General features: G+C 64.1%; 44 protein-coding genes and 1 pseudogene. 26 read left to right on the forward strand and 19 right to left on the reverse strand.

The window, feature by feature from the left end; all coding sequences use genetic code 11:
• Positions 1-127: pseudogene (locus WA950_RS08005) on the forward strand (electron transfer flavoprotein subunit alpha/FixB family protein); the annotation flags it as partial.
• Between the two features lie 75 nt (positions 128-202).
• Here the strand turns inward: WA950_RS08005 and WA950_RS08010 are convergent.
• Together WA950_RS08010 and alr are read right to left on the reverse strand one after the other, a co-directional pair.
• Positions 203-1,453 (reverse strand): D-amino acid dehydrogenase, encoded by a 1,251-nt coding sequence (locus WA950_RS08010; RefSeq protein WP_424551176.1) that lies wholly within the window; start codon positions 1,451-1,453, stop codon positions 203-205.
• Between the two features lie 86 nt (positions 1,454-1,539).
• Positions 1,540-2,673 (reverse strand): alanine racemase, encoded by a 1,134-nt coding sequence (alr, locus tag WA950_RS08015; protein ID WP_424551177.1) that lies wholly within the window; start codon positions 2,671-2,673, stop codon positions 1,540-1,542.
• 127 nt (positions 2,674-2,800) lie between these two features.
• Between alr and WA950_RS08020 the strand changes: the two genes are divergently transcribed.
• The 10 genes from WA950_RS08020 (at position 2,801) to WA950_RS08065 (ending at position 23,034) form a co-directional block, all read left to right on the forward strand.
• Positions 2,801-3,265 (forward strand): Lrp/AsnC family transcriptional regulator, encoded by a 465-nt coding sequence (locus WA950_RS08020; RefSeq protein ID WP_424551178.1) that lies wholly within the window; start codon positions 2,801-2,803, stop codon positions 3,263-3,265.
• Positions 3,266-3,728: 463 nt separating this feature from the next.
• The gene (locus WA950_RS08025; protein ID WP_424551179.1) at positions 3,729-4,841 is read left to right on the forward strand and encodes a polysaccharide biosynthesis/export family protein; all 1,113 of its coding nucleotides are present in this window, start codon (positions 3,729-3,731) and stop codon (positions 4,839-4,841) included.
• Positions 4,842-5,009: 168 nt separating this feature from the next.
• A complete protein-coding gene (locus WA950_RS08030; RefSeq protein ID WP_424551180.1) occupies positions 5,010-6,605 on the forward strand; it encodes an LTA synthase family protein in 1,596 nt (531 codons plus the stop codon).
• Positions 6,605-7,849: a capsule biosynthesis protein gene (locus tag WA950_RS08035; protein ID WP_424551181.1), complete on the forward strand. Its 1,245-nt coding sequence runs from the start codon at positions 6,605-6,607 to the stop codon at positions 7,847-7,849. Before WA950_RS08030 ends, WA950_RS08035 begins: the two co-directional genes overlap by 1 nt.
• Positions 7,850-8,081: 232 nt before the next feature.
• A complete protein-coding gene (locus tag WA950_RS08040; protein ID WP_424551182.1) occupies positions 8,082-15,476 on the forward strand; it encodes an SDR family NAD(P)-dependent oxidoreductase in 7,395 nt (2,464 codons plus the stop codon).
• Positions 15,473-16,867, forward strand: coding sequence for an aminotransferase class I/II-fold pyridoxal phosphate-dependent enzyme (locus WA950_RS08045; protein ID WP_424551183.1), 1,395 nt, complete (start codon positions 15,473-15,475; stop codon positions 16,865-16,867). The genes WA950_RS08040 and WA950_RS08045 overlap by 4 nt, the downstream gene beginning before the upstream one ends.
• Position 16,868: 1 nt before the next feature.
• Positions 16,869-17,660, forward strand: a complete 792-nt coding sequence (locus WA950_RS08050) for an SDR family oxidoreductase (RefSeq protein WP_424551184.1) — start codon at positions 16,869-16,871, stop codon at positions 17,658-17,660.
• A 104-nt stretch (positions 17,661-17,764) separates the two neighbouring features.
• Entirely contained in the window at positions 17,765-19,132 is a 1,368-nt protein-coding gene (locus tag WA950_RS08055) for a sigma-54-dependent transcriptional regulator (protein WP_424551310.1), read from the forward strand.
• On the forward strand, positions 19,125-21,140 hold the full coding sequence (locus WA950_RS08060; protein ID WP_424551185.1) for a sensor histidine kinase: 2,016 nt from the start codon (positions 19,125-19,127) through the stop codon (positions 21,138-21,140). The genes WA950_RS08055 and WA950_RS08060 overlap by 8 nt, the downstream gene beginning before the upstream one ends.
• Before the next feature lie 241 nt (positions 21,141-21,381).
• Positions 21,382-23,034: an OFA family MFS transporter gene (locus tag WA950_RS08065; protein ID WP_424551186.1), complete on the forward strand. Its 1,653-nt coding sequence runs from the start codon at positions 21,382-21,384 to the stop codon at positions 23,032-23,034.
• Positions 23,035-23,105: 71 nt separating this feature from the next.
• Here WA950_RS08065 and prmB read toward each other — a convergent pair whose 3' ends face one another.
• A complete protein-coding gene (prmB, locus tag WA950_RS08070; protein WP_424551187.1) occupies positions 23,106-24,023 on the reverse strand; it encodes a 50S ribosomal protein L3 N(5)-glutamine methyltransferase in 918 nt (305 codons plus the stop codon).
• Positions 24,024-24,106: 83 nt separating this feature from the next.
• On the opposite strand from prmB, the gene WA950_RS08075 reads away from it, so the two are divergent.
• Entirely contained in the window at positions 24,107-24,919 is an 813-nt protein-coding gene (locus WA950_RS08075; protein WP_424551188.1) for a pseudouridine synthase, read from the forward strand.
• Here the strand turns inward: WA950_RS08075 and WA950_RS08080 are convergent.
• Positions 24,916-25,278 (reverse strand): DUF982 domain-containing protein, encoded by a 363-nt coding sequence (locus tag WA950_RS08080; protein ID WP_424551189.1) that lies wholly within the window; start codon positions 25,276-25,278, stop codon positions 24,916-24,918. The two genes, WA950_RS08075 and WA950_RS08080, sit on opposite strands and share 4 nt — an antisense overlap.
• Positions 25,279-25,474: 196 nt before the next feature.
• On the opposite strand from WA950_RS08080, the gene WA950_RS08085 reads away from it, so the two are divergent.
• Complete coding sequence (locus WA950_RS08085) at positions 25,475-26,749, forward strand: efflux RND transporter periplasmic adaptor subunit (protein ID WP_424551190.1); 1,275 nt, start codon at positions 25,475-25,477, stop codon at positions 26,747-26,749.
• Positions 26,750-26,757: 8 nt separating this feature from the next.
• Positions 26,758-28,698: a MacB family efflux pump subunit gene (locus tag WA950_RS08090; RefSeq protein WP_424551191.1), complete on the forward strand. Its 1,941-nt coding sequence runs from the start codon at positions 26,758-26,760 to the stop codon at positions 28,696-28,698.
• Here WA950_RS08090 and WA950_RS08095 read toward each other — a convergent pair.
• The 7 genes from WA950_RS08095 to WA950_RS08125 are packed head-to-tail and all read right to left on the reverse strand — an operon-like array spanning position 28,685 to position 35,847.
• Positions 28,685-30,058: an FGGY-family carbohydrate kinase gene (locus WA950_RS08095; RefSeq protein WP_424551192.1), complete on the reverse strand. Its 1,374-nt coding sequence runs from the start codon at positions 30,056-30,058 to the stop codon at positions 28,685-28,687. The genes WA950_RS08090 and WA950_RS08095 overlap by 14 nt on opposite strands.
• Complete coding sequence (rhaM, locus tag WA950_RS08100) at positions 30,055-30,378, reverse strand: L-rhamnose mutarotase (RefSeq protein WP_424551193.1); 324 nt, start codon at positions 30,376-30,378, stop codon at positions 30,055-30,057. The genes WA950_RS08095 and rhaM overlap by 4 nt, the downstream gene beginning before the upstream one ends.
• On the reverse strand, positions 30,378-31,394 hold the full coding sequence (locus tag WA950_RS08105; RefSeq protein WP_424551194.1) for an ABC transporter permease: 1,017 nt from the start codon (positions 31,392-31,394) through the stop codon (positions 30,378-30,380). The genes rhaM and WA950_RS08105 overlap by 1 nt, the downstream gene beginning before the upstream one ends.
• Positions 31,391-32,380, reverse strand: coding sequence for an ABC transporter permease (locus WA950_RS08110; RefSeq protein WP_424551195.1), 990 nt, complete (start codon positions 32,378-32,380; stop codon positions 31,391-31,393). The genes WA950_RS08105 and WA950_RS08110 overlap by 4 nt, the downstream gene beginning before the upstream one ends.
• 12 nt (positions 32,381-32,392) lie before the next feature.
• Positions 32,393-33,928: a sugar ABC transporter ATP-binding protein gene (locus WA950_RS08115; RefSeq protein ID WP_424551196.1), complete on the reverse strand. Its 1,536-nt coding sequence runs from the start codon at positions 33,926-33,928 to the stop codon at positions 32,393-32,395.
• A 57-nt stretch (positions 33,929-33,985) separates the two neighbouring features.
• A complete protein-coding gene (gene rhaS / locus WA950_RS08120; RefSeq protein ID WP_424551197.1) occupies positions 33,986-34,981 on the reverse strand; it encodes a rhamnose ABC transporter substrate-binding protein in 996 nt (331 codons plus the stop codon).
• Positions 34,982-35,034: 53 nt separating this feature from the next.
• Complete coding sequence (locus tag WA950_RS08125; RefSeq protein ID WP_424551198.1) at positions 35,035-35,847, reverse strand: DeoR/GlpR family DNA-binding transcription regulator; 813 nt, start codon at positions 35,845-35,847, stop codon at positions 35,035-35,037.
• 204 nt (positions 35,848-36,051) lie between these two features.
• Here WA950_RS08125 and WA950_RS08130 point away from each other — a divergent pair, with 204 nt between their 5' ends.
• From WA950_RS08130 to greA, 4 genes are all read left to right on the forward strand, one after another.
• The gene (locus WA950_RS08130) at positions 36,052-38,148 is read left to right on the forward strand and encodes a bifunctional rhamnulose-1-phosphate aldolase/short-chain dehydrogenase (RefSeq protein ID WP_424551199.1); all 2,097 of its coding nucleotides are present in this window, start codon (positions 36,052-36,054) and stop codon (positions 38,146-38,148) included.
• Between the two features lie 22 nt (positions 38,149-38,170).
• Positions 38,171-39,460 (forward strand): L-rhamnose catabolism isomerase, encoded by a 1,290-nt coding sequence (gene rhaI / locus WA950_RS08135; RefSeq protein ID WP_424551200.1) that lies wholly within the window; start codon positions 38,171-38,173, stop codon positions 39,458-39,460.
• A gap of 88 nt (positions 39,461-39,548) precedes the next feature.
• Positions 39,549-39,758, forward strand: a complete 210-nt coding sequence (locus tag WA950_RS08140; RefSeq protein ID WP_424551201.1) for a hypothetical protein — start codon at positions 39,549-39,551, stop codon at positions 39,756-39,758.
• A gap of 59 nt (positions 39,759-39,817) precedes the next feature.
• A complete protein-coding gene (greA, locus tag WA950_RS08145; protein WP_424551202.1) occupies positions 39,818-40,300 on the forward strand; it encodes a transcription elongation factor GreA in 483 nt (160 codons plus the stop codon).
• A gap of 95 nt (positions 40,301-40,395) precedes the next feature.
• Here the strand turns inward: greA and WA950_RS08150 are convergent, their stop codons facing one another.
• On the reverse strand, positions 40,396-41,634 hold the full coding sequence (locus WA950_RS08150; RefSeq protein ID WP_424551203.1) for a saccharopine dehydrogenase family protein: 1,239 nt from the start codon (positions 41,632-41,634) through the stop codon (positions 40,396-40,398).
• A gap of 34 nt (positions 41,635-41,668) precedes the next feature.
• Positions 41,669-42,769 (reverse strand): carboxynorspermidine decarboxylase, encoded by a 1,101-nt coding sequence (locus WA950_RS08155; RefSeq protein WP_424551204.1) that lies wholly within the window; start codon positions 42,767-42,769, stop codon positions 41,669-41,671.
• 528 nt (positions 42,770-43,297) lie between these two features.
• Here WA950_RS08155 and WA950_RS08160 point away from each other — a divergent pair.
• Together WA950_RS08160 and WA950_RS08165 are read left to right on the forward strand one after the other, a co-directional pair.
• The gene (locus WA950_RS08160) at positions 43,298-45,538 is read left to right on the forward strand and encodes a heavy metal translocating P-type ATPase (RefSeq protein WP_424551205.1); all 2,241 of its coding nucleotides are present in this window, start codon (positions 43,298-43,300) and stop codon (positions 45,536-45,538) included.
• A complete protein-coding gene (locus WA950_RS08165; protein WP_424551206.1) occupies positions 45,535-46,116 on the forward strand; it encodes an SCO family protein in 582 nt (193 codons plus the stop codon). The genes WA950_RS08160 and WA950_RS08165 overlap by 4 nt, the downstream gene beginning before the upstream one ends.
• Here the strand turns inward: WA950_RS08165 and WA950_RS08170 are convergent.
• Positions 46,113-46,529: a MerR family transcriptional regulator gene (locus tag WA950_RS08170; RefSeq protein WP_424551207.1), complete on the reverse strand. Its 417-nt coding sequence runs from the start codon at positions 46,527-46,529 to the stop codon at positions 46,113-46,115. The genes WA950_RS08165 and WA950_RS08170 overlap by 4 nt on opposite strands.
• 364 nt (positions 46,530-46,893) lie before the next feature.
• Between WA950_RS08170 and WA950_RS08175 the strand changes: the two genes are divergently transcribed.
• The 3 genes from WA950_RS08175 (at position 46,894) to WA950_RS08185 (ending at position 49,949) form a co-directional block, all read left to right on the forward strand.
• On the forward strand, positions 46,894-47,937 hold the full coding sequence (locus WA950_RS08175) for a L,D-transpeptidase family protein (RefSeq protein ID WP_424551208.1): 1,044 nt from the start codon (positions 46,894-46,896) through the stop codon (positions 47,935-47,937).
• A 15-nt stretch (positions 47,938-47,952) separates the two neighbouring features.
• Positions 47,953-48,660 (forward strand): L,D-transpeptidase, encoded by a 708-nt coding sequence (locus WA950_RS08180; RefSeq protein ID WP_424551209.1) that lies wholly within the window; start codon positions 47,953-47,955, stop codon positions 48,658-48,660.
• An 89-nt stretch (positions 48,661-48,749) separates the two neighbouring features.
• A complete protein-coding gene (locus tag WA950_RS08185) occupies positions 48,750-49,949 on the forward strand; it encodes an amidohydrolase family protein (protein WP_424551210.1) in 1,200 nt (399 codons plus the stop codon).
• Between the two features lie 63 nt (positions 49,950-50,012).
• Here the strand turns inward: WA950_RS08185 and WA950_RS08190 are convergent, their stop codons facing one another.
• The 4 genes from WA950_RS08190 to WA950_RS08205 form a co-directional block, all read right to left on the reverse strand.
• Complete coding sequence (locus tag WA950_RS08190) at positions 50,013-52,574, reverse strand: GcvT family protein (RefSeq protein WP_424551211.1); 2,562 nt, start codon at positions 52,572-52,574, stop codon at positions 50,013-50,015.
• Between the two features lie 179 nt (positions 52,575-52,753).
• Positions 52,754-53,173 (reverse strand): GFA family protein, encoded by a 420-nt coding sequence (locus WA950_RS08195; protein ID WP_424551212.1) that lies wholly within the window; start codon positions 53,171-53,173, stop codon positions 52,754-52,756.
• 10 nt (positions 53,174-53,183) lie between these two features.
• On the reverse strand, positions 53,184-53,642 hold the full coding sequence (locus WA950_RS08200) for an SRPBCC family protein (protein ID WP_424551213.1): 459 nt from the start codon (positions 53,640-53,642) through the stop codon (positions 53,184-53,186).
• Positions 53,643-53,652: 10 nt separating this feature from the next.
• Positions 53,653-53,994, reverse strand: coding sequence for an ArsR/SmtB family transcription factor (locus WA950_RS08205; RefSeq protein WP_424551214.1), 342 nt, complete (start codon positions 53,992-53,994; stop codon positions 53,653-53,655).
• Positions 53,995-54,033: 39 nt separating this feature from the next.
• Between WA950_RS08205 and chrA the strand changes: the two genes are divergently transcribed.
• Positions 54,034-55,506 carry a chromate efflux transporter gene (chrA, locus tag WA950_RS08210; protein ID WP_424551215.1) on the forward strand — a complete coding sequence of 491 codons (1,473 nt, stop codon included), beginning with the start codon at positions 54,034-54,036 and terminating at the stop codon, positions 55,504-55,506.
• Between the two features lie 3 nt (positions 55,507-55,509).
• On the opposite strand, the gene WA950_RS08215 is transcribed toward chrA, so the two are convergent.
• A complete protein-coding gene (locus tag WA950_RS08215) occupies positions 55,510-56,067 on the reverse strand; it encodes a helix-turn-helix domain-containing protein (RefSeq protein WP_424551216.1) in 558 nt (185 codons plus the stop codon).
• A gap of 76 nt (positions 56,068-56,143) precedes the next feature.
• Here WA950_RS08215 and WA950_RS08220 point away from each other — a divergent pair, with 76 nt between their 5' ends.
• Positions 56,144-57,280, forward strand: a complete 1,137-nt coding sequence (locus WA950_RS08220; RefSeq protein ID WP_424551217.1) for an aminotransferase — start codon at positions 56,144-56,146, stop codon at positions 57,278-57,280.
• Positions 57,281-57,455: 175 nt separating this feature from the next.
• Entirely contained in the window at positions 57,456-57,602 is a 147-nt protein-coding gene (locus tag WA950_RS08225) for a DUF1127 domain-containing protein (protein WP_424551218.1), read from the forward strand.
• The last annotated feature ends 69 nt before the right edge of the window (positions 57,603-57,671 follow it).

A 57,671-nucleotide genomic window follows, 5' to 3' on the forward strand; every position in this document is an offset into this window, starting at 1 on the left:
CATGAAGGATTCGAAGGTCATCGTGGCGATCAACAAGGACGAGGAAGCCCCGATCTTCCAGGTCGCCGACTACGGCCTCGTCGGCGATCTCTTCGACATCCTGCCCGAACTCGAAAAGGCTATTTGATAGACGCGGGAATTCCGGCGAACCAAAAGCCCTCCGCAAGGAGGGCTTTTGTTGTTTGGGACGGCGCGCCGGATGTCAGGCGTAGCGTGCGATGGCAAGGTCCGTCGCATCGATCTCGGGCTTCTTGCCGGAGACGATGTCGGCGATGACGCGGGCCGAACCCGAGCTCATCGTCCAGCCGAGCGTGCCGTGGCCGGTGTTGAGGAACAGGCCGGCGATCTTTGTCGCGCCGATCACCGGCGTGCCGTCCGGCGTCATGGGGCGAAGACCGGACCAGAAGCTGGCCTTCGACACGTCGCCGCCCGGGAAGAGATCCATGACGGAGTGCTGGAGCGTCAGGCGGCGGGGCTCGCCGAGATCGTTGGTATAGCCGGAGATTTCCGCCATGCCGCCGACGCGGATGCGGTCGCCAAGGCGCGTGATGGCGATCTTGTAGGTTTCGTCCATCACCGTCGATTCCGGCGCGCGGGCGGCGTCGGTGATCGGGATGGTCAGCGAGTAGCCCTTGACCGGATAGACCGGCAGGCGGATGCCGTGCGGCCTGACGAGCAGCGGCGAGAAGCTGCCGAGCGCCACGACCACCGCGTCGGCCTGGAGTGTTCCGTGCGCGGTGATGACGCCGCGGATGCGGCCGCCTTCCACGTCGAGGCCGCGGATGATGCTGCCATAGTTGAAGCGCACGCCAAGCGCCTCGGCCTTCGTTGCCAGCGCATTGGAGAACTTGAAGCAGTCGCCGGTCTCGTCCTTCGGCGTCAGCAGGCCGCCGACGATCTTTTCGCGTACATGGCTGAGGGCGGGTTCGACGCGGATGCAGCCTTCGCGATCGAGCACTTCATAGGGAATGCCGTCGGCGGCAAGCGCCGTGACGTCCTTGGCCGAGGCATCGAGCTGGGCTTGTGTGCGGAAGAGCTGCAGCGTGCCCTGCATGCGCTCGTCATAGGCGATGCCGGTTTCATCGCGCATCTCGGCAAGCGCGATGCGGCTGTAGTCGGCAAGCCGCAGCATGCGGCTCTTGTTGATGGCGTAGCGCTTGGAGGTGCAGTTGCTGAGCATCTTCGCCATCCAGGAGAGCATGGCGACGTCGACCTTGGGGCGCAGGATCAGCGGGGCGTGCTGCATGAAGAGCCACTTCATCGCCTTCATCGGGATGCCGGGAGCGGCCCAGGGCGAGCAATAGCCGAAGGAGACCTCGCCGGCATTGGCGAAACTGGTCTCCAGTGCGGGACCGGGCTGGCGGTCGATGACGGTGACCTCGTGACCGGCCTTGGCAAGCTGGTAGGCCGAGGTCACGCCGACAATACCGGCGCCCAGAACGATGACTTTCATTGTATCCTCACTGGAATGAAAAGGGGTGTCTTTTTGTTTTTCACGATTGCGGCGGCGAGAACGCCGCGCGATTTTTCCGGGTCGCTCTAGCGGTACTGCCGCTCGTATCGCTGGCCGAGGCTGGTCAGGATTTCGTAGGAGATGGTACCGGCGTCGCGCGCGACATCCTCCAGCGTCTGGTGGGGGCCGAGCACTTCCACGAGGCTGCCGAGCTTCAGGCGGCCCTCCGGCAGGACGGAGATGTCGATGGTGATGCTGTCCATGGAAACGCGCCCGACGACAGGCAGGCGGATGCCGTCGCAATAGACGGCGCCCCGGCTGCTCAGGCTACGCGGCAGGCCATCGGCATACCCGGCGGCGATGGTGGCGAGCCGCGTTTGGCCCGTCGTGACATGGGACGCGCCATAACCGACGCGCGTGCCGGCCGGCACGGAGCGGGTCTGCACGACGGCGACATCGAGGCGCACGACCGGTTCCATCGGGTTGGCGCGCCCTTCGGTCGGCGCGCCGCCATAGAGCGCAATGCCCGGGCGGCAGAGTGCGCCGTGATAGGCATTGCCGAGGAAGATGCCGCCTGAATTGGCGAAGCAGACGGGAAATTCGGGGAATTCGGCCGCGATGCGGTCCATCTCGGCGCGCTGGTCGCTGTTCTGGTCGTTGTCGGCATCGTCGGCGCAGGCAAGGTGGCTCATGATGAAGAGGACCTCGATCCGGCTTTCCGCCTTCACGAGATCCGCAAGCGTCGCCCGATCTTCCGCCGGCACGCCGAGGCGTGACATGCCCGTATCGAATTGCAGCACCGCCGGCAGCGTACGGCCGAGCGTCCGTGCGGCTGAGGCCCATTGCCGCCAATGGTCCAAGGAATTGATCACCGGGACCATACCGCTGCGCGCGCAGGCAAGTTCGTTTCCGGGCTGCAGGCCGTTCAGCACGAAGACTGAGGCGTCGGCGGCAAGCAGCGGGCGCAGGCTCAGCGATTCGCCGAACTGTGCGACGAAGAAATGGCGGCAGCCCTGCGCATAGAGCCTGGGGGCGACCCGGTCGGCGCCAAGCCCGTAGGCATCCGCCTTGACGACGGCGGCAGCCCGGGCGGGCGCAACTTCAGCAGCCAGCTTTTCATAGTTGCGGGCAAGCGCCGCAAGATCGATCGTCAGGTAGCCGGACGCGCCGCCCGTGCCCGTCGTCTCGCTCTGTCTGTCTTCCTGAATGCCGATATACATTTTTTGAAGCTCCCCGCTTGCGGGAAGACTATTGAAACGATCGTGAAATTACCCACGAAAAAGCGCTTGATTATTGTGCCGTGTAATGATTTTTGATGGAAACCGTGACTATTTGGAATTATCTGCTATGGCGGCACTGGACGCGATCGACCGCAATATCCTGAGGCTCCTGCGGCTCGACGCGCGCATGAGCAATGCGAGCCTCGCCGCCGAAGTCGGCCTTTCTCCTTCGGCCTGCCTGCGGCGGATCAAGCTGATGGAACAGACCGGCGTCATTCGCGGCTATACGGCGCTGGTGGATGCGGGAAATACCGAATCCGCCATCGCCGTCATCATCAACATCACGCTGGAACGGCAGACGGAAGACCACCTCGATCGCTTCGAGGCGGCGGTGCGTAAGCACCCGGAAATCCGCGAGTGTTTCCTGATGACGGGCGGGTCGGACTACCTGCTGCGCGTCGAGGTCGCCAATGCCGGCGAGTTCGAGCGCATCCACAAGGAAATCCTCTCGGCGATGCCGGGGGTCTCGCGCATCCATTCGAGCTTTGCGATCCGCAATGTGCTGGCGACGCGTCCGAAGGGACGGCGCTGAAGCAATTCGTCCGTAGTGTTTTTCCGCAATGCTGCGGGTGACTGCGACAGCCAGTGCCCCCGATTTCCAGCATTGTGGCCATGTCGGCGCGGCGGACCAGGCCGTTTGTTTGAGCAAATGACGCACCTCAAGTATTCAGTGCAGGTTTTGACTGGGAGATAGCCCCTATCGGGTGAAGCTGCTTGATCCTCTGGCCGGTGAGCGGCCGGACGAGCTTGCAGGGCCAAAATGTTCGGGGCGTCGCCGATATGTTTTCTTCTTGGTAGGGTTTTTAATTCACTTGTTTCAAAATGGATTGAAACAGAGGGGCGACATTCAATTGAATGTTGATCAGCCCCTTGTGCTGCTGTAGTCATCCGAGCAAATCCGCGAAAGTGGCGTAGCGGGCATGGTTGAAAGTTAAGGTTTGATGCAATCGGCGAATCGATTTTTTCTCGTTCCTGCCTCGTTGGCCGCGCTTCTGGTGGTATCGTCCTGTACTGTCATTCCCAGTTCCGGCCCCAGCGCTGACACCATCCAGTCCGGTGCCAAGACGGCCGAGGCGCCCTACGTGCTGGTCAATGTGACCCAGGCAGTCGCCGACATGCTGGCCAAGAGCCAGGAGCGCCCGCTTTCTGTCGCCTTCGGTTCTTCCCGCAAAAAAAGCTCGTCCCGCATCGGCGTTGGCGATGTCGTTTCCGTCGTTATCTGGGAAGCCTCGCAAAACGGCCTGTTCTCTTCCGGTGAAAAGGGCATAGGGGCGGCACAGATCCCCCCGCAGCCGGTTTCGGAAAACGGAACGATCGTCGTTCCCTATGCCGGGGTCGTGCGTGTCGCCGACCGTTCGCCTCAGGAAGTCAAGGCGGACATCGAAAAGGCGTTGAGTGGCATGGCGGTCGAGCCGCAGGTTCTCGTCAACGTCGTCGCGAACAACTCCAATACGGTTACCGTGACCGGTGAAGTTGCCAAGAGCGGGCTCATTCCGCTGCTGCCTGGCGACAACCGCCTCTTGGATGTGATCGCCACTGCCGGCGGCCCCCGCATGGAATCCCATCAGCTCGCCGTGCAGATTACGCGTGGTTCGAAGTCGGAAACCATACCGATGGAGCGACTCATCTCGGATCCGCGCGAAAACATCCATGTGCAGTCGAGCGACGTCATCACGCTGATCCGCCAGCCGCGCAGCTTCACCGTGTTCGGCGCTTCGATGGCCAATGCCTCCGTGCAGTTCGACGAGTCACAACTCTATCTGAACCAGGCCTTGGCCAAGGTGGGCGGGCTCAATGACGACCGCGCCAATGCCCGGGGCATATTTATCTATCGCCGCGAGCCGGTCGATATGGTCCGCAAGATGGTTCCCACGGCGCACCCCACGCACGCCGACGGAACGGTCAACGTCATCTACCAGGTCGATCTGAAGGATCCGAGCGGCTTCTTCATCCTGAAGGGTTTCAAGGTCAGCAACCGCGATCTCATCTATATTGCCAACTCGTCGCTGGCCGAAATCCGGAAATTCTCCACACTCATCAGCACGACGGTATCGCCTATCGTCCAGGGTGCGGCGGTTGCCTCGAATATCAACGACCTGAGCAACTGAAGTCAGGTCTGGCGGCGCGGCAGGACTTGACAGCTTTCCACGTCGGCGTGGTGTACCGAGGGGCGCCTGCCTCGGTACGAAATGCCGGAACCGGACGCGTAGGGGTAAGTTTCCGTCCCGCAGGTGCGCCGGCCTCGGGAGAACCGCGAAGCGCATGAGCACCGATCAATGAACTGGTTTGGTAATGCCTGGCTATTGACGGCTACCTGCTTCGCCTGGGCCAGTGCCGTTGTCTATTTGACGGATCCTTTGGCGCTCCCGCGCGCCGTCGCCAAAAAGTATCGTATCGAGCGCAGCCCATGGCGCGTGTTCCTCGAAACCGCGGCGCGCCTGCCGATCATTGCGCTCGTCTTCGCCGGTTTTTTCGCGATTTCGTGGCGCCCGATCTATGCCGCGCAGGGTACTCTGAGCTTCTTCATCGTCTTCACCGTGATTTCGCGCGCCAAGTTCATCTTCATCCGTGAACCGCTGGTTTTCTCGGATATCGCGCTCGTTGCTGACGTGTTCAAGCACAAGGAAATATTCTACGCGACAAAGCTCAACATGGTTTTCTGGATCATCGCCGGCAGCTATGTCTTCGGGGCTTCCGCTCTGTTCTTCTATTTCGAGACGAGTGTCCTTCCGCAAGAGAATCGGCTTTTCTGGATTTTGGTCGGCCTGGCGGTCGCTTTCGGTCCCTATGTCCTTCTCTTCGTCAAGCCGATCAACGTTGGGCTGCGCAGGATCAGCGAGGGACTTCTCAGAACCCTCGACGTCTTCGTCAACACCGTTCGCTTCGGTACCTATGCGTCGGTTGCCTACCACTTCCTCATCTGGATCGGTACGCGCCGCGATCAGGTTGTCGCAGAACTCCTGGCGACGCTGCACCATGCCTTCCACGATATTGTCCACGCCGACGATGCGGCGGCGAGCGAGAGCGCGCCGCTGGTCGTCGTCTGGCAATCGGAATCCTTCTACGATCTGCGGTATTTCGGAATGACCGATCTGGACTTGCCCAATCTTGACGCATTGCGTTCACGCGCGGCGCAGTGCGGACGCATGGCGAGCGTTTTTGAAGGTGGTTATACGCTTCGTACGGAATTCGCGGTGCTGAGCGGTGTGCAGCCGGAAGACTCCCATGTCGACGCCAGCTATCCCTATTTGCGGGCATCGCACTATTCCGACATTGCCTGGCCCATGCGGCTCAAGCGGGCCGGCTGGCTCACCCATTTCATCCACCCCTACGAGCGTACCTTCTTCTTCCGCGACAAGGCCATGCCGCTTCTCGGCTTCGACAACATGACCATGCTGGATGGCTTTGCGCATGACCCTCAGGTGGATGGGCCGTATGTTTCGGACCAGCGGCTGACGCAAACGGTCGTGCGCATCATCGATGGCATCGGCAACGAACAATCGGCCTTTCTCTTCGTCGGATCGATGGGCAACCACGGGCCGTGGCTGCCAGGACGGTGTGGCGACCTGAGCGATCCTGTCGAGATCTACAAGGAGCTTCTGCGCCAGACAGACGAGGCTCTCGGCAATCTCGTGGCATATCTTGATCGCCTTGATCGCCCGGTATGGCTGGCATTCTACGGCGACCATGCGCCCCTGTTGAAAAGCCTCGCCGACCCGTTTCCCGATCCGCGGACGGACTACGTACTGGTTCCGCTGGCCCGGGCAGGCGAAGCGCGGGACGCCGCATCACTCCCGAAAGAGGAAGCGCCATGGAACCTGCTCCGAACGCTCTTCACCGATGCCGACCTGCAGCGGCGGCGAACACCATGATGGAACGTGCCGCCGGTACCGAGCATGCCCGCAAGGGACAGACGTTTCTCTTCCTGCAGGGGCCGGCGTCGCCGCTTTTTTCCAAGTGCGCGGCGGCGCTGGAGGAGCGCGGGCATCGTTGCCTGCGTATCAACCTCAATATCGGCGACTGGATTTTCTGGCGGCGGGCCGGTGGCGTCAACTATCGCGGCCAGCCGCAGCGCTGGCCGGAATTCGTACGCGACTTTATGGTCCGTAACGGCGTCACCGGCCTGCTTCTGCTCGGAGAGGAACGGCCTTATCACAAGGCCGCGGCCGCGGCCGCCAAGGCGCTCGCCATCGATGTCTATGTGATAGAGATGGGGTATCTGAGGCCCGACTGGGTGACGTTCGAGCGCGACGGCATGTCGTCCAATTCCCATTTCCCGCGCGACCCGCAGCGTATCCTTGCCGAAGCGGCCGGACTGCCGGAACCGGATTGGGTGGTCCGCTATCGCCAGAGTTTTCCGGTGGAAGCCGGCTACGACCTTCTCTACAATCTGCCGAACGTCTTCCTGTGGTTCCTCTATCCGCATTATCGACGGCATGCGCTCTCCCATCCGCTTGCCGAATATGCCGGCTGGATCCGGCGTCTTCTGGGCAAGAAACGCACCGAACGGAACGCGTTGGCGACATGCGAGCGCTTGCTTGCAAGCGGATGCCCATTCTTCGTATACCCGTTACAGTTGCAGACGGACTACCAGCTACGTGCGCATTCGCCTTTCGCCAGCCAGCAAGAGGCCATCCTGAAGGTGGTGGCATCCTTTGCGGCGCACGCGGCGGGCGATCACCAGCTTCTGGTGAAGCTGCACCCACTCGACAACGGCCTCATCAATTGGCAGGCGTTTATCGAGGGGGAGGCGCTTCGCCACGGAATCGGCGAGCGCGTGCATGTCATCGATGGGGGTAATCTCGACCGGTTGATCGACAATGCGACGGGGCTCGTGACCGTCAATTCGACTGCTGCGCTCGGGGCTTTCAAAAGGAACAGGCCCGTGAAAACACTGGGTTCGGCGGTTTTCGACACCCCCGGCCTCAGCTATCCCGGTTCGCTCGACGCATTCTGGCGCAATCCGTATCCCGCCGAAAGAGCGCTGGAGGACGCGTTCTTCCGCCTGATTGCCGGCAAATATCAGGTACGGGGTAATTTTTATTCGCAGGTGGGCTCGTCGGCAGCGGCCGAGGCCATTGCTCGACGCCTTGTCGATCAGCGTAAAACGACATGAAGCCCGACCTCACACCGGGCGGTTTGCTCTCGGGCTTTATCAATTCATATTCGCGCTATGTGTTCGTGTCATTGCATTGTTTCTACTGGAGTGTGGTCTTGCCTTCGTGACCCGGCCTCCTGTACTGCTGCTATATTAGCATGGCGGACAACTCTAGATGTTGCTATGTAGAATGTTTTAAGTGACGCTTCGCAATCTGGAGATGAGGCGATCGTGACAGTGTTTGGTGCCCATGACGGTTGAAATTATCGGATATGCTGCTGTTGCTCCGGGGGCTGGTTCTGCGTCGCAGTTGTTCGACCTGCTTCATCGGGGGGAATGCGCCGTTCGCGAAGTTCCGGCCGGACGCTGGGACAAGTCGCGTTTCTGGCACCCCAATCCGGGAAATGCAGGCAAGACCTATACGTTCGCCGCTGGAATAATAGACGACATCGACACGTTCGATGCGCGCATCTTCGGCCTTTCGCGCCGCGAAGCGATGGCGATGGACCCGCAACAGCGCCTGCTGCTGTCGGTGGCCTGGCGCGCGCTGGAGGACGCAAATCTCACACTTCCAGCCCTTCAAAAGGAAGCGATCGGCGTCTATGTCGGCGCATCGAGTCTCGACGGGGCGAACCTTTCCACTGAAGACCCCGCCGCCGGCGGCCCGTACTTCATGACGGGCAATACGCTCTCCATCGTCGCCAATCGTCTCTCGCATATCTTCGGTCTCAGCGGGCCGAGCCTGACGATCGATACGGCCTGCTCCTCATCGCTCGTCGCGCTCGACCAGGCGGTGCGCGCGCTCAATCGCGGCGAAATCGACACGGCAATCGTCGGCGGGGTCAATCTTCTGATCCATCCCCTGCCGTTCGTCGGATTTGCGCAGGCACGCATGCTGTCTCCTGAGGGCCGCTGCCGTGCCTATGACAACGAGGCTTCCGGCTATGTGCGCGCGGAAGGTGCGGCGGTCGTCGTCCTGCGCCGTAGCGACAAGGCTGATGCTGCGGGCGATCGCAGCCGCGCCCGCATTCTTGCGACCGGGGTCAATTCTGCCGGTCGGACGAACGGCATCTCGCTGCCCTCGCAGGAGGCGCAGGCTGCTCTTCTTGAAAAGATCTATGCCGAAGCGGCGATCGATCCGAACCAGCTCGCCTTCATCGAAGGTCACGGCACCGGCACGAAGGTCGGCGACCCTGCGGAGGTCTGGGCAATCGGGCATGTTCTCGGCCAGAAACGCCACGCACCCATTCCACTCGGTTCCATCAAGACGAATATCGGCCATACGGAGCCGGCGTCGGGGCTGTTCGGCGTGCTCAAGGCCGTCATGGCCCTCGAACACGACCATCTTCCGGCATCGCTGTTCTTCGATACGCCGAACGATGCGATCGACTTCAACGCTCTCAATGTCAGCGTGACCGCAACGCCCCTGCCGCTACTGCGCAGCAAGCGGCCCCGCCTTGCCGGCATCAACTCGTTTGGCTTCGGCGGTACGAACGCCCATGTCGTCATCTCCGACCCGGTCGCCCGGCAGCAGGCCGCCACAGGCGGCGCGGTCGATGGCGACTATTTCATGGTTTCGGCGCATACCGAAACCGCCCTCCATGCGCTTCTGGGGGACTACCGGGACAGGCTGTCGGGGATCGCGGACCCGGCATCGGCGCAGTCGCTCGTGGGTGCTGCGACGGCGGGCCGAACGCCGCTTCGCCACCGTTTCGTCACGCAGAAAAAGAAGGCCGGCGATATCGCTGCGGTGCTTTCCGAGCAGCTTGCCGGGCAGGCCGGAATGGCTGCGGCGATCGGCGAAGCGCCGGTCGGCGAGCCGAAGGTTGCCTTCGTGTTCGCAGGAAACGGCGCGCAATGGGCCGGCATGGGTGTCGATGCGTTGCGCACGAACCCGAATTTCCGCCGGCATTTCACGGCCGTAAGCGCCCTGTTCGAGGAGCAGGTGGGCGAGAAACTGACCGCGCTCCTCGTCGCGGACGATCTTGCCGGACGCCTTGCCGATACGCGCGTCGCCCAGCCGCTTCTCTTCTCGATCCAGGTGGCTCTGGCGCAATGCCTCATCGGCGCCGGCATCCGCCCGGCAGCGGTGCTCGGTCATTCCATCGGTGAAGTCGCGGCCGCGCATATTGCCGGCGCCTTGTCGCTGGTCGATGCCGTGGCGGTCGTTGCCGTCCGCTCGCGCTGCCAGCACGTCACGAAGGGCAAGGGGACGATGGCGGCCGCACTGTGCGGCGAGGAAGCCGCCCGCGATTTCATCAGCCGCCACGGCCTCGATGGCCTTACCATCGCCGCCATCAATGCCGCCAATTCCGTTACGATCTCCGGCCCGAGCGACCAGATCACGGCCTTGCGCACGCTCGGCCGGCGCCACAAAATGGCGGTCCAGCCGCTCGAAATCGACTACCCGTTCCACCATCCGCTCATTGATGAGGCGAAGGAGGAATTCCTTCAGACGCTGCCGAAGATCACGCCGCGTGCGACGGAATATGATTTCATCTCCACCGTGACGGGAGAAAAGCTGGACGGGACGGCGCTGGATGACGCCTATTGGTGGCGCAACGTGCGCGAGCCGGTCTATTTCATGCAAGGTGTCGCGTGCGCGCTGAAGCAGGGCTGCAACCTGCTGATGGAAATATCGCCCAGACCCATCCTGACCAACTATCTGAAGGGTGCCGCCAAGACGAGCGGCGCGCCCGCGCAGCTCGTGCCGACGCTCGACCGGAACGAGGACGGACGCGAGGGTGATCCCGTTGTGAACTGTGTCATCCGGGCTCTGGCGCACGGGGCGGCCTTGCCGCGGGCACAGCGCGATGCGGCGGTCGACCTTCCGGGCGTGCCCTTCGAGCCGGAAACCATGGTCGGTACACCGACGACGGACAGCTACGATCTGTTCGGCCGGCACATGACCCGCGCATATTCGCTGGCCGGCTGGCGCGCAGATCCGAACAGCATGGCATGGAAGAACCACCTCGATGCCCGTCTCTTCCCGGACCTCGCCGAGCATGTCGTCGATGGCCATGCGATCATGCCCGGCGCCGGCTTCATCGAAATCGCATTCCAGGTCGCCCAGCAGGCGCTCGGCACGGATGCCGTCCAGCTGACGAATATCGAGCTGTTGCGTCCGCTCGAACTCGGCTCCACCATGGTGGAACTGTCGACGGTCGTTTCGCGGGAAACCGGCACGATCGAGATCCGTTCGCGCGAACGGCTGAGTGCGGACGACTGGACCCTGCACGTCGTATGCCGCTGCCAGAAGGTGCTGCCGGCCATGCGCACGCCGGACCTCGAACCGCTCGATGCGGCAGCAGAGGATGTCTCGCCGGAGCGGATCTACACCATCGCCTCCTCCTTCGGGCTGGATTACGGCCCGGCCTTCCGGCTGGCGGCGCGCGTCAGGACCGACCTGCGGAGGCGCATCGATGTCGAGCTTGCGCCCGGCGCAGCGCCCGCCCATCCGATGCTGGCCTGGGGGCTCAGCCCCATGCTGCTCGACGCCGCTTTCCACGGCCTCGTCGGACTGTTCGACCGATTCTCGGGCGATGCCGAAGGCGCGCCCTATATCCCGGTCCATTTCGGTTCCGTCGCGCTTCTGGCCGCCGGTGTCGCGCCGCGCCGAGCGCGGATCGAAGTCGAGCGTGTCAGCGCCCATTCCATCAAGGCGCGCTTTGTCCTCGAAGCCGAGGACGGCAGGCCCGTCCTTCTCCTGGAGGATTGCCGCTTCCGTCGCACCTGGCTCCAGCAGCATCACACGCCCGCATCGCTGACCTTCCACTATGAGGCGGTGCCTGTCGTGGAGGCCATCGTCGGCCGCTTGCCCGAAACGGCGCCGGCCTTCCTGATGGCCGCACCCGCGCCGTCGGAACCGGACGATGCGTCGCTTCTTCTTCAGGCTGCGGTTCTGCGTGCCTGCCACGATATCGTGCTGCCATTCGCGGATTCTGCCGGGCGGCTGCCGCTTGCCGGATTGCCGGGAGACCGGGCTTTCCAGGATTTCCTGTCGAATGCGCTCTACCTCCTGAACGGGGTGGGCCTTGCTGAGCAGCGCGATGGCGTGTGGGTGGTCGAGGCCGCATCCGACCTGCCGGAAACGGGTGAAGCTCTTGCCGAGTTCACGGCCGAGCGGCCCGATCGCGGCGCGGAAGCGGTGTTGCTCGCCGAGATTCGCGCCGGCGTATTGCGCCATATCGATTATCTGCAGCACGGCGGAACCGCTTCGCTGGAGCTTGGCGGCAAGACGACGCGCCAGGCCCTTCGCCTGCATTCGCCGCAAGCGCGCGAGCGCAACGCGCTGGTCTTCGCGGCTGCCGAAAAGGCGGTGGCGGAGGGGACCAGACAGGCTCCTGTCGTCGTGCAGATCGGCGCTACGGCGCCCGGCTTCAGCCGCCGGCTGGCGGACCTTGCCGCCCGTTCCGGCGGCAGGCTCGTCATCGTCGAACCGTCCGACGACTTGCGCCGCGCCGTCGAGGTTGCCTTCGGGGCGAGTGGCCGCGTCACCGTCGACAGCACGGCGGACGCGCTTCGCGGCGCGGACCTGGTCGTCAGCACCTGCGATCGCCTGCATGCCATGCTGGAGACGGACGAGGCGCTGTCCGGTGCGCTTGCCACAGGGCTCGCAAACGGCGCGCGGCTCGTTGCAGCCGAAACGCCGGCCTCGCTGCTCTACGACTTCTTCTTCGGGCTGGTCCCGGGCTGGTTCTCCAACAGCCTGTCGCAGGGCTTCCCGGTCGGGCAGCTTGCGAGCGAAGGCGATTGGGACCGCCGTCTGGCCTCGCTTGCGGCCGGTCGCCATGCGCTTCAGCTCGTTCCGCGGCCCTACGGCTTGCTTGTGCTCATCGAGGTTGCTCCGGCGGCTCCGGCCAGCGAGGCGGATATCCAGCAGGACGCAGCCGCATTTCTGCCGCTCGGTGCGGCGGCCGGGGCGCTTGCCGCCATGCCGGCCATCGACCTCTCCACGCCTGCGGCGCGTCTCGGTGAGGCCATCGGGCGAGCGGACCTTGCCGCGGACCTGTTGCTGTACGTAGCGCCCGCAGGCGGCATCGAGGATGAAGCCGTGCTGGCGCGTGACGCCCATGGCCTGGCGAAGGTCGTCGAAACCTTGCAGGCCAGCTCCGCCAAGCAAAGGCCGAAGCTTGTGCTTGTTCTTCCCGGCGGTGCGCCGGATGGAGCCCGCGAGGACCGCATTGTCCCGTCGCCGCTGTCCACGGGGCTTTGGACCTTTGCGCGGGTACTCGCCAACGAATTCAGCGAGGTGGATATCCACCTGGTGGATGCAAAGCCCGACGACTGGCGGAAGGCGCTGGACCTTGCCGCCAGCGGCCATGGCGAGCGGGAATGGCGTATCGTCGATGGTGCCAGACACGCGCAGGCCTTCCGGGCCGTCAGTGGTCCTGTCGCTTCCTGCGATGTCTCCCGCCGCGATTTTCCTGCCGCCACCGTGCGGCAGCGCACGCCCTCGCGCGTCGACAGCCTCTACTGGGAAAGCATGGAGCGGCCAGAGCCGGCCGCGGGCGAAGTGCTCGTCAAGGTGGCTGCGGCAGGCCTCAATTTCCGCGACGTCATGTGGGCCATGGGGCTTCTGCCCGAGGAGGCGCTGGAGGACGGCTTTGCCGGCGCCACGATCGGCATGGAGTTCTCCGGTCGCGTGGCGGCCGTGGGCGAGGGCGTGGACGACCTTACCGTGGGAGACCGCGTGATGGGCATCGGTCCGGCGGCGTTCTCCACCCACACTTCCATCAAGCGTGCGGGCCTTGCGAAGCTTCCCGATGAACTCGACCTTACCGCCGCCGCTACAGTTCCCGTCACTTTCCTGACGGCTTGGTACGCGCTGGTCGAACTCGGCCGTGCCCGGCCGGGTGAAACGCTGCTCATTCACGGCGCTGCGGGCGGTGTCGGCCTTGCCGCGATCCAGATCGCCAGGGTCCTCGGCCTTACGATCATCGGAACGGCCGGCAGCGACGAAAAGCGCAGCTACCTGCGCTCGCTCGGCGTCGACATGGTCTTTGATTCCCGTTCGCTCTCCTTCGTCGCCGACGTCAGGGCGGCAACGGGCGGCGAGGGTGTCGACCTCGTGCTGAACTCGCTGTTCTCCGACGCGATGGAACGCAGCATCGAACTGGTCAAGCCGTTCGGCCGCTTCCTCGAACTCGGCAAGCGCGACTATTATGCCGACCGCAAGATCGGTCTGCGGCCGTTCCGCCGCAATGTCAGCTATTTCGGCATCGACGCCGACCAGCTGCCACTGAAGGCGCCGGCGCTGACGAAAGCGATCTTCGCCGATCTCGGCGCGCTGTTCGCCAAGGGTGATCTTCGCGCCTTGCCTTACCGCACCTTCGAGCATGACGAGATCGCCGACGCGTTCCGCCTGATGCAGAATGCCGGCCATATCGGCAAGATAGTGCTGCTGCCGCCGCAGGCGGGCCACGATGCCGTGGCTACGGGCGCCGGCAAGCCGGTCGCGGTCGATGCGGACGGTATCCATGTCGTCGTCGGCGGTATCGGCGGCTTCGGCCTTTCGGCGGCGGACTGGCTGGCTGGCCGGGGCGCCCGGCGGCTGGCGCTGGTGACGCGTCGGGGCGTGTCCGATGCGGAAACCGATGCGGCCATTGCCGCCTGGAACAGGCGTGGCGTCGCTGCGAGCCTTCATGCCTGCGACGTGACCGATCCGAAGGCGGTCGAAACGCTGCTGGCGGGCCTCAGGCAGGAAGCGCCCGTGAAGGGCGTCGTGCATGCGGCCATGCTGCTCGACGACGCGCTCCTGCCGAACCTCACGGAGGAGCGTTTCCGCCGGGTCATCGACGTCAAGGTGCGCGGTGCCGCGATCCTCGACAAGGCGACCCGCACGGATGCGCTCGATTACTTCCTGATGTTCTCGTCCGCGACGACGATGATCGGCAATCCGGGGCAGGCCAACTATGTTGCCGCCAACGGTTACCTGGAGGGTCTCGCGCGGGCGCGCCGGTCGGAAGGATTGCCCGGCCTTGCCGTGGCCTTCGGGGCGATTTCGGACAAGGGATATCTGGCCCGCAACGACGAGGTCGGCGATCTTCTCGCCCGCCGCATCGGCAACACCGCGATGAAGGCGGCCACCGCCCTTGCCATGGTCGAGGCGCATATGCGCAGCGATCCGGGCACGGTCGAGGCAGCTGTCGTTGTTTGCTCGCCCATCGACTGGGCAGCGGCGCGCAACCTGAAGATTGTCGGCACGCCGCTCTTTGAAGTGCTGCTGAGGCAGGCCGGCCCGGCTGGCAGCGGCGGGGGTGATACGGTCGATCTGGCCGCGCTTGTTGCGGAAAAGAGCGAAGCCGAAGCGCTTGAGGCGCTCTATGCGCTGGTCGCCGCCGAAATGGCGACGATCCTCAGGGTTCCCGAAAGCTCGCTTGGTCGCGACAAGGTGCTGAAGGATGTCGGTCTCGACAGCCTCATGGCCGTCGAGCTTGCGCTGAGCTTCAAGGAGAAGACCGGTTTCGACATTCCGATTACCAGCGTGGGTGATACGACAACGGTAGAAACCGTCGTCCGCAATCTCTATGAAAAGGTTGCGCGCGCCGAGGAAGCAGAGCACGACGGCAGCGAGAACGAGCATATCGAAGCGCTGGCGGAACAGCATATGGGGGCCTCTCCGGCCGCATCGAGAGGAAGATGACAAGCATGGACGATACGTCCGCAAGCCGCATGGCGCGGGCGCGCAAGGCCGCGCTCCTGCAGAAGATGCGCGGCGTCTCCACTATGGATGCGCGTCCGAGCGGCACCGTGGTGCCCATGGACCGGCCTGTACCGCGTTTCGAGGACCTGCCTGAATACCGCCAGATCCGCATGCAGGAAATGGCGGGCGAACTCACGCAGATCGGCAATCCTTTCTACCGGATGCACGATGTCGGCGCCGGTGCGCAGACCCAGATCGACGGTCGGTGCGTCGCGAACTTCGCATCCTACGACTATCTCGGCACCAACCAGCATCCGGCTGTCCATGCGCGGGTCCACGAGGCGATCGACCGCTACGGGATCTCGGCCTCGGCAAGCCGGCTCGTCGCCGGTGAACGCCCGGCCCATCGGGAACTCGAGGAAAGCCTTGCCGCCTGCTATGGCGTGGAGGCGGCGGTGGTCTTCGTCAGCGGCTACCTGACGAATGTAACGGTGCTCGGCACGTTGCTCGGCCCGGAAGATCTCGTCATCCATGACGAATTCATCCACAACAGCGCCCTTGCCGGCATCAAGCTTTCCGGCGCTGCCCGGCGCTTCTTCCGCCACAATGATACGGCCCATCTGGAAGAGCTGCTTGTCGATTTCACCGGAAAATTCCGGCGCATCCTGGTGATCGTCGAAGGCATCTATTCGATGGATGGCGATGTCGCCGACTTGCCGCGTCTCGTCGAGCTGCGCAGCCGCTACGGCTTCTGGCTTATGGTCGACGAAGCCCATGCGCTTGGCGTTCTCGGCGCCAGCGGTCACGGCACGCACGAACACTTCGGCATCGACCCGACCCATGTCGATATCTGGATGGGCACGCTGTCGAAGACGACGTCGAGCTGCGGCGGCTATGTCGCGGGCAACGCGGCGCTGGCAACCGTGCTCAAGGGCTCGGCCGGCGGCTTCATCTACAGCGTCGGTCTGCCGCCGGCGCTTGCGGCGGGTGCCGTCGCGAGCCTCGAGCTGCTTGCCTCCGAGCCGGAGCGCGTAGCGCGGCTCAGGCGCAACGGCCACCTGTTCCTCGATCTGGCGCGAGAGGCGGGCCTCGATACCGGCCTCAGCGAGGGACACTCGGTCGTCCCGGTTCTCGTCGGGGATTCGCTGCGCGCCGTGCGCCTGTCGAACGACCTGCTTGCCGCCGGCATCAATGTCCTGCCGATCATCCACCCGGCCGTCCCGGAAGGGCAGGCGCGGTTGCGCTTCTTCATCACCAGCGAACATACGCAAGAGCAGATCCGGGAAACGGTGGAGAAAACCGCCGAACTGCTCGGCGCGCTCGTGCGTGACAACTTCGGCCTCAACACCATCGACCGCAGCCAGATCGCGCGCCTCATGGCGGGATTCTAGCGTGCGGCATGTGCTCGTGACCGGCGGGTCGAGCGGCATAGGACTTGCCGTTGCCGACCTGCTGCTCGAGCGCGGCGACCGGGTCTCGCTGGTCGCAAGGGATGCGGAACGACTTGCCGAGGCCGCGCGGACACTTTCTCGCGGCGAGGAAGCCCGCGCCGGGCGGATTTTCATCGTACCTGCCGACGTGGCCGACGGAGAGGCCGTCTCCCGCGCCGCCGAAAAGGCGACATCCCGCTTCGGCGTCATCGGCGCGCTCGTTGCATCCGCCGGCATTGTCGAGCCTGCCCGCTTTCTCGAACAGGACGCTGCCGCCTTCGACCGCCAGATATCCGTCAACCTGACGGGTGTCTCCAACAGCGTGCGGGCGGTCCTGCCGGGCATGCGCGGGAAGGGCGGCAGCGTGATGATCGTCTCGTCGGGCGCCGGCCTGATCGGCATTCCGGGCTACAGCGCCTATTGCGCCTCGAAATTCGCCCTGCGCGGCCTTGCCGCCGCCTTGCGGGCGGAGATGGCGTCCGCCGGCATTTCCGTCTCGATCTGCTTTCCGCCCGATACGCTGACGCCGCAGCTCGAACGCGAACTGCCGCTCCGTCCGCCTGAGGCCCAGGCGATGATCGGGCGCGTCAGGCCGCAAGAGACCGCAATCGTGGCAAGGGCGATCCTTGCCGGCATGGACAGGGGCCGGCGGGAAATCCATTTCGGTCTCGCGCTTCGCCTGCTCGGCTATTTCGGGCCCTTCGCCGCCTCCTATTTCGACTTGCGCCGGGGCGGGAGGCCGCGGACGGGCTAGGTAGGTCCTGGGCGGCTTGTGCTATCGGGAACGGCTTCCTATGGTGGCGTTGATATGTCTGACCGTCGGAAGGAGACGAGGTGCCGACTGAAGCCGCGCGCGCCATGCGCGATACGTCTGCCGATCCGGAATTCGGCCCGTGGCTGGCACAGGCCTCCATCCTTGTCGTCGATGACGAGCCGGGCATGCGCAACTTCCTGATGCGCACGCTGGGGCCGCGCTGCAACCGGCTGGAACTTGCAGCCGATACCGAGGAAGCCTCCCGCAAGCTCGACCAGTATCATTTCGACGTGGTGATCCTCGACAACATCATGCCGAGGAAGAACGGCGTGGAATGGCTCGCCGAACAGCGCGCCATCGGTTTCTTCGCCGATGCAATCCTGATGACCGCCTATGCCGATCTCGAAACCGCCATCCAGGCGCTGCGGGCCGGGGCGGTCGATTTCGTCCTGAAGCCCTTCCGCTCCAACCAGTTGCTCAATGCCGTGGCGCGCTGCCTCGACCGCATCCGCCTGCAACGCGAGAACTATGTGCTGCGCTACGAGCTGAAGGCGACGTCGGACCATATCCTGCTGCGCGACCGGCTGATCGGCGAATCCTCCGCCATCGCGCAGGTGCGCGAGACGATCGCCCGCGTCGCGCCGCTGCCGACGTCGGTCCTGCTCACCGGCCAGTCCGGCACAGGCAAGGAAGTGGCGGCGCGCTCGCTGCACACGCTCTCCGACCGCGAGGCAAAGCCCTTCGTTCCGGTCAATTGCGGCGCGATCCCGGCGGATATGATCGAGAGCGAACTGTTCGGTCATCTGAAGGGCGCCTTCACGGGTGCCGAACGCGCCCGCGAGGGCCTGTTCCTGCATGCACAGGGCGGCACGCTCTTCCTCGACGAGATCAGCGAAATGCCGCCGGCCACGCAAAGCAAGCTGCTGCGCGTGCTGGAGGATCGCAAGGTCCGTCCGGTCGGCTCGGAGCGCGAGGTGCCGGTGGACCTACGTTTCATCTTCGCCACAAACGCGGAACTGGAAAAGGAAGTGCAGGCCGGGCGTTTCCGCGCGGATCTCTTCTTCCGCATCAATGTCATGCAGATCCACCTGCCGCCGCTGAAGGAGCGGGAAGGCGACGCGGTGGAGCTTGCAACGCTCTTCATGAAGAAGCTTTCCGCTCAGCTCGCCATGCCTGCGGTGCCGATCGATTCGGCGACACGGCGTGCGCTGTCAGCCTATGACTGGCCCGGCAATGTGCGCGAACTGCGCAATCTCATCGAGCGCACGCTGATCCTTGGCCGTTTTCCGGATGGTTTCGGACCTGGCGCCACCGCGTCCGCCGGCGGGGAGGGCGGTTCGCTGGCGGAGGTCGAGCGGCGCCATATCCTTTCCGTGCTTGCCGCCTGCAACGGCCAGCGCGACGAGGCGGCCCGCCAGCTCGGCATTTCCCGCAAGACCATCGACCGCAAGCTGGCTGCCTGGGATGCTTGACGGCAGCCATAGCGGCGCCATCCGGCCGGCGCGTTCCGTGCGCTACCGTCTGCTCGCCATCGCGCTCCTGCCGATGCTGGTGATCCTGCCGCTGCTGCTTGGCGTCACGATCTATCGCTGGAACGAGAAATTCGACGCGACGCTGATCTCCAAGGTGAACGGCGACCTGACGATCGCGCACCAGTATCTTGCCCATATTCTCGACAATACCGGCGAACAGGTCACCGCCCTTGGCGGATCGGTGCGATTCCGCGACGCCGCCGACGATGCGGTTGCCCTCAAGACCCTTCTCGACGGGGCCCGTGCGCGGCTCGAACTTGATTTCCTCTATGTCATCGAGCCGGATGGCCGCCTCGTCGTTTCCGTGACGACGGGAACCGCCGCATCGCTTCGCACCGACTGGCCGGTCATTCGCGACGCGCTTGCCGGCAGGCAGGCGACGGGGATCGACATCTTCGACAATGAAGACCTCGCAAGTCTCTCGCCGAACCTTGCCGCCCGCGCGACCCTGCCGCTTGTGCCGACGCCCAATGCCGTGCCCACCGAGCGGGCGAACGAAACGCGCGGCATGGTGGTGCAGAGTGCAAGCCCCGTCACGCTCGGCGAGGGGCGGGCGGGCGTGCTCGTCGGCGGCATCCTGCTCAACCAGAACCTCGTCTTCATCGATACGATCAACGACCTCGTCTATCGCGAGGCGAGCCTGCCGGAGGGAAGCCAGGGCACGGCGACGCTGTTCCTCGACGACGTGCGCATCAGCACGAATGTCCGTCTCTTCGAGGGGCGGCGCGCGCTCGGGACGCGGGTTTCCGCCGCCGTGCGCTCGGCTGTGCTTGGCGAGGGGCGCACCTGGCTCGACAGCGCCTTCGTCGTCAACGACTGGTACATTTCCGCCTATGAACCGATCACTGACAGCCACGGCAAGCATGTCGGCATGCTCTATGTCGGCTTCCTCGAAGCGCCGTTCACCGCCGCGAAATACCAGACGGTGCTCACCATCGTCGCCGCCTTCTTCGCCATTGCTGCGGCCAGCGTGCCGATCTTCCTGCGCTGGGCGCGCGGTATCTTCAAGCCGCTGGAGCGGGTCGATGCGACCATTGCGAAAGTCGAGAGCGGCGATCTGTCGGCGCGTACCGGCCCCGTCGACAGCCAGGACGAGATCGGCCGCGTCGCCGTGCATCTCGACGACCTCCTGAACAAGCTCGAACAGAACGACCAGGAGCTTCGCCGCTGGAACGAGGAGCTGAACGCCCGCGTCGACGAGCGCACCCGCGAACTGCAGCTCGCCAACCGGCAGCTGGAGGCCACGACCAAGCAGCTCATCCTGTCGGAGAAGCTCGCGGCCATCGGCGAGATCACCGCCGGCGTCGCGCATGAGATCAACAACCCGATCGCCGTCATGCAGGGCAATCTGGAGGTCGTGCGGTCCGTGGTGGGGGACCGGGCGGAACTTGCGAAGGTCGAGTTCCAGCTTCTCGACGAGCAGATCCAGCGCATCAGCCAGATCGTCACCAAGCTCCTGCAATTCGCCAAGCCCGAGGAATTCGCGGGCTTCGTCGACAGCCATGCGCCGGGCGTGGCGGTGGCCGATTGCATGCCGCTTGTCCAGCACCTCCTCGCCAGGGCTGCAATCGAGGTGCGGCTGGAAAACACGGCCGAGCGCCTCGTGCTGATAAACCGTACCGAGCTTCAGCAGGTCATCGTCAACCTCATCGTCAACGCCATCCATGCCATGCCGGACGGTGGCATCCTGAGCATCGGGATCTGCGACAGCGATCGGGGCGAGCGGCCGGGCGTCGAGATCGTGGTCAGCGATACGGGAGTCGGCATGGACCCCGAGGTGGCGGCAAAGGTCTTCGACCCGTTCTTCACGACGAAGCGGCAGGAGGGGACCGGCCTCGGCCTGTCGATCAGCCAGACATTGGTGAAGCGGCAGGGCGGGGCGATCTCGGCAACCAGCCAGCGCGGCAAGGGCGCGGTCTTCACCATCTGGCTGCCGGAAGCCGCCTGAGCGGACATTTTGTCCGGCCGAAACGGACAATCTGTCCGTTCGGCTCGCCACCCTTCATGCAAGTCACTGATTTCAAAGGAAGTCCTTCCTGGCACGCGTCTTGCAAAGATAGCGCCGGGAGGCCGGTGCCGGATGTCTGCATGGAGGATGTGGAGTTCCAGAACGCCGAACGGCAGATTTCACCTGTCTCCCGCGCAACGAAAGTCTTCGCATCCGAGGGGTGCGCTGCGGAGGAGATTCAATGACCGTATCAACCGAGACCTATGCCGGAACGTATTCCGGCAGTATCCTCGATCGGGAGCGCATCATCGCGAAACCCGGTTTCAACCGCTGGCTCGTTCCGCCGGCAGCGCTTGCCATCCATCTGTGTATCGGCATGGCCTACGGCTTCAGCGTGTTCTGGCTGCCGCTGTCCAACGCGCTCGGCGGGGAGCAGCCGGCCGCCTGCGCCGACATGTCGCTCGTCTCTGCGCTTTTCACCACGAGCTGTAACTGGCGCGTCTCGGATCTCGGCTGGATCTACACGCTGTTCTTCGTCCTGCTGGGCTCCTCGGCCGCCATCTGGGGCGGCTGGCTCGAGCGGGCCGGCCCGCGCAAGGCCGGCGTCGTCTCGGCGGTCTGTTGGTGCGGTGGTATTGCCGTTGCCGCGCTCGGCGTCATGAGCCATCAGCTCTGGCTGATGTGGCTCGGTGCCGGCGTCATCGGCGGTGTCGGCCTCGGCCTCGGTTATATCTCGCCGGTCTCGACCCTCATCAAATGGTTCCCCGACCGGCGCGGCATGGCGACCGGCATGGCGATCATGGGCTTTGGCGGCGGCGCGATGATCGGTGCACCGCTTGCCGACATGCTGATGAACACCTTCAAGGGACCGGATGCCGTCGGTGTCTGGCAGACCTTCTTCGTCATGGCGGCGATCTATTTCGTCTTCATGATGGGGGGCGCCTTCGGCTACCGCATTCCGCCGGCCGGCTGGCGTCCGGAAGGCTGGACGCCGCCGGCAAACACCAAGTCGGCGATGATCACCGCGCACCACGTCCATCTGCGCGATGCCCACAAGACCCGGCAGTTCTGGCTGATCTGGGCCGTGCTCTGCCTCAACGTTTCGGCCGGCATCGGCGTGATCGGCATGGCCTCGCCCATGCTGCAGGAAATCTTCGGTGGACGCCTTATCGGCCAACCGGAGCTGTCCTTCACCCAGCTGGCGGCCGAGCAGAAGGCGGCGATCGCTGCGATTGCCGCCGGTTTCGCCGGCCTGCTTTCGCTGTTCAACATCGGCGGGCGCTTCTTCTGGGCCTCGCTCTCCGACAGGCTGGGCCGCAAGAACACCTACTATACGTTCTTCATTCTCGGCATCGTGCTCTATGCGCTTGCCCCGACGGCGGCGCATATGGGTAGCCAGGTGCTGTTCGTCGGCATCTTCTGCATCATCCTGTCGATGTATGGCGGGGGCTTTGCGACGATCCCGGCCTATCTGGCGGATATCTTCGGCACGCAGTTCGTGGGCGCAATCCACGGCCGGCTGCTGACCGCCTGGGCGACGGCCGGCATCATCGGCCCGGTCGTGGTGAACTATATCCGCGAGTTCCAGATTGCCGCCGGTATCCCGCGCGAACAGGTCTACGACTTCACCATGTATATCCTTGCCGGCATGCTGGCGCTCGGCCTCATCGCCAATGCGCTGGTCCGCCCGCTTTCGGAGAAGTGGTACATGAAGCCGGAAGAAGTCGCCGCGCTTCAGGCAAAGAGCGCGGCCGCGGATGTCGGCCCGACCGGCTCCTTCGGCATCGGCAAGGGCAGCCTTGACGGCAAGGCGGCGCTCGCCTGGGCGGTCGTCGGCATTCCGATCGTCTGGGGCGTATGGGTTACGCTGCAGAAGACGGCCGCTTTGTTCTAAGGCGGACCACAGACGAAGAAGCCCCCGGCGCAAACCGGGGGCTTCTTGCATTCGAGCCTATGGGCGTCGCGTCAAACCACGCCGAGCGCCTCGGCGGAGATCCAGAAGACCGCCTCCTGGGATTCGGCCGTTTCCAGCCAGACGAAATCGAGATGGGGAAATTCCTCTTCGAGGATTTCGCGACCCGAGCCGATTTCGCAGATCATCCCGCCGTCCGGGTTGAGATGGTTCGGGGCTTCGATGAGGAGCCTGCGGACGAGATCGAGCCCGTCCTCGCCGCCGTCATGGGCCATGACCGGTTCGGCGCGGAATTCCGGCGGATAGCCATCGAGCGCCTCGCTGTCGACATAGGGCGGGTTGGTGATGATCAGGTCATAGGTCTTGCCCGCGAGTGGGGCGAACAGGTCGCCTTCGTAGAGGGTGACCTGATTTGCGACGTCGTGCTCTGCGACGTTGAGCTTGGCAACCTCCAGCGCATCGGCGGAGAGATCCACCGCATCCACCTCGGCATTGGGGAAGAATTTTGCGGCAAGAACCGCAAGGCAGCCGGAGCCGGTGCAGATATCCGCGGCGCTTTCGACCGACAACGGATCGGGCAGGAAGGACGAGCCGTTCTCGCCGAGATATTCGCTGAACAGGATTTCGCCGATATGCGAGCGCGGCACGATCGCCCGCTCGTCCACATGGAACCGCACGCCCTGGATATAGGCGCGGCCCGTCAGGTAGGCGGAAGGCTTGCGGGTGGAAACGCGGGCCTCGATCCGCTCGGTGATGAGCCGGCGCTCTGCCGGCAGCAGGCGGGCGTCGAGAAATGGATCAAGGGCATCGATCGGCAGGTCGAGCGAATCGAGCAGGAGAAACGCAGCATCGTCGCCGGCCGTCGTCGTGCCGTGGCCGTAGCTGAGGTCGGCTGCGTTGAAGCGGGAGATCGCGTAGCGCCAATAGTCGCGCAACGTGACGAGTTCGCTTGTAATATCGCCTTGGGTCAATGGCGTCTCGCGTTTGAGGAATTTTAGCTGGACGATCTCGGCTTTAAAATGTCAAGGGCCTTTGGGTCAACTGGGGAAACGACATGAAGAGCAGCCGAAAACCGCTCAAACCGACAGCCGGCCGCAAGGCGGCCGCGCCCGCCGGCGGCAAGCGGGTGACGCTGGCGCGCGCGCTCTCCAAGCTCGGTTTCTGTTCCCGCACGCAAGCGGAAGAACTCGTTCGTGCCGGACGCGTCGCCGTCGAGGGCAGCATCACCACCGATCTGGAAACCTGGGTCGATCTTGCGAGCGCGGTTATCGCGGTAGACGGCAAGCGCGTCGCGGCGGAAAAACGCGTCTACCTGATGCTGAACAAGCCACGCGGCCTCGTCACCACGCGGCACGACCCGGAAGGCCGCCCGATGGTCTTCGATTGCCTCAAGCATCTCGACCATGCGCATCTGTCGCCGGTCGGCCGCCTCGACAAGGCGAGCGAGGGGCTGCTTCTCTTCACCAACGACACGGAATTCGCCCAGACACTGCTCGACCCCGAGACCCATGTGGCCAAGACCTATCACGTCCAGATGGACCGGCTCGCCGATCAGCAAATGCTGGCCGCCATGGTGAAGGGCGTGCAGCATGACGGCGAATTGCTCCGCGCACGGCGCGTGCGGACCGTCCGCAAAGGCGACCGGAATTCATGGATCGAGGTGGTGCTGGACGAGGGGAAGAACCGCCACATCCGTCGCATGCTGGAGGTGATGGATATCGCCTGCCTGCGTCTGGTGCGTGTCGCCATCGGCAACCTGCTGCTGGGCGATCTGGAAAAGGGTGCGGTTCGCCCGCTCTCGAGCGAAGAGGTCGAAGACCTGCGCCGGCTCTCCGCCTCGGCAATGCGCGCCGGTCGCGAGCGCTAGGACGGCCACCAGAAGCGCCCATGCGAAATTGGAGGGGTGTCGTGCAGCACGCTCTCGGCCAGGGCCTGCTCAATGCCGGCCTCGAACAGATCGGCCTCGGCATGGCAGCGCGCCGTCACGAGCGCTAGTTGCGCTTCGCGCACCGCCGTCATGAAGCAGAGATAGGCGGCGCAATCGCTTATCTCGCCTTTCAGCGCCTTGGCGCATGACTGGACGGCGATGCGGTAAAACGATGTTCTCTGCCCCGTCCAGTGTTCGAGCAGGTAGCGGGCCGCGTCCTCGGTCGACTGGACGTGCATACACGCATGTGACGTGTCGTCGATCTCGATCGTGATGATCTTGCCCCAGGATTGCGCCATTTTCCTCTCTCTCCTTATTCTAATTTAGTAGGCTGAGATTCTTGAGCGAGGCTTGCCGGCGCGGCGCCATGGTCCGGCCGGAGGCACCGAACATTACAGAAATATAATGATCCCAAGGGGTTCTCCTCAGGCCCTTCCGGTGTCACATGTCAGTGAAAGAGACGCGAGAGGCACGGCCTCGACCTGTGGAACGCCGATGACCAAGACCGCACGACCGAAAATGGATGAAAAGCCCGCCGAAGAGGCGAGCCGCGCGAATGTCACCTTCATGCCCGGTACCGTGCCGCCCGCCCGCCGCAAGCGACGCTCGCGTGCCTGGATATGGTTGCCGGTCATCGCCATCCTCGCCGGCGCCGGCTATTTTGGCTGGCGCGCCTATGCACCGGCCGAGACGACGGCGGCGGTCATCACGCAGGCGGTCGTGCGCGGCGACATCGAGAATGCGGTGACGGCCGTCGGCACGCTGGAGGCGGTGAAGTCCGTCGATGCCGGCGCGCAGGTCTCCGGCCAGCTCAAGGCCTTGCACGTCGCCATCGGCGATACGGTGACAAAGGACCAGCTTCTCGCAGAGATCGATCCCGCCACCATCGAGAACCGCATCGAGATCAACCGGGCGGAACTTGCCAATCTTCAGGCGCTTCTCGAATCCAAGAAGGCGCAGCTTACCTTCAGGCAGGCGAGCATCGCCCGCCAGCGCAATCTCGTGGCCGGCAATGCCGCCGCCCAGCAGGCGCTCGACCAGGCGGTCGCCGACCTTGCCGGGGCGGAGGCGGACGTCAACGCCACCGAGGCACAGATCCGCAAGCAACAGGCGACGCTTGCCGGCGACGAGGTCGATCTCGGCTACACCAAGATCTACGCGCCCATGGCCGGAACCATCGTTGCAAGCCCGGTGAAGGAAGGCCAGACGCTCAACGCCGCCCAGACCGCGCCGACCATCGTCACCATCGCCGACCTTTCGACCATGACCGTGCGCGCCGAGGTTTCCGAGGCCGATGTCGGCCGCCTCAAGGCGGGGATGGAGGCCTACTTCACGCTGCTCGGCCAGCCCGGCAAGCGTTTCAACGGCAAGCTCCGCCAGATCGAGCCGACGCCGACGGTCGAGAACAATGTCGTGCTCTACAATGCACTGTTCGACGTGCCGAACCCGGAGGGCGAGCTGATGACGTCGATGAGCGCACAGGTCTTCTTCGTGCAGGCGGCGGCGCGCGACGTGCTTGTCGTGCCGGCCGGCGCGGTTTCGATGAAGCGGCCTGAAGGCGGCGGCAAGCCGGCGGCGGAGGTGACGGTGGTTGCTGCGTCGGGCGCGCGCGAGGTGCGGGCGGTCGAGACGGGCGTCCGCAACCGCGTCAGCGTCGAGGTGAAGAGCGGGCTTGCGGAAGGCGACCAGATCGTCGTCACCGCCGGCGGCAATCCGGCGGACGGCAACAGGAATTCCCGGCGCGGCATGCGTATGCCGTCGATGTTCTGAGGGCGACCATGACGCCGCTCATCTCGCTCAGGGACGTCACCAAGACCTTCTACAACGGCGACTTCGCCGTCGAGGTGCTGCATGGCGTCTCGCTCGATATCGAGGCGGGGGAATTCGTCGCCATCATCGGCCAGTCCGGTTCCGGCAAGTCGACGCTGATGAACATTCTCGGCTGTCTCGACCAGCCGACATCGGGCGACTACCTGATCGACGGCGAGCCGGTCGCCGATTTCGAGAGCGACGATCTTGCGGCGCTGCGCCGGCGCACCTTCGGCTTCGTCTTCCAGAGCTACAATCTCATCCCGACCGCCAGCGCCCGCGAAAATGTCGAGGTGCCGGCGATCTATGCCGGCCTTCCGGCGCGCGACCGGCAGGAGCGGGCGGAAATGCTGCTCGGCTCGCTGAAACTCGGTGACCGTCTCGACCACCGTCCGAACCAGCTTTCCGGCGGCCAGCAGCAGCGCGTCTCCATTGCCCGGGCGCTGATGAACGGCGGCCGCGTCATCCTCGCCGACGAGCCGACCGGCGCGCTGGACAGCCAGAGCGGCGAGGAAGTGATGGCGCTCCTGCGCCGGATGCATGAGGACGGCCATACGATCATCCTCATCACGCATTCGCACGAGGTGGCGGAAGCCGCCGACCGGCTGATCGAGATCCGCGACGGCCGCATCATCGCCGATCGCTCCCGCAAGGCCCGCCCGTCCTCGGAGGCGGCGGCCGGCCTGCAGGCGGCGGTGAAGGAAGGCTCGGCGGCGCTCGCCGACATTTCCGAAGCGATCAAGATGGCCTTCCGGGCGCTGCACGCCAATCTCTTCCGCACCGTCCTGACGCTGCTCGGCATCGTCATCGGCGTCGGCTCCGTGGTGGCGATGCTGGCGATCGGCACGGGCGCGCAGAATTCCGTGCTCGACCGCATTTCCGCCATGGGCTCGGATCTGCTTCTGGTGCGGCCCAGCATGGCGAATTTCCGCGGCGGCGGCAGCGCGCCGGTGACGCTCATTCCGGCGGATGCCGATGCGATCCTCGAACTGCCGAACGTCGCCTTCGCCGTGCCGGAAATGACAAGTTCCGTCACGGTGCGCTACGGCAATATCGACTACCAGACGACGGCCAACGGCACGGTGCCGGCCTTCCCGCGGGCAAAATCCTGGGCAGTCGGCTCGGGCGAGTTCATCAACGCCGACGACATGGACACCTATGCGCCGGTGACCGTGCTCGGCCAGACGGTGGCCAAGACGCTGTTTCCCGATGGCGGCAATCCGCTCGGCCAATATGTGCTGGTCAACAAGATCCCCTTCCAGGTGATCGGCGTGATGGCCGAGATGGGCGCCAGCGCCGGCGGCAACGACCAGGACGATGTGATGCTCGTGCCGCTTTCGACCGGCAGCATGCGGCTCTTCGGCCAGCGCAATGTGCGCACCATCACCGTTCAGGTGCAGGATGCATCCGCCATCGACCTGACGCAGGACGCCATCCAGTCGCTGCTCGACGAGCGGCACAAGGCGCAGGATACGCAGATCACCAACATGTCCTCGGTGCGCGAGGCCTTCACCGAGACCTCGAACACGATGAAGCTCTTCCTCGGTTCGGTTGCCGCCATCTCGCTTCTGGTCGGCGGCATCGGGGTGATGAATATCATGCTGGTGAGCGTGCGCGAGCGCACCCGCGAGATCGGCGTGCGCATGGCGACGGGCGCGCGGCGGCGGGATATCCTGCTGCAGTTCCTGATCGAGGCGCTTGTCGTCTCGGCCATCGGCGGCGCCATCGGCGTGGTGCTGGGGCTTTCGGTCGGGGGGATCGCCCAGGCCTTTGGCATGCCGGTCAGTTTCACCCTCGGCCCCGTCGCGCTCGCCTTCGCCTGCTCGTTCCTGACCGGCCTCGTCTTCGGCTATCTGCCGGCGCGCAACGCCTCGCACCTACAGCCGGCCGTGGCGCTCAGCGCGGATTGACGGCCTCAAGCCATTCCGCGCGGTAGGCGTCCAGTCCGGGAATGGCCGGTGGTTCGACCCGCGTTTCCGGTGCTGAAACCGGCTTGATGCCGGTGAGAAGCGACGCGCCTTGGCTGGTCCCCGTCGAACCCGCAACGGCGATGACCGGGCGCTGCGTCAACGCGGCGAGCACATTGAGATAGAGGGCGTTCGTCGCAAATGGGCCTTCGACGATCGTCGGTCCCCTGGCGCCGATCAGGCCCAGACAGGCCTCGTTCATCAGCGCGAGATAGAGGCAGGCCGCGGCATGGCGCTCGGCGGCGCTAGAGCCTTCCGCGTTCACCCATTGCCGTTCACTGCCGGGGAAGGGGCCGGAGCCTGGCGCGACATTCGGCGTAAGCATGAGCCTTTTCGCAAGGACGGCAGGCAGCGCCGCGCGACTGTCCTCCTGTGCTACCGTGCCGATTTCCGCCGACAGGATCTCGAATTCCCGCCCGCCCATGAAGCGGGAGGAGGGCACGGCGCGGCCATAGGCATCGACATTGGCAAGCGCGTCGCGCTGCGGATCGAGATGGTCCAGATCGCCGCCGACCGCGAAATTGATCACCCATGTGCCGGTCGAGACGACCGCGAAGGGGGCTTTGCGCGCCACCAGATGCGGCAGCAGCGAGGCGTTGGAATCATGGATGCCGCAATAGACCGGAACCGAGGTGCCGATTGTCGCGGCAATCTCCGGCAGGACAGGGCCCAGCGCATCGAAGGCCGAACGGATCGGTGCCATGAGCGGGCGGATGGCGAGCGCATCGACCAGCGAGGAATAGTCCCCTTCCTGCGGGTTCCATAGATCGGTGTGGCAGCCGAGGGACGTGACTTCGTTTGCCGCAACGCCCGTCAGCCGCGCCGCCCAGTATTGCGGATAGGCGACGATGCGCGCCACTCCGGCGAAATCTTCCGGAAAGGCGGTCCTCTGGTAGTGCAACTGCGCGCCGACATTGAGGCCCATCGACAGGCGCGGTGAACGGGTCTCGCCGAAGGCGGGGCGAAGGGCGTCATAGGCGTCGCGGATCGCCTGCGGATAGTCGTGCTCGTAGTCGAGGACGGGCAGCGCGAGCCTGCCATCGGCATCGAGCAGGGCGGCCGATGCGCCGTGCGTCGTGATGGAGATGGCGTCGAAGCCGGGTTCCCGCACAAAGCGCCTGAAGGCATCGAGTGTGAAGACCCAGAGCGCTTCCACGTCGTAGTGCGGGTAGGGTCCGTCCTTGAGCACGGTATTGGCCATGCGGGCGACGGCGATCTCGGCGCCCGTCGCGGCGTCGAGGACGACCACCTTGGCATTGGTCTTGCCGATGTCGAGAACGGCGATGCGGGAGTAGGCGGTCATGGCATGTGGAAGACGGGTACGAGGTTGCTCTGGACGGGAGAATTGTCCGGGTTCGTCTCCATGATATCCGCCATATGCGCCCACCAGCGCCTCATCACCGGATGCTCCGGCAGCGAGGCCATCGTGTGGTCCTTCGGCCGGGTCAGGATGCCGAAGAGAATGCCGGTTTCCGGGTCGAGATGGATCGAATAGTCGGAAGCGCCCGCCTCATGCAGCAGGGCGACCAGCTCGGGCCAGATTTCGTCGTGGCGCTTCCTGTATTCCGCCTCCATGCCGGGGTGGAGCTTCATCTTGAAGGCGTGTCTTTCCAGCGTGCGCATCAGGCTTTCCTCGCATGCTTGATCCGGCGTGCGATGATCGGCAGCGCGATGGTGACGATCAGCAGCAGGCCGATGAAGATGGACATGACGATGCCCGGCACGTTGAGCAGGCCGAGGCCGAAGGTGACGAGGCCCATGACGAAGGCGGCGATGACGACGCCGGCAATGGTGCCCGCCCCGCCGAGAATCGAGACGCCGCCGAGCACGACCATGGTCACGATCTCCAGCTCCCACCCTTGCGCGATGGAAGGACGGGTGGAGCCGAGGCGGGAGGTCAGGCAGACGGCGGCAATGCCGCTCATCAAGCCCGTCAGCAGGAACAGGATGAACTTCACCCGGTCAACCGGGATGCCGGAGAAGCGGGCGGCCATGGCATTGTTGCCGATGACATAGACCTGGCGGCCAAAATTCGTCCGGTGCAGCAGCACGCCGAAAATGAAGGCCATGACGAGGAACAGCACGAATTCGAAGGAGAAGACCCAGAAGACGTAGCCCTGGCCGAAATAGGCGAAGTCGGCTGGATATTTGCCATAGGCCTGATCGCCGAGCACGATGTAGGAGATGCCGCGGAACAGGCTCATCGTGCCGATGGTGACGACGATCGACGGCAGCTTCAGGCCGGCGACGAGCAGGCCGTTGAACGCGCCGCAGGCAAGGCCGGTGCCGATACCGATCAGAACGAGGCCGGGCGTGCCGACACCCATCTGCACCGCCGCGCCCATGGCGGTCGAGGCAAGCGCGATGATCGCTGCGACCGACAGGTCGATCTCGCCGGCGATGATCAGGAGCGCCATGGCGAAGGCGATCATCGCCTTCTCGGTGAAGTTGAACGTCGCGTCCGAAAGGTTCCACGCATCGAGGAAGTAGGGGGAGGCGAGCGAATTGGCGATGAAGATGACCACGGCGACGCAGAACAGCAGCACCTCCCACCTCGCGAGAAGCCGCTTCACCGGCGTGCCGAGCCGGTCGGGGATCTGGCGGCGGGTTGTCGTCTCGCCGGTCGTAGCGGTGCTCATGCCAGCGTCTCCTTGGCGGCGCGGTCGCGCAGGATGATACGGCCCTTCTTCTTCTCGGCGCGGGCGTTGAACACCACGGCAAGGACGATGACCACGCCGGAAATCGCCATCTGTGCGAAGGGCGATATGCCGATGACCGGCAGCGCATTCTTGATGACGCCGAGGAAGAGCGCGCCGAGCACGGTGCCGATCACCGTGCCGATGCCGCCGGCAATGGACACCCCGCCGATAACGGTGGCTGCGACGCTGTCCAGTTCGAAACCGGCGGCGATGTCGACATAGGCGACCGCGTAGCGCGATACCCAGAGATAGCCGGAAAGGCCGGCCAGCGCGCCGGATAGCACGAAGGCGAGGAAGCGCGCGCGGCCGACATCGATGCCGGCATAGACGGCCGCCGTCGGGTTGCCGCCGGAGGCATAGGTCGAGCGGCCGAAGGGCGTGCGGGTCAGCACGAACCACATCATCAGCACGATGGCGATGGCAACCCAGGAGAGGATCGGCAGGCCGAGCACCGGCAGGCGCGGCAGGTTTAGGAAGTCGGGCGTCATCTGGTGGGCGTTCACCCAGCTGCCGCCGGACAGCACGAAAGCCATGCCGCGATAGATGGTGAGCGTGCCGAGCGTCACGACGATAGGCGGGATCTGCAACAGCCAGACGAGGAAGCCGTTGATCGCCCCGAGCGTCGCGCCGATGCCGATGGCGAGCACGATCAGCAGCGCCAGCGGCAGGCCGGGAAAGGCCGCATCCAGCATGGCGACGGCCATGCCGGTGAAGGCAAGGTTCGCGGCGACCGAAAGGTCGATCGATTTCGTCAGGATCACCGTCATCTGGCCAAGCGCCAGGATGATCAGGATCGACGTGTCGTTGAAGATGTTGGCGAGGTTGCCGGGGGCGGCAAAGCCGGTCGCGCGCGTCGCAAAGCCGGCGATCATTCCAAGGATGATCAGCGCCAGCAGGAGTTCGCGGTTCTTGAAGAGACGCTGCATGGTCATTCGCCCTTACGCATTGCCGGTCGCCGCGCGCACCAGCGTTTCCGCCGTCATGCCGGCGCGCTCGTGGATGCCGGCCATCAGGCCCTCGCGCATCACCATGACGCGGTCCGACATGCCGAGGATTTCCGGCAGTTCGGAGGAGATCATGATGATCGAAAGGCCTTCGCCGGCCAGTTCCGAGATGAAGGCATGCACGGCGGCCTTGGAGCCGATGTCGATGCCCTTTGTCGGCTCGTCGAGGATGATGACCTTCGGCTTCGTGGCGAGCCACTTGCCGATCACCACTTTCTGCTGGTTGCCGCCCGAAAGTGTGCCGACCGGTACGGAGAGCGCGGCGGCGCGAAGATCCAGCCGCTCGGCATATTTGCGCGCCAGCGCGAATTCGTTGATCGCCTTCAGGAAGCCGCGCGCCGAGGTGCGCGCCAGCGACGGCAGCGACATGTTCTGGTAGATCGGCATTTCGAGCGCCAGGCCATGGCGGCCGCGCTCCTCCGGCACATAGACGATGCCGGCGGCAATGGCGTCGGCGGAGGAGCGGATCGATATTTCGCGGCCGTCGAGGAATGTCCTGCCCGAGGCGGGAACCGTCATGCCGAACAGCGACTGGCAAAGTTCCGAGCGGCCCGCGCCGATGAGGCCGTAGACGCCGAGGATTTCGCCGCGCCGGAGATCGAAGGAAATGTCGCGGAATTCCGTGTCGTGGCAGTAGCCCTCGACCTTGAAGACGGTCTGGCCGATCGCAACGGCGACCTTGGGGAAGACGTCATGCACGTCGCGGCCGACCATCAGCCGCACGATTTCCTCCTGTGGCGTCTGCCTGAGCCTGCCGCCGCCGACCATGCGGCCGTCGCGGAAGACGGCGTAGTTCTCGGCGATTTCGTAAAGCTCATCGAACTTGTGGCTGATGAATAGGATGGCCTTGCCCTGTTTCTTCAGGTTTTCGACGATGCGGAAGAGGTCGTCGATCTCCTTGCGCGAAAGGGCGGCCGTCGGCTCGTCCATGATGACGATGCGCGCCTCGACCGAGAGCGCGCGGGCGATCGCCACCAGATGCCGCTGGGCGATCGAGAGGTCCTTCAGCTTGATCGTCGGGTCGATGTTGCTTTCGAGCTGCTGCATCAGCGCGCTGGCGCGCTCGTTGATGGTCTTCCAGTCGATGAGGCCGAAGCGCGTGCGCGGCGCATGGCCGAGAAAGATGTTCTCGCCGACCGTCAGTTCGTCGAACAGCACGGTCTCCTGATGGATCGCCGTCACGCCGGCGTCGATGGCGGCCTGGGCATTGGCGAAGGTCACCGGCTGCCCGTCCATGACGATCTCGCCCTCGTTCGGGCGGTAGATGCCGGTCAGGATCTTCACCAGCGTCGACTTGCCCGCGCCGTTCTCGCCGATCAGCGCCGTCACCTGACCGGGATAGAGCGCGATGTTGACGCCGTCGAGCGCCTTCACGCCCGGAAAGATCTGCGAGATGCCGCGCATCTCCAGAATGGGCGTGACCATCGCCTCGGCCTTCTCGGCAATCATGGAGGATGCAAGGCTCGTCATCAAATACACCGGATAATGGAAAGGCCCGGCGGCCGCAGCCGCCGGGAGCGCGACGGATCAGAAGATCTTGGCGAACTCTTCGACGTTCGAGGCATTGTAGACGAACGGATCGGCCATGGCGGCTTCGCCATTGTCGCCGATCTTGATCGAACCCATGCGGCCGGCCTGGATTTCCGAGCCCGGTGCGCCGTCGGTGTCACCCTTCACGAGGTGATAGGCGAGCTGGGTTGCGGAATAGCCGAGGTCGATCGGGTTCCAGATGGCGAATTCCTTGGTCGCGCCCGACTTGATGGCACCGGCCATTTCGGAGGGCAGGCCGAGGCCCGTCACGTAGACGTCACCGATCTTGCCGGCATCCTTGACGGCCTGCGAGGCGGCGAGAACGCCGACCGTCGTCGGCGCGACGATGACCTTGACGTTCGGCTGCGAGGTGAGCAGGCCGTTGGCTTCACGGTAGGACTTGTCGGCAAGGTCGTCGCCATAGACGGTGGTGACGAGGTTGAGGCCGGCGAAATTGCCGATCTGCTTCTTCATTTCCTCGATCCAGATGTTCTGGTTGGTCGAGGTCGTCGTTGCCGACAGGATCGCGAAGTCACCCTTGCCGTCCGGCAGGTGGTTCTTGACGAGCTGCAGGCACATCTTGCCGATCAGTTCGTTGGAGGACGGGTTGAGGTGCAGGATGCGGCCTTCCGGTGCAACGCCGGAATCCCACGAGATGACCTTGATGCCGCGCTGCTGGGCCTTCTTGAGCGCGGGCACGACGGCATCCGGGTCGTTTGCGGAAATAGCGATGGCGTCGACGCCCTGGGCGATCAGCGAGTTGATGACTTCGATCTGGCCTTCGGCGGTCGTCGTCGTCGGGCCGGTATAGATGATCTCGACGCCGCCGAGTTCCTTGGCGGCTTCCTCGGCGCCCTTGTTGGCGGCCTCGAAGAACCCGTTGCCGAGCGACTTGACGACGAGGGCGATCTTCATGTCGGCGGCGCTGGCCGAGGACATCATGGCGACGAGCGCCAGCGCGGCGCCGGCGAGCAGTTTCGTGGACAATTTCATGGTCTTCCTCCCAGTGTTGAAAACAACGTCACTCCTCCCGGCCGCAGTTTCTTCTAGGCTGCCGAGGTGGAATCCTCCTTCTCGGCCGAAGCCATGGGCTTGACCGTAATGAGCCTTATGCCGGCATGGTCGACCATCGCGGCCGCCTCGTCCGTAATCCTGTCGTCGGTGATGATCGTCGTCACATTCTCCAGCGGGCAGAGAATGAGGCTGGAGCGGCGCTCGAACTTGCTGGAATCGACCATCACGATCAGCTCTTCCGCCTGCCGCATCAGCTTCTGCTCGCTCTGGATGACCAGAGCGTCCGCTTCCATGATGCCGAGCGCATTGACGCCCTGTGCGCCGATGAACATGCGCCGCGCATAGAAATTGCGGATCGCGTCATTGTCGAAGGGCGAGAGGATCAGGCTCTGGTCGCGGTAGATCGCGCCGCCGGGAACGCTGACCGTGCATTTGGAATGCTTGACCAGATGTTCGGCGATGGCGAAGGAATTGGTCATTACCTGCAGACGGCGGGCCGACATGAAGTGCACCATCTGGAACGTCGTGGTGCCGCCGTTGATGATGATCGAGTCGCCTTCCTCGCAGAGCTCGACGGCGCGGCGGGCGATTGCGCGCTTGCGATCGATGTTGATCGATTCGGAAACCTTGAACGGACGCGCCGCCAGATTGCCGAGCTGCGGCGGATGCACGGCCTCGGCGCCGCCACGGACACGGCGCAGCTTGCCCTGAACGTGCAAGGCGGCGATGTCGCGGCGGATCGTGGCTTCGGATGCCTCGGTCAGTTCGGCGATATCCTGCACCGTCACGACGGGCTTTTCCTGGATGGCGCTCAAAATGATGCGATGGCGTTCACGTTCGTGCATGGTGCTCCTCCTAAGTACGACTTATTCGCATTTGCCTTAACGTGTCAATCATAAACGATCAAAAAGGGACATTGTGCGCTGCAATATGATCTTTAATGATCAAAATTGATTGACAATTCTGCTTGTTCTACGCCATAGCTCGGGGTGAAGGAGACGGGAGGCCGTGCTTGGTGTCCCGCACATTGACAAGCTAGGGAGGATATTATGACGGGTCAGTCCCGCCTTCTCGAAAACCGTTGGGATGACGCCTATGCAGCAGGGCTCGACGAGCCGGGCAAGCTGCTCTATCGCTCCAACCTCCTCGGCGCCGACAAGCGCATCACCAATTACGGCGGCGGCAACACGTCGGCCAAGGTGCTTGAAACCGATCCGCTGACCGGTGAGAAGGTCCGCGTCATGTGGGTGAAGGGTTCTGGCGGCGATGTCGGCACGATCAGGCTCGATGGTTTCTCCACCCTCTACATGGACAAGCTCGAGGCGTTGAAGGGCATCTACAAGGGCGTCGAGGACGAAGACCGCATGGTCGGCTTCCTGCCGCACTGCACCTTCAACCTCAACCCGCGCGCCGCCTCGATCGATACGCCGCTGCACGGTTTCGTGCCGTCTGCACATGTCGACCACATGCATCCCGACGCGATCATCGCCATCGCGGCTTCGAAGAACTCGAAGGAACTCACGGCGCAGATTTTTGGCGCGGACATCGGCTGGCTTCCATGGCGTCGCCCCGGCTTCCAGCTCGGCCTTGACCTCGAAGCCTTCGTCAAGGCGAACCCCAAGGCCAGGGGCGTCGTGCTCGAAAGCCACGGCCTTTTCACCTGGGCGGATGACGCCAAGGACTGCTACCTGCTGACGCTCGACATCATCAACAAGGCGATCGATTGGTTCGCGCGGGAGACGGACGGCAAGACGATCTTCGGCGGCGCGGTCGGGACGAGCCTCGGCGAGGCCGAGCGCAGTGCCGTCGCCGCGAAGCTGATGCCGGAAATCCGCGGCCGCATCGGCAAGGGCGAGCGTAAGCTCGGCCATTTCGACGACCAGCACGCCGTGCTCGAATTCGTCAATTCGAAGGATTTGAAACCGCTCGGCGCGCTCGGCACGTCCTGCCCGGACCACTTCCTGCGCACCAAGATCCGCCCGCTGATCGTCGATTTCGACCCGGCGAAGCCCGACGCCGACGCGGTGATCGCCGGCCTCGACAAGGCGCTGGAAGACTACCGCGCCGACTACACCCGCTACTATGAAGCCTGCAAGCACGACAATTCGCCTGCCATGCGTGATCCCAACCCGGTCATCTTCCTCGTACCGGGCGTCGGCATGCTGTCCTTTGCCAAGGACAAGGCGACCGCGCGCATTGCCGGCGAGTTCTATGTCAACGCCATCAACGTGATGCGTGGCGCTTCGACCGTTTCCGAATATCAGGGCCTGCCCGAGCAGGAGGCCTTCGATATCGAATACTGGCTGCTGGAAGAGGCAAAGCTCCAGCGCATGCCGAAGCCGAAAAGCCTTGCCGGCCGCGTCGCGCTCGTCACGGGCGGTGCCGGCGGCATCGGTCGCGCGACTGCCGAGCGACTGGCGGGCGAGGGCGCCTGCGTCGTGCTGGCGGATATCGATGAGGGTGCGCTGGAACAGGTCGGTGCGGATTTCGCGAAGAAATACGGCGCCGACGCCGTGCGCACGCGCAAGCTCGATGTCACCGACGAAGCAGGGGTGATCGCCTCCTTCGCGCAGGCCTGCGTCGAATTCGGCGGCGTCGACATCCTCGTCTCCAATGCCGGTATCGCCTCTTCCGCGCCCGTCGAGAGCACGGAACTGTCGATGTGGAACAAGAACATCGACATTCTCGCGACCGGTTATTTCCTCGTCTCGCGCGAGGCGTTCCGGCTGTTCCGCCGGCAGAATCTCGGCGGCAACGTGGTCTTTGTCGCGTCGAAGAACGGCCTTGCCTCCTCGCCGAACGCCTCGGCCTATTGCACGGCGAAGGCGGCCGAAATTCACCTCGCGCGCTGCCTTGCGCTCGAGGGCGCAGAAGCGGGCATCCGCGTCAACACGGTCAATCCGGACGCGGTGCTGCGCGGCTCCAAGATCTGGGATGGCGAATGGCGCGAACAGCGTGCCGCATCGTCGAAGATAGAGGTGGACGACCTGGAGGAGCATTACCGCAAGCGTTCGATGCTGAAGCTGAACGTCTTCCCGGAGGACATTGCCGAGGCGATCTACTTCCTGGCATCCGATCTTTCGGCAAAATCGACCGGCAACATCATCAATGTGGATGCCGGCAACGCGCAGAGTTTTCCGCGCTGATCCGCGTACAGGGGAGGATGGAATGGTAGAGTTCAAGATCGCGCAGGATTTGATCGCGCAGGAAAACGACAAGCGGGCGAGGGCGCTCAAGGAAGATTTCGATGCGCTCGGCGCCAGCCTTGCCCGCCGTGGCATCGACATCGAGGCCATTACGCGCAAGGTCGAAGAGTTCTTCGTCGCTGTGCCCTCCTGGGGCGTCGGCACGGGCGGCACGCGTTTTGCGCGCTTCCCCGGCACCGGCGAGCCGCGCGGCATCTTCGACAAACTGGATGACTGTTCGGTCATTCACCAGCTGACGCGCGCCACGCCCACCGTCTCGCTGCACATTCCCTGGGACAAGACGGACGTTCAGGACCTGAAGGCCAAGGGCGATGCGCTCGGCCTCGGTTTCGACGCGATGAACTCCAACACCTTCTCCGATGCGCCCGGTCAGGCGCATTCCTACAAATACGGCTCGCTCAGCCATACGGATGCGGCAACGCGCGCCCAGGCGGTCGAGCACAATCTGGAATGCATCGAGATCGGCAAGGCCATCGGCTCCAAGGCGCTCACCGTCTGGGTCGGCGACGGCTCGAATTTCCCCGGCCAGAGCAATTTCACCAAGGCTTTCGAGCGCTATCTCGCGTCGATGGCGGAGATCTACAAGGCGCTGCCGGACGACTGGAAGCTGTTCTCCGAGCACAAGATGTACGAGCCGGCCTTCTATTCGACGATCGTGCAGGACTGGGGCACCAACTATCTGATCGCGGAGACGCTCGGCCCGAAGGCCCAGTGCCTCGTCGATCTCGGCCACCACGCGCCGAACACCAATATCGAGATGATCGTCGCGCGGCTCATCCAGTTCGGCAAGCTCGGCGGCTTCCACTTCAACGATTCGAAGTACGGCGACGACGATCTCGATGCCGGTGCAATCGAGCCCTACCGCCTGTTCCTCGTCTTCAACGAACTGGTGGATGCGGAGAGCCGCGCCCAAGGCTTCCACCCGGCCCATATGATCGACCAGTCGCACAACGTCACGGACCCGATCGAAAGCCTGATCAACAGCGCGAACGAAATCCGCCGCGCCTATGCGCAGGCGCTTCTCGTCGACCGCACGGCGCTCGCCGGCTATCAGGACGACAACGATGCCCTGATGGCGACGGAGACCCTGAAGCGCGCCTACCGCGCCGATGTCGAGCCCATCCTTGCCGAGGCGCGCCGGCGTGCAGGCGGCGCGATCGATCCGGTCGCGGCCTATCGCGCCAGTTCCTACCGCCGGAAGGTTGCAGCGGAACGCCCGGCTTCTGCTGCCGGTGGCGGCGGCATCATCTGATCCGGACGGCTGGCGCCATGAATTGTCGCCAGCCGGGAACATCCCCGCGCATGCGGGGTTTCTCCCTGTGCCTTGAAGGGAGATCGAGATGAACGAGCAATTCAATATCCAGCTGCATTTCGACGTTTTGAGCTGCCGGGCGCTAATGCGTTGCGAGGGCCGGGACTATGTCCTGCCGGATACCTATCCGAGCCGCGAGGCCGCCGAGGCGGCCGCAAAGAAATTCGCATGGGAAAAACTCGGAGCGTTGAGCCGGCGCGGCCGCAAGCCTTCCGACCTCGCCGTCTGGTTGCGGTAGCAATTGCGCGCGAACTTCCGTAGATATGGAAGGGTTTGAGAATAATACGGAGTTCAGATGTGAGCGTCGCATTCGTCAAGGAAGAGAGCGCGGAAACCGCAGCGGAGACCCAACTGCCGGACCGTCCTGTTTCGCCCCATCCAAACCTTGTGACGGAGGTGGGCCTGAAGGCCCTGGAACGACAGCTGAAGGAAGCGCGCGAGGCCGTCGATGCGGCCAGCACGATCGAGGACGTCAACGAGCGCCGCCGCCAGACGGCAGGCCCCGGGCGTGATCTGCGCTATTTTTCCGAAAGGTTGCACACCGCCCAACTGGTGCCCCCGCCGGCATCGAACGAGGTGGTCGCCTTCGGCAGCACGGTCACGTTCAACCGGGATGACGGGCGCGTGCAGACCTACCGCATTGTCGGCGAGGACGAGGCCGATCCGCGAGCCGGATCGATTTCCTATGTCTCGCCGGTCGCGCGCCTGCTCATGGGCAAGGCGGTCGGCGATGTCGTCACCGTTGGCGAGCAGGAACTGGAGATCGAGAAGATCGTCTGAAGCTTGTGGCGCAAATCGCATGGCGGTTTGCGTGAGGACATGCGCAGTATCAGGATGCGCCGGCCGCGCGAAGAGCGCGGCCGGCGTTTTGATGCTTAGAAGCTGACGGCGCGGTCGCCGTCCTCGTCCTGGATGCGGGTGGGCAGGCCCATGCCGTTGAGCAGGTTGATGAAGGGCTTCGGCGGCAGTTCTTCCACGTTCGCCATCTTCTTCACGTCCCACTCGCCGGTTGCGACCAGCATCGCGGCGGCGACCGGCGGAACGCCGGCGGTGTAGGAAATGCCCTGCGAGCCGACTTCCTCATAGGCTTCCTTGTGGTCGGCCACGTTGTAGATGAAGACGGTCTTTTCCTTGCCGTCCTTCATGCCCTTCACGTAGTCGCCGATGCAGGTCTTGCCCTCGTAGTTGGGCGCAAGCGAAGACGGATCCGGCAGGACTGCCTTGACGACCTTGAGCGGCACGACTTCGAGGCCCTCGGCGGTCTTGACCGGCTGCTCGGACAACAGGCCGAGGTTCTTCAGCACGGTGAAGACGTTGATGTAGTGATCGCCGAAGCCCATCCAGAAGCGCACGTTCGCGCCATCCATGTTCTTGGCGAGCGAATGCACCTCGTCATGGCCGCACAGATAGGCCTTGCGCGTGCCGACGACCGGCAGGTCGAATTCCTTGCCGATTTCGAACATCTGGTTCGTCTGCCACGCACCGTTCTGCCAGGAATAGACGACGCCGGTGAATTCGCGGAAGTTGATTTCCGGGTCGAAGTTCGTGGCGAAGTACTTGCCGTGACTGCCGGCATTGATGTCGACGATGTCAACATCGGTCACCTTGTCGAGATATTCGTCCTTGGCGAGCTTGGCATAGGCATTGACGATGCCCGGATCGAAGCCGGCGCCGAGGATGGCGGTGATGCCCTTCTCTTCGCATTCGGCAGCGCGCTTCCACTCGTAGTTACCGTACCACGGCGGGGTCTCGCAGATCTTGCCCGGCTCTTCGTGGATGGCAGTGTCGATATAGGCAACGCCGGTATCCATGCAGGCGCGCAGCACCGACATGTTGAGGAAGGCGGTGCCGACATTGATGACGATCTCGGACTTGGTCGACGCGATCAGCGCCTTGGTCGCCTCGATGTCGAGTGCGTCGAGCGCGTGGCCTTCGAGCACGCCCGGCTGCTTCATCGCCTTCTTCTCATGGACCGAAGCGATGATCTTGTCGCACTTCGCCTTGGTGCGCGAGGCAATGTTGATGTCGCCGAGTACGTCATTGTTCTGGGCGCACTTGTGCGCGACGACCTGTGCAACGCCGCCGGCGCCGATGATGAGCACGTTCTTCTTCATTTCGGGGAATGTCTCCTTCTACCCGTTCGATGCCTCACGAGAGGCTTTCTTCGTAGTCCGCATAGGTGAATTCGCGGACGGTGTTGATGGTGCCATCGAGTTCGCGGATGGCGATCGCCGGCATTTTCACGCCATTGAACCAGTTCTTCTTGACCATTGTATAACCGGCGGCATCCTGGATGGAGATGCGGTCGCCGACGTTGAGTTCCTGCTCGAAATTGAACTCGCCGAAGATATCGCCGGCCAGGCACGACTTGCCGCAGACCATGTAGCGGTGCGGCCCGGTGTTCGGGACGAGCTTGGCGCTTTCGCGATAGATCAGGAGGTCCAGCATGTGCGCCTCGGTGGAGCTGTCCACGATGGCGAGGTTCTTGCCGTTGTTGAGCGTGTCGAGCACGGTCACCTCAAGCGTCGTGGACTTGGTGATGGAGGCTTCGCCCGGCTCCAGATAGACCTGCACGCCGTAGTCGCCGGCAAAGCGCTTCAGCCGCTCGGCGAACTTTTCCAGCGGATAGTTTTCACCGGTGAAATGGATGCCGCCGCCCAGGCTCACCCATTCGGCCTTCTTCAGCAGCGGTGCGAATTTCTCCTCGATCGTGCCGAGCATGCGGTCGAACAGGTCGAAATCGCTGTTCTCGCAGTTATTGTGGATCATGAAACCGGACACGCGGTCCATCACGGCCTCTACCTGTCGCACATCCCATTCGCCAAGGCGCGAGAAGGGCCGGGCGGGGTCCGCAAGGTCGAAGCTGGAAGAGGAAATGCCGGGATTGAGGCGCAGGCCCCGCACGATGCCGGCGGCCTTGTCGCCGAAACGGTCGAGCTGGCCGATCGAGTTGAAGATGATCTTGTCGGCATGGCTGACGACTTCGTCGATCTCGTAGTCGGCATAGGCGACGGAATAGGCGTGCGTTTCCTTGCCGAAGCGCTCGTGGCCGAGGCGCACCTCGTTGAGCGAGGAAGAGGTCGTGCCGTCCATATAGTCCCGCATGAAATCGAAGGTCGACCAGGTGGCAAAGCATTTCAGCGCCAGGAGCGCCTTGGCGCCGGAAAGCTCGCGCACGCGCGCCACCTTCTCCATGTTGGCGAGAAGCTTCGACTTGTCGATCAGGTAGTAAGGCGTAGTGAGGGACATGGAGGGCCTGTGTTCTTGCGGTGGAATGGCCGCCGGCCGAAGCCGGAAACGCAATGGAAACGCGAAAAAAAGAGGCGCAAACCTCCTGCTTCGCGTGGTTCGGGAAGAAACCGATGGTTACGGTATCGTCGTCCGGACACGGCGATATGACAGCGCTTTCGCGCTGTTACCTCGTTCGCGGTGTCGGATCGGGGAAAACGCGCGCAGGCGCAATGTCTTCACCGGCCGGGCAATGCCGGTCGGCTTGACGGCGTGAAAGCCGGACAGTGCCGCAATGGCACGGGTCGTAATGCGTTCTTCCGTTCGGGGGGCGTCTACCAAGACCATCCCCGATTGGAAGAGGGCGTCGCAAGACATGGCGTCCCCCCCAACCAGCAGATGAAACCTGCAATAAGTCGGGCTCTCTAGCACAGGCAGGTGGCAGATTTCAATGCGACTCTTCGGTCAGAATTTTTCTGAATTTGGCCCTTGCACCTCTAGTCACTAGAGGTCGTAGAACATCCTCACGAGAATAAAGAGGAATTTGCGATGTCGGATGTGAAAGAGACGCGTTTCAGGGTGGAGGGCATGGATTGCGGCTCCTGCGCCAAAAAGATCGATACGGCGGTGCGCCGCATGCCGGGGGTCTCGGATGTTTCCGTTTCCGTGACCGCCGGCACGATGCGCGTGCAGCATGACCCGGAAAGCGACCTTGAGGCGATCCGCCGCAAGGTGTCGGGCCTTGGCTACAAGGTGACGCCCGGCGCGGCTGTCGCGGCCGAAAAGCCGGCGGGAAAGCACGAGTACGGCCCCGGCTGCGATCATGACCATGACCATGGCCACGGGCACGACCATGCGCACGGTCATGATCACGCGCCGAAGGCGGCGGCCATCGAAGGGCTGCACGGCCATGACCACGGTCCGTCCGAGGGGCCGTGGTGGAAGGGCAAGAAGGGCCGCCTGACCATCTTCGCCGGCGCGGCGCTGGTGATCGCCTACGGGCTCGGCCACCTGTTCCCGGCTATCGAGACCTATGCTTTCGTCATCGCCATGTTCGTCGGCCTCCTGCCGATCGCGCGCCGCGCCATCATGGCGGCCTTCGCCGGCACGCCGTTCTCCATCGAAATGCTGATGACCATCGCCGCCGTCGGCGCGGTGATCATCAATGCGACGGAAGAGGCAGCGGCGGTCGTGTTCCTCTTCCTCGTCGGCGAGCTGCTGGAAGGCGTCGCCGCCGGCAAGGCGCGCGACAGCATCCGCTCGCTCTCCGCCCTCGTGCCCAAGACCGCGCTGCTCGAAACGGACGGCCAGACGACGGAAGTGCCGGCAGAATCGCTTGCCGTCGGCGCGGTCATCCTCGTGCGCCCCGGCGACCGGATTTCCGCCGATGGCATTATCGTCGAGGGTGACAGCGCCATCGACGAGGCGCCCGTCACCGGCGAGAGCACGCCGGTCCGCAAGGAAGTTGGCGATACGGTGTTCGCCGGCACGGTGAACGGCGACGCGGCATTGCGCGTGCGCGTTACCGCCGCCGCTGCGGACAACACCATCGCCCGCGTCATCAAGCTGGTCGAGGAAGCGCAGGAATCCAAGGCTCCCACCGAGCGCTTCATCGATCGCTTCTCGAAATACTATACGCCCGGCGTGGTGGTCGTTGCCGCACTCGTCGCGATCATCCCGCCGCTGTTCTTCGGCGGCGTGTGGAGCGAATGGGTCTACAAGGGCCTTGCCGTTCTGCTGATCGGTTGCCCCTGTGCGCTCGTCATCTCGACGCCCGCCGCCATCGCCGCGTCCCTGTCGGCCGGCGCCCGCCGTGGCCTGCTGATGAAGGGCGGCGCGGTTCTGGAGGGGCTCGGCAAGCTCACCGCCATCGCCTTCGACAAGACCGGCACGCTGACGGAGGGCAAGCCCAAGGTCACCGACGTCGTCGCCTTCAGCGGCACGGATCAGGAAGTTCTGCGCCTTGCCGCCGCGCTCGAGGCTGGCTCCAGCCACCCGCTGGCGCTCGCCATTCTCGGCAAGGCCGCCGAAGACGGCATCGTACCGCCCGTGGCAAGCGGGTCGCGGGCGCTCGGCGGCAAGGGCGTCACGGCGATCGTCGAGGGCAGGGACATCTTCCTCGGCTCGCCGAGGGCGGCTGCCGAACGGGTGACGATTTCCGACGATATCAAGGCTGCCACCACGGCGCTCAACGACGATGGCAAGACCGTCTCCATGCTGGTCGTCGACGGCGTGCTCGCCGGGGCCATCGCCATGCGCGACGAGCCGCGTCCCGATGCCGCCGCCGGCCTCAAGGCCCTGAAGGATGCCGGCATCAAGACGATCATGCTGACGGGCGACAATGCCCGTACGGCAAGGGCCGTCGGCGCCGAACTCGGCATCGAGGTGCGCGCCGAGCTGATGCCGGAAGACAAGCAGCGCATCGTCGGCGAGCTTCAGCGTGAAGGGTTCGTCGTCGGCAAAATCGGCGACGGCATCAACGACGCTCCGGCGCTTGCGGCCGCCAATGTCGGCATCGCCATGGGTGGCGGCACCGACGTGGCGCTCGAAACGGCGGATGCCGCGATCCTGCACGGCCGCGTCGGCGACGTGGCGCTGATGACGGACCTTTCCAAGCGCACCATGCGCAATATCATGGAAAACATCGTCATCTCGCTCGGCCTCAAGGGGGTCTTCCTGGTGACGACCGTCGTCGGCATCACCGGCCTCTGGCCGGCGATCCTCGCCGATACCGGGGCAACGGTGCTCGTCACGCTGAATGCGCTGCGCCTGCTGAGGCCGATCAAATGATGCAGCGCAGGACCCTCATCGGTCTTGCCGGCAGCTTTCTTGCCGGTGCCGCGATCGTCGCTGTGACGGTCGCGGTAAAGGCGCCAGCATCCGGCACGGCAAAGCAGCGGGTTTTCGAGCTGCGGACCGTCGATGGAACGCCTTTCCGTTCGGCGGATCTGGCGGGAAAACCCTACCTCATCTTCTTCGGCTTCACCCATTGCCCGGATGTCTGTCCGACTGCGCTCTTTGAACTGACGGCATTGCTGAAAGATATCGGCCCGGCGGCGGATCGCATCACGCCGCTGTTCGTCTCCGTCGATCCGGAGCGGGACACGGCGGAGCTTTTGAAGCTCTACATGACCTCCTTCGATCCGCGCATCGTCGCGTTGCGCGGCGATGCCGAGCAGACGAAGGCGGCGGCGGATGCCTTTTCGGCCTATTACCGGAAGGTGCAGACGGCCTCGGACAATTACACGATGGATCACACCGCCGGGCTTTTCCTCATTCGTGCGGACGGCAGGCTGCAGGGCATGCTGGACATGCACGAGCCACGCGAAAACCAGCTTGAAAAGCTGCGGCGGCTTGCAGAATCCTAGTCGTGGTCGTCGTGGCAGAGGTCGTGGTTGGCAAGCGCCCGGATGACATAGCAATCGCTGATCTGGTCCGAATGGCAATGGCTGGTGATGCGCTCCAGCTCGGCCTCCAGCTTGCGCAGCCGGTCGATCTTGCGGCGCACCGTTGCAAGCTGCTCGGCCGCAATGCGGTCGGCATCGTGGCAGGGGCGCTCGGGGTGCTGGCTGAGTTCGATCAGTTCACGGATGGAATCGATGGTGAGGCCGAGATCGCGGGCATGGCGAATGAAGGCAAGCCGCTCGCGCTCATCGTTGGAATAGCGTCGCTGGTTGCCCTCCGAGCGTTCGGCATGGGAGAGAAGGCCCATCTGCTCGTAATAGCGGATGGTCGGGACCTTGACGCCCGTGGCCTTTGAAAGATCGCCGATCGTCAGCATCGCTTGCCCTCATCGAATGAACTGCACAACAGATGTGCCGGAAGCGTGGGCAATTCAAGTTTTCTTTGCTTCTTCTTCCCCGCGGGCGGTTCGGCGCAGGCTTCTGACGTTTTTTTGTTCGCCGCGTGATCGAAAGCCGAAAGAAAGCCGCAAATCTGGTCTTGAAGCTCAAGCAGCTTGAGCGTTTATGCTCGGGCAACGTGAAATCTCCCCGGATTCGGGGCACCTGACAGGGCATGATGCCGCGCACGGGCCAATGAGGGCCGCAAGATTAACGAAGTTCTAAGCAATCGCTTGGACTCTGAAGCTGAGATGCGCCGTTCCGATGCGGCGCGCCAGGACCCCTAACAACCGAAAACGACCCATGTTTGCGCTTCGCCACCGTCTTTCTCGTGAAACCAGCCGCCTGCGGCTTCCGCTTCTCGCGCGCCTTGCCGCCGCGGCTGTTGCCGGCAGCCTGCTTGCCGGCTGCATGGCCATGGACGTCGCCTCGCTTGCCGAGGCGCCGCAGCTTTCCAGCAAGGTGAAAGCCGAGATGTCGAAGAAGAAGATGCGGCCGGAAAGCCCCGTCCTCGTGCGCATCTTCAAGCAGGAAAGCGAGCTTGAGGTCTGGAAGGTCAATGCGAGCGGCCAGTATGCGCTCTTCAAGTCCTATCCGATGTGCCGCTGGTCCGGAAAGCTCGGCCCCAAGACGAAGAGCGGCGACCGCCAGGCGCCGGAGGGCTTCTACCACGTCTCGGCGAGCATGCTGAACCCGAACTCGGAATACTATGTCTCCTTCAATCTCGGCTATCCGAACCGGCTGGAATCGGCGCTCGGCTATACCGGCGATTCGCTGATGGTGCATGGCGCCTGCTCGTCGTCGGGTTGCTACGCCATGACCGACCAGGGCGTCGGCGAGATCTACGCCATCGTGAAGAAAGCGCTCGACGGCGGACAGCAGCGCTTCCAGGTGCAGGCCTATCCCTTCCGCATGACCACGGAAAACATGGCGCGGCACAAGGATGACCCGAACATGCCGTTCTGGCGCACACTGAAGGAAGGCTATGACGCCTTCGCCTTCACGAAGCGTCAGCCGAAGGTTTCCGTCTGCGGCGGCCGCTACATGTTCAACAAGGAATTCGCCACCGGCGAGCCTAGCGACCCGCTGGCGCAATGCCCCGCGACCGTCGATGGCGCAGAAAACGACCTGATGGCGAAGATCGGTGCGGAACAAAAGAAGCTGGATGCGGCTTTTGCCGGCGCAACGCCGGTTTCCAGTTTCGCCTATTCGGACGGCGGCATGCATCCGAGCTTCCGCTCGCTTTTGAAGCAGCAAGGCGCGAAGGGCATGGCCGCCCGTATTTCGCGCACAAAGTACCCGGTCAGCCGGCCCGAGGCCGCGCTTGCCGATCCCTATGACGATTGATGTGAGGATCCCGTATTGAGTGGTGAAAGCGTAACCCGCCGGTCCTTCCTGCTCGGCAGCGCAGGACTGGCGACCACGGTTCTTGCCGGCTGCACGACCGTGCCGGTCCGCGAAAGGGTCGCCATCGAGCCCGAACCGGTCGATACCAGCATCTACGCCGCCATGTACGGGCCGAAGCCGGAAGAGCAGTTCCCGCTGCCGGCCATTCCCTACCAGAAGATCGATCCGCGCTTCTATCGCCAGATGGTGCCGAACCCGACGGGCGAGCGGCCCGGCGTGATCGTCGTCGATACGGCGAGCCATTTCCTGTACCTCACCTATGAGGACGGACAGGCCATGCGCTACGGCGTCGGCCTTGGCCGCGCCGGCTTCGAATGGGCCGGCCGCGGTGTCATCCAGTACAAGCGTCAGTGGCCGCGCTGGACGCCGCCGGACGAAATGGTCGCCCGCCAGCCGGAACTGGAGCCCTACAGCATCCGCAACGGCGGCATGGAGCCGGGCCTCAAGAACCCCCTCGGCGCCCGCGCGCTCTACATCTTCCAGAACAAGGAAGATACGCTCTACCGCATCCACGGTTCGCCGGAATGGTGGACGATCGGCAAGTCGGTCTCCTCCGGTTGCGTGCGCATGCTGAACCAGGACATCATCGATCTCTTCAACCGCGTACAGAATGGCACGCCCATCGTGGTGCTGGGTTCGGCGACCGTCGCGGCGGCCTATTGACCGCATAGGCTTTCCGCATCTTATTGCGTGCCATTGCGATCCGCTCCCGGAGGGCGGGTCGAACTGCGCGCAAACGGAGGCGTGAGATCATGGCCGTTATCGACACCCTGTTCACCAATGCGAAGCTTGGCGATGGTTCGCTGAAGGATATCGGCGTTACGAACGGCCGTGTCAGCTCCATTGCGCCTGCCGGCACGGGCACGGGCGCATCCCCGCAGGTGGACATCGCCGGCGCGCTGCTGGTGCCGGGCTTTGTCGAGGGACATATCCATCTCGATACCAGCTTCTACGGCGACAAGTGGATCGCGCACAAACCCTGCACCAACGGCTTTGACGTGCACGAGCGCGTCGCCTTCCAGGCCGAGAACATGGCGCGGGCGGCCCCGATGGAGGAGCGCGCCCGCAAGCAGCTCGAACTTTGCGTCGCAAACGGCTCTCTCCAGATGCGCAGCCACGTCATGGTCGACGGCTCGGTGGGGCTGAAATCGCTGGAGACGATCCTGAAAGTCCGGGAAGCCTATCGCGGCATCATCGATATCCAGCTCGTCGCCTTCCCGCAGAACGGCATTCTGAAAAGCCCCGGCACGCCCGAACTTCTCGACGAGGCGATCGGTCTCGGCGCCGATCTTGTCGGCGGGCTCGACCCGGCAAGCTTCGACCGCGACCTGCAAGGCCATCTCGACGTCGTCTTCGGCGTGGCCGAAAAGCGCGGCGTCGGCGTCGATATCCACCTGCACGATTTCGGCTCGCTCGGCGCTTTCACGGTGGAGGAGATCTGCGCCCGCACGGTGGCGCTCGGCATGCAGGGCAGGGTGGCGATCAGCCATGCCTACGGCCTCGGCGATCTCGATGCGGATGCCGCCCGCCGTATCGGCGCGAGGATTGCTGCGGCAGGTATCTCGATCATGACGAATGCGCCCGGCAACCACGCTTTCCCACCGGTGGCCCTTTTGCGGGCAGAGGGCGTCACGGTCTTCAGCGGCAGCGACAATATCCGCGATTCCTGGTGGCCCTATGGTGACGGCGACATGCTCGGCCGCGCCATGATGATCGGCTACCGCTCCGGCTTCTACACCGACGAGGATCTCGCCGCCGCCTTCGACGTGGTGACGGCCGCGGGCGCGAAGGCGCTTGGCCTTGAAGGCTACGGCATTGCCGTTGGTGCGAAGGCGGATTTCGTGACGCTCGACGCCGAGCATGTGCCGGAGGCGGTGGTGGCGGTGCCGAAGCCGCGCCGGGTGTTCAAGGAAGGCCGGCTCGTGGCGGAGAACGGGGTGATGGTGCGCTGATCGGGAAGAAAAAAGCGCGCCGGCAATGCTGGCGCGCCCTATTGCTCGATCTTCGCGGCCCGCTTACGTCCGCGGCTTCAGGTTCTCGGGATCATATAGCGGCTTGTAGCCGATGCCGACCACCTCGACCGGGTAGGTCTCGGCGAAGTACTCGATGTTCAGCTTGCGGCCTTCCTGGCAATAGGCGTGCGGCAGGTAGGCCAGCGCGATGTTCTTGCCGATGGTCGGACCGAAGGCGATGGAGGTGGTGTAGGAGCGGCGGCCTAGTTCATCGACCAGCACTTCACCGGTTGCCGGATCCATGACCGGCAGGTTGCCGAGCGGGTAGCGCTTGACGCCGGTGCTGTCGGTATTCTCCGTCATGACGAGCGTGCAGAGCATGGCGGGCTGGTGGTCGCGCGCCTTGTAATCCAGGTGCTTGGCCTTGCCGCGGAAATCGGCTTCCTTGACCTTCGGGCGGGCAAGGTCGGCCTCGATGAGGTTGTACTGGGTGAGAAGGTCGGCGTTCTGCAGGCGCAGGCTCTTTTCCATGCGGCGCGAGTTGGCATAGGTCTCGACGCCGAAGGCCATGACACCCGTGGCGCGCAGCGCATCCCAGACGGCAAGGCCGTCCTCGTATTTCATGTGCAGTTCCCAGCCCTGCTCGCCGACATAGGAGATGCGGAAGGCGGTGACCGGCTTGCCGGCGATCTCGATCGGCTTGATCGCAGCGAAGGCGAAGTTCTCGATGTCGAGGCCATCAGGGTCCGGAACCACCTTCTTCAGCGTCTCGCGGGCGTTCGGGCCCCAGATGCCGATGGTGATGAACTTTTCCGAGACGTCGGTGATGGTGACGTCGAGGCCGCGGTCCTCGGCAACGCGCTTCATGTAGTGGAAGTCGCGCGGGCCGGCATCGGCGCCGTTCACCAGGCGGCAGCGGTCGGCCATGCGGAAGACGGTGAAGTCGGCGCGCACCATGCCCTCGTCGTCGAGGAAGTGGGTGTAGACACCCTTGCCGATATTGCCGTCGCCGCCGATCTTGGCGGCGCAGAGCCATTCCAGCAGCTCGACATGGTCCGGCCCCTCGATATCCACCATGTGGAAGTGCGAAAGGTTGACGATGCCGCAATCCTCACTCATCGCCAGATGCTCGGCGTTGGAAACGCGCCAGAAGTGGCGGCTGTCCCATTCGTTCTCGCGCATCGGTACGCGGTCGCCGTATTTCTCCAGCAGGTGCTCGTTGGCTGCATAGCCGTGCGCCCGTTCCCAGCCGCCGAGTTCCATGAAGTAGCCGCCGAGTTCCTTCTCGCGCTCATGGAACGGCGAGCGCTTGACGCCGCGCCCGGACGCATAGGGTTCGCGGTTGTGCACGGCCGGGAAGTAGATCTTCTGCGCGGCCTCGAAGGTGCGACCCTCGATGAACTTCTCTTCCAGCTGGTGCGGATAGAAGCGGGCATAGTCGACGCTGTTGTGGTCGATCTCGGTCCGGCCGTCGGTCATCCAGTCGGCGATCAGCTTGCCATAGCCCGGGCCATCCTTGACCCAGATGGCAACGCAGTACCACAGGCCGCGCACCTTCTGGCTCTCGCCGCAGGACGCGCCGCCGCCGGCCGAAACCTGCAGCAGGCCGTTGAAGGAGTGGCCTTCATTGTAACCGAGCTCGCCGAGGATCGGCGTCAGTTCCATGGCCTTTTCCAGCGGCTCGAGGATTTGCTCCATGTCGAGATCGCGCTGCGAGGGCGACAGGCGCGCCTCGTGCTTTTCGAGGATGTCGCGCGGGTGGCAGAGGCGCGGATTGGTCGTCTCGTAGTAGCCCCACTCGATCTGACCGCCCTCGGTGGTCTTCGGGTCGCCCGTGTCGCGCATATAGGCGGAGTTGCCCTGGTCGCGCAGCAGCGGATAGCCGATTTCCTTGCCGGTGCCCTCGAACTCGTTGTAGGGCCCGAAGAAGGTGAGCGGGTGGTCGACCGGCATGACCGGCAGGTCCTCGCCGACCATTTCGGCGATCAGGCGGCCCCAGATGCCGGCGCAGACGACGACATGGTCGGCCATGATGGTGCCGCGATGGGTAACGACGCCCTTGATGCGTCCCTTCTCGACGATCAGTGCGGTGGCCGGCGTGTTGCCGTAGACCTGCAGCTTGCCGGATTTCTCGGCGGCATCGACCAGCTTGCCGGCAACAGTCTGCGAGCGCGGGATGACAAGACCGGCATCGGGATCGAACAGGCCGCCCATGACCTGGTCCTCCTCGATCAGCGGGAACATCTCCTTGATCTCGGATGGGGAGACGTAGTGGGCGCGGGTGCCGAACGCCCTGGCGGAGGAAAGCTTGCGCTTGATCTCTTCCATCCAGGCGTCATCGCCGGTGCGGGCGACTTCGAGGCCGCCGATGCGGGCGTAGTGGCCCATCTTTTCGTAGAAATCGACAGAGTATTGCGTGGTCCAGACCGACAGATAGTCGTGGCTCGTCGTGTAGCAGAAGTCCGAGGCATGCGCCGTCGAACCGATGTCGGTCGGGACGCCCGACTTGTCGATGCCCACGATGTCGTCCCAACCGCGCTCAATGAGATGGTGGGCGATGGACGCGCCCACGATGCCACCCAAACCGATGATGACGACCTTCGCCTTCTGCGGAAACTCTGCCATGCTCATGACCCCGATGAATAGTTGAGGCCGATTTTAGGGCCTCGTTCGGTGCCAGTGCAGCCTGTCTGCGACTCGTCCGCGACCAGTTCCGACAGTCCCCGGAAGCGGTGCGCGGCTCGCTGCCTGCGCCGGCGGCACGACCCTAGCGGATCATCCGTCCGGCGCAACGCTTTTCGGGGTTACAGATGCGCCGTGAAGGGCGGCCGGTTTTCATGGTCGTCCGCCATGCCGTTCTCGTAGATCATCGGCGCGGCGCTGAGTTCTTCTTCGCTGACATCGTCCAGCGTGCCGGCATGGATGCAATAGAAATGCCCCATGAACTCCTCGAGATAGCCGCGCGAGAAGGGGCGGATACCGCAGTTCCTGCAGAAGAAGTGGTCGACATCGCCCTCCGGCCAGCTCGAATCCTCGGCGCGGTAGGTGAGAAGATGATCCTCGCCGGAGAGAAGCTTGAAATCCTCCCGTTTCGTGAAGGTCTTCAGCATGCGCGCGCGCCGGCAGAAGGAGCAGTTGCAGCGGCGCAGGCCCTCATCAAGGTCGAGCACGCATTCGTAGCGGACGGCGCGGCAATGGCAACTGCCGTGGAACGTTCTTTTCATCGCTTTCTCCTCACACGTGGTTTTGCAGGATGTAGGCAGTGAGCCGGTCGAGGCATTCGCCCCAGCCGTCGAGATGGCTGTCGCGGGACTCGATCGTCTCGAACGGCGTCTGCGCGAAGGTCAGGCGGGTTTTCTCGCCATTGGGCTCGAAGGTTACGGTCACCAGCGTGTCCGGCTCGTCTTCCCCGGTCCAGCGGAAGGTGAAGGCGAGGCGGCGGTTCTGGTCAATCTCGCGGTAGACGCCGCCCATCGGGTACTCAGCGCCCTCCGGCGAGCGGATAATGGCGGACCAGTCGCCGCCGGGGCGGAAATCCATGCGGATCGAGTGCGGCGTGAAATCCTTCGGCCCCAGCCAGCGGGCCAGGTGTTCCGGCGTCGTCCAGACCCTGAAGACGAGCGCGACGGGCGCGTCGATCAGGCGTTCGATGACAAGGCCGATGGGTTCGCTCGTCCGGATGGTCTGCTGCATGGGGTCCTCCTCAGTTCTTCTTGTCCGGGTCGCCGGCCTGCAATTCCCGCAGATAGCCGTCGAGCCGGTCGAAGCTTGCCTCCCAGAAGCGGCGGTAACCGGAGATCCAGTCGTTCGCTCCCTCCAGCGGTCCGGCCTCCAGATGGCAGGGGCGCCACTGCGCGGTGCGGCTGCGGGTGATGAGCCCGGCCGCCTCCAGCACCTTCAGATGCTTCGAGACCGCCGGCAGGCTCATGTCGAAAGGTGCGGCAATCTCGTTCACTGTCGCATCCCCTTCAGAAAGACGTGCGAGGATGGCGCGGCGAGTCGGGTCCGCGAGGGCGGCGAAGGTCAGGCTCAACGGGTCGCTCACGAATTTATCCGTCCGGTTAATTAACTTATAGGTTTAATAATGCTGTCGAACCCTTCCGTCAAGCCCGCCCCCGCCTTGGCAGGCGAGGGGGCCGCCGCGATCGATCGCGGTGAAGAAAAGGGGGACGTGACGGGCGGCACTGCCGCAGAGCCTTGCGGCCATGGCGTGCCCTTCGGCGAGGCGCTGCGCGTCTGGGCACGGGTGGCGGCGCTCAGCTTCGGCGGTCCGGCCGGGCAGATCGCCGTCATGCACCGCATTGTCGTTGACGAGAAACGCTGGATCGGCGAGAGCCGCTTCCTGCACGCGCTGAACTATTGCATGTTGCTGCCGGGGCCGGAGGCGCAGCAGCTCGCCGTCTATATCGGCTGGCTGATGCACAGGACACTCGGCGGCCTTGTCGCCGGCCTGCTCTTCATCCTGCCGGGTTTTATCGCCATCCTCGCGCTGAGCTATGTCTATGTCATCTTCGGCGATGCCAGCCTTGTCGAGGGCCTGTTCTTCGGTCTCAAGGCGGCGGTGCTCGCCGTTGTCGTGCAGGCGGTGTTCCGCATCGGCAGCCGGGCGCTGGTCAATCCGGCGATGGTGGCCATCGCCGGTGCCGCCTTCCTTGCCATCTTCGCCTTCAAGGTGCCGTTTCCGCTGATCATTCTTCTGGCGGCTGTTGTCGGTTATCTAGGCTCGAAAGCCGGAAATCGTTTCTTCCGCACGGCGGGCGGCCATGCGGCGGCGAGCGGTGCGGTGTTGAAGGACCGGGATTCGCTGCTCGGTGAGGCGACGCCCGCCCATGCGCGGCCGAGCCTTGGCTGGTCGCTGAAAATCTCGGCGGTGCTGCTCTGTCTCTGGCTCGGCCCTGTCGTGCTGATCTGGTTCTTCGCGGGCGGCAACAGCGTCTTCACGCAGATCGGAGCCTTCTTCAGCAAGATGGCGGTCGTCACCTTCGGCGGGGCCTATGCGGCGCTCGCCTATGTGGCGCAGGAGGCCGTGCAGCACTATGGCTGGCTGAAGCCCGGCGAAATGCTCGACGGGCTCGGCATGGCTGAAACGACACCGGGGCCGCTGATCATGGTGCTGCAATTCGTCGGTTTCCTCGGCGCATGGCGCGATCCGGGCGGGCTCGACCCGATGGTGGCGGCGACGCTGGCCGCCATCCTCACCACCTGGGTCACCTTCGTGCCCTGCTTTCTCTGGATCTTCCTCGGCGCTCCCTTCATCGAGAAGCTGCGCGGCCATGCGGCGCTGTCGGGCGCGATGTCGGCCATCACGGCCGCCGTCGTCGGCGTCATCCTCAACCTTGCCGTCTGGTTTGCCGTGCACACGCTGTTTGCCGAAGTGAGGTTGTTTGCCGCCGGGCCGCTGCGCATCGAGCTGCCGGTGGCGGCGACACTCGTCCTTCCCGCCGCACTGCTTGCCGCCGCTGCCGCCTTCGCGCTCTTCCGCCTCAAGGCGTCCGTGCTGCTGACGCTCGGCCTTGCGGCGCTTGCCGGCATCCTCTGGACGCTGGCAAGCGGCTGAGGATCAGGAAATCACGTTGCGCACGAAGCGGACGGGAACCTCGCCGGGATTGGCATAGGCATAGGTCTGGTCGGTGCGATAGACCGTAAAACTTCCCGCCGTATGGTCCCTTACCGCGCCGGAAACCTCGAGCCGCAACGTGCCCTGGGTCACGAAGAGCATTTCGTGCCAGCCGGCCGGGTCCGGCTCCGCATCGTAGCGCTCGCCGGGGCCGAGCGACCAGAGCCACATCTGCGCCTCCGTCGTTGCCGGGGCGGAGCCGAGCAGCACGGCGTTGCTTTGCGGGCTGGCCCCGCGCCAGGTGACCTCGTTGATTTCGGCGGAGGGCGCGCGCGTCGGGTCGCGCACGAGATCGACGAAGCCGACGCCCATGGCGGCCGCCAGCTTGTCGAGGCTGGACAGGCTGATATTCGCATCGCCCCCTTCCAGCGCCACGATCATGCGCCGGCTGATGCCGGAGGCTTCGGCCAGCGCCGCCTGGCTGAGGCCCGCCGCCTGGCGAAAGCGGCGCAGGTTGCCGGAGACATGGGCGAGCACGTCGCCGCGTTCTTGACTGTGCAATATATTGCTCATACCGTTCCACCATCGAGGGGGCGGCCCCGCCGCATGCCGTCTTCTAACCCGAAAGGACCCCGCCATGAAGATACGCGATTTCGGCGTCGAGATCTGGATGAACCGCTACGAGAACGACTGCGAGCTGAATCTCGCGGAGACCTGCGTGGAATCGCTGACGGTCGAGGAGCTGCTGGACATGGCCGGCAAGCGGGATGACATCCTTGCCGAACTCCTGCCGATGAAGCTGACCTATGGCGCGATCGAGGGCAGCGAGCGGCTGCGCGGCCTGATTGCCGGCATGTATGAAAAGCAGGCGATCGAGAATGTCGTCGTCACCCATGGCGCGATCGGCGCCAATGCGCTGGTGCACGAGACGCTGGTGGAGCCCGGCGACCGCGTCATCTCCGTCCTGCCGACCTACCAGCAGCACTATTCCATCCCGGAAAGCTTTGGCGCGGACGTGAACATCCTGACGCTGACAGCGCAGCACGGCTTCCTGCCGGATCTGGCGGAGTTGCGCACGCTTGCGACACCCGGAACGAAGCTCATCTGCCTCAACAACCCCAACAACCCGACCGGCTCGCTGATGGACCGGGATTTCCTGCGTCAGGTCGTCGAGATTGCCCGCGGCTGCGGCGCGTGGATCCTCTGCGACGAGGTCTATCGCGGCACTGATCAGGACGGCGACGGCATGACCGCCTCCATCGCCGATCTCTACGAAAAGGGCATCAGCACCGGCAGCATGTCCAAGACCTATTCCCTTGCGGGGCTTCGCCTCGGCTGGATCGTCGGACCGAAGGACTTCTTGCGCGCGGTCTCCATCCACCGGGACTACAACACGATCAGCGTCGGCATGCTGGACGACCATTTCGCCGCCATCGCGCTGGAAAACCGCGACCGGATTCTGGCGCGCAGCCACGCCATCACCCGGCGCAACCTCGCGGTCCTTGCCGAATGGGTGGCCGGCGAGCCGCTGATCTCCTGGGTGAAGCCGAAATCGGGCACGACGGCGTTGCTGAAATACGAACTGCCGCTCACCTCGCAAGCCTTCTGCGTGCGGCTGCTGGAACGCACGGGCGTCATGCTGACGCCCGGCAGCGCCATGGACATGGAGGGGTATCTGCGCATCGGCTATGCGAACGGCGAGGCGATCCTGCGCGAGGGGCTGAAGCGTCTCTCCGTTTTCCTGAAGGAGGAAAGCGCCGCCCGCGCGGCGTGATGGAAAGGGCCGGGGCGTCCGCCCGGCAGGCGTTGTAGACCTATGCAGCGATCGCATGGGTGACGTGCTTGCTTTGCGCTATTCTGCATTGCAGCATTCAGCTATAAAGCGGCCATCGAAAGACGCGGCGCCACGGACCGGTGCCGAACAGAGAGCCTCACGAAAGGGGATCATCATGAACATGGCACGTTCCTTCAGCAATTGGCGCAAGTACCGTCAGACCGTCAACGAACTCGACCGCATGACCACGCGCGAACTGCGCGATCTCGGTATCGAGCGTTCGGAAATCAAGACGGTTGCCCGCGCTGCAGTCGGCTTCTGATCGACACACCGCAAGTCGGTAGAATTTGAAGACGCCCGCCCTTCGGCGGGCGTTTTTGCATGTGCGAAG

The sequence above is a fragment of the Shinella sp. genome (assembly GCF_049651085.1).
GTDB lineage: Bacteria > Pseudomonadota > Alphaproteobacteria > Rhizobiales > Rhizobiaceae > Shinella.

Bases quoted from the DNA above. Each gene is read 5' to 3' on its own strand.
- WA950_RS08010 (WP_424551176.1), bottom strand. From the start codon at position 1,453: ATGAAAGTCATCGTTCTGGGCGCCGGTATTGTCGGCGTGACCTCGGCC.
- alr (WP_424551177.1), bottom strand. From the start codon at position 2,673: ATGTATATCGGCATTCAGGAAGACAGACAGAGCGAGACGACGGGCACG.
- WA950_RS08020 (WP_424551178.1), top strand. From the start codon at position 2,801: ATGGCGGCACTGGACGCGATCGACCGCAATATCCTGAGGCTCCTGCGG.
- WA950_RS08030 (WP_424551180.1), top strand. From the start codon at position 5,010: ATGAACTGGTTTGGTAATGCCTGGCTATTGACGGCTACCTGCTTCGCC.
- WA950_RS08035 (WP_424551181.1), top strand. From the start codon at position 6,605: ATGGAACGTGCCGCCGGTACCGAGCATGCCCGCAAGGGACAGACGTTT.
- WA950_RS08040 (WP_424551182.1), top strand. From the start codon at position 8,082: ATGACGGTTGAAATTATCGGATATGCTGCTGTTGCTCCGGGGGCTGGT.
- WA950_RS08045 (WP_424551183.1), top strand. From the start codon at position 15,473: ATGACAAGCATGGACGATACGTCCGCAAGCCGCATGGCGCGGGCGCGC.
- WA950_RS08055 (WP_424551310.1), top strand. From the start codon at position 17,765: ATGCGCGATACGTCTGCCGATCCGGAATTCGGCCCGTGGCTGGCACAG.
- WA950_RS08060 (WP_424551185.1), top strand. From the start codon at position 19,125: ATGCTTGACGGCAGCCATAGCGGCGCCATCCGGCCGGCGCGTTCCGTG.
- WA950_RS08065 (WP_424551186.1), top strand. From the start codon at position 21,382: ATGACCGTATCAACCGAGACCTATGCCGGAACGTATTCCGGCAGTATC.
- WA950_RS08075 (WP_424551188.1), top strand. From the start codon at position 24,107: ATGAAGAGCAGCCGAAAACCGCTCAAACCGACAGCCGGCCGCAAGGCG.
- WA950_RS08080 (WP_424551189.1), bottom strand. From the start codon at position 25,278: ATGGCGCAATCCTGGGGCAAGATCATCACGATCGAGATCGACGACACG.
- WA950_RS08085 (WP_424551190.1), top strand. From the start codon at position 25,475: ATGACCAAGACCGCACGACCGAAAATGGATGAAAAGCCCGCCGAAGAG.
- WA950_RS08090 (WP_424551191.1), top strand. From the start codon at position 26,758: ATGACGCCGCTCATCTCGCTCAGGGACGTCACCAAGACCTTCTACAAC.
- WA950_RS08095 (WP_424551192.1), bottom strand. From the start codon at position 30,058: ATGACCGCCTACTCCCGCATCGCCGTTCTCGACATCGGCAAGACCAAT.
- rhaM (WP_424551193.1), bottom strand. From the start codon at position 30,378: ATGCGCACGCTGGAAAGACACGCCTTCAAGATGAAGCTCCACCCCGGC.
- WA950_RS08105 (WP_424551194.1), bottom strand. From the start codon at position 31,394: ATGAGCACCGCTACGACCGGCGAGACGACAACCCGCCGCCAGATCCCC.
- WA950_RS08110 (WP_424551195.1), bottom strand. From the start codon at position 32,380: ATGCAGCGTCTCTTCAAGAACCGCGAACTCCTGCTGGCGCTGATCATC.
- WA950_RS08115 (WP_424551196.1), bottom strand. From the start codon at position 33,928: ATGACGAGCCTTGCATCCTCCATGATTGCCGAGAAGGCCGAGGCGATG.
- rhaS (WP_424551197.1), bottom strand. From the start codon at position 34,981: ATGAAATTGTCCACGAAACTGCTCGCCGGCGCCGCGCTGGCGCTCGTC.
- WA950_RS08125 (WP_424551198.1), bottom strand. From the start codon at position 35,847: ATGCACGAACGTGAACGCCATCGCATCATTTTGAGCGCCATCCAGGAA.
- WA950_RS08130 (WP_424551199.1), top strand. From the start codon at position 36,052: ATGACGGGTCAGTCCCGCCTTCTCGAAAACCGTTGGGATGACGCCTAT.
- rhaI (WP_424551200.1), top strand. From the start codon at position 38,171: ATGGTAGAGTTCAAGATCGCGCAGGATTTGATCGCGCAGGAAAACGAC.
- WA950_RS08140 (WP_424551201.1), top strand. From the start codon at position 39,549: ATGAACGAGCAATTCAATATCCAGCTGCATTTCGACGTTTTGAGCTGC.
- WA950_RS08150 (WP_424551203.1), bottom strand. From the start codon at position 41,634: ATGAAGAAGAACGTGCTCATCATCGGCGCCGGCGGCGTTGCACAGGTC.
- WA950_RS08155 (WP_424551204.1), bottom strand. From the start codon at position 42,769: ATGTCCCTCACTACGCCTTACTACCTGATCGACAAGTCGAAGCTTCTC.
- WA950_RS08160 (WP_424551205.1), top strand. From the start codon at position 43,298: ATGTCGGATGTGAAAGAGACGCGTTTCAGGGTGGAGGGCATGGATTGC.
- WA950_RS08165 (WP_424551206.1), top strand. From the start codon at position 45,535: ATGATGCAGCGCAGGACCCTCATCGGTCTTGCCGGCAGCTTTCTTGCC.
- WA950_RS08170 (WP_424551207.1), bottom strand. From the start codon at position 46,529: ATGCTGACGATCGGCGATCTTTCAAAGGCCACGGGCGTCAAGGTCCCG.
- WA950_RS08175 (WP_424551208.1), top strand. From the start codon at position 46,894: ATGTTTGCGCTTCGCCACCGTCTTTCTCGTGAAACCAGCCGCCTGCGG.
- WA950_RS08185 (WP_424551210.1), top strand. From the start codon at position 48,750: ATGGCCGTTATCGACACCCTGTTCACCAATGCGAAGCTTGGCGATGGT.
- WA950_RS08190 (WP_424551211.1), bottom strand. From the start codon at position 52,574: ATGGCAGAGTTTCCGCAGAAGGCGAAGGTCGTCATCATCGGTTTGGGT.
- WA950_RS08195 (WP_424551212.1), bottom strand. From the start codon at position 53,173: ATGAAAAGAACGTTCCACGGCAGTTGCCATTGCCGCGCCGTCCGCTAC.
- WA950_RS08200 (WP_424551213.1), bottom strand. From the start codon at position 53,642: ATGCAGCAGACCATCCGGACGAGCGAACCCATCGGCCTTGTCATCGAA.
- chrA (WP_424551215.1), top strand. From the start codon at position 54,034: ATGCTGTCGAACCCTTCCGTCAAGCCCGCCCCCGCCTTGGCAGGCGAG.
- WA950_RS08220 (WP_424551217.1), top strand. From the start codon at position 56,144: ATGAAGATACGCGATTTCGGCGTCGAGATCTGGATGAACCGCTACGAG.
- WA950_RS08225 (WP_424551218.1), top strand. From the start codon at position 57,456: ATGAACATGGCACGTTCCTTCAGCAATTGGCGCAAGTACCGTCAGACC.